The sequence below is a fragment of the Xanthomarina sp. GH4-25 genome, from assembly GCF_045363175.1.
Classification (GTDB): domain Bacteria; phylum Bacteroidota; class Bacteroidia; order Flavobacteriales; family Flavobacteriaceae; genus Xanthomarina.
On sequence record NZ_JBJFLO010000002.1, the window covers coordinates 230,686 to 288,356 of the forward strand.

The 57,671-nt window shown below is 31.9% G+C and carries 47 protein-coding genes (2 of these 47 only partly in view); 25 read left to right on the plus strand and 22 right to left on the minus strand.

Translation table 11 applies throughout. From position 1 onward, the window contains the following. Positions 1 to 909 carry the 3' portion of a YfcC family protein gene (locus ACI5KZ_RS03725; protein WP_109309506.1) on the plus strand. 585 nt of this gene lie to the left of the window's left edge, so 909 of the gene's 1,494 nt are visible here — the last part of the coding sequence; the start codon falls outside the window, past its left edge; the stop codon is at positions 907 to 909. 14 nt (positions 910 to 923) lie between these two features. Here ACI5KZ_RS03725 and ACI5KZ_RS03730 read toward each other — a convergent pair whose 3' ends face one another. Next, positions 924 to 1,841 (minus strand): alpha/beta fold hydrolase, encoded by a 918-nt coding sequence (locus ACI5KZ_RS03730; protein ID WP_406846935.1) that lies wholly within the window; start codon positions 1,839 to 1,841, stop codon positions 924 to 926. 137 nt (positions 1,842 to 1,978) lie between these two features. Here ACI5KZ_RS03730 and ACI5KZ_RS03735 point away from each other — a divergent pair, with 137 nt between their 5' ends. The 5 genes from ACI5KZ_RS03735 (at position 1,979) to ACI5KZ_RS03755 (ending at position 7,176) form a co-directional block, all read left to right on the plus strand. After that, positions 1,979 to 4,171 (plus strand): endonuclease MutS2, encoded by a 2,193-nt coding sequence (locus ACI5KZ_RS03735; RefSeq protein WP_406846936.1) that lies wholly within the window; start codon positions 1,979 to 1,981, stop codon positions 4,169 to 4,171. A gap of 1 nt (position 4,172) precedes the next feature. Continuing rightward, positions 4,173 to 4,589: a thiol-disulfide oxidoreductase DCC family protein gene (locus tag ACI5KZ_RS03740; RefSeq protein WP_406846937.1), complete on the plus strand. Its 417-nt coding sequence runs from the start codon at positions 4,173 to 4,175 to the stop codon at positions 4,587 to 4,589. 43 nt (positions 4,590 to 4,632) lie between these two features. Beyond that, positions 4,633 to 5,376, plus strand: a complete 744-nt coding sequence (locus ACI5KZ_RS03745; protein ID WP_406846938.1) for a DUF3575 domain-containing protein — start codon at positions 4,633 to 4,635, stop codon at positions 5,374 to 5,376. A gap of 30 nt (positions 5,377 to 5,406) precedes the next feature. After that, positions 5,407 to 6,090, plus strand: a complete 684-nt coding sequence (locus tag ACI5KZ_RS03750; protein WP_109309512.1) for a hypothetical protein — start codon at positions 5,407 to 5,409, stop codon at positions 6,088 to 6,090. Positions 6,091 to 6,264: 174 nt separating this feature from the next. Continuing rightward, the gene (locus ACI5KZ_RS03755) at positions 6,265 to 7,176 is read left to right on the plus strand and encodes an EamA family transporter (RefSeq protein WP_109309513.1); all 912 of its coding nucleotides are present in this window, start codon (positions 6,265 to 6,267) and stop codon (positions 7,174 to 7,176) included. 275 nt (positions 7,177 to 7,451) lie between these two features. Here the strand turns inward: ACI5KZ_RS03755 and ACI5KZ_RS03760 are convergent, their stop codons facing one another. The 7 genes from ACI5KZ_RS03760 to aroC all read right to left on the minus strand — a co-directional run bounded on the left by ACI5KZ_RS03760 (position 7,452) and on the right by aroC (position 14,892). Then, positions 7,452 to 8,612: a flavohemoglobin expression-modulating QEGLA motif protein gene (locus ACI5KZ_RS03760; protein WP_406846939.1), complete on the minus strand. Its 1,161-nt coding sequence runs from the start codon at positions 8,610 to 8,612 to the stop codon at positions 7,452 to 7,454. After that, complete coding sequence (locus tag ACI5KZ_RS03765; RefSeq protein ID WP_406846940.1) at positions 8,609 to 9,442, minus strand: N-formylglutamate amidohydrolase; 834 nt, start codon at positions 9,440 to 9,442, stop codon at positions 8,609 to 8,611. Before ACI5KZ_RS03765 ends, ACI5KZ_RS03760 begins: the two co-directional genes overlap by 4 nt. Positions 9,443 to 9,454: 12 nt before the next feature. Next, positions 9,455 to 10,342: an FkbM family methyltransferase gene (locus ACI5KZ_RS03770; protein ID WP_406846941.1), complete on the minus strand. Its 888-nt coding sequence runs from the start codon at positions 10,340 to 10,342 to the stop codon at positions 9,455 to 9,457. A 9-nt stretch (positions 10,343 to 10,351) separates the two neighbouring features. Continuing rightward, the gene (locus tag ACI5KZ_RS03775; protein WP_109309517.1) at positions 10,352 to 11,185 is read right to left on the minus strand and encodes a sulfurtransferase; all 834 of its coding nucleotides are present in this window, start codon (positions 11,183 to 11,185) and stop codon (positions 10,352 to 10,354) included. Between the two features lie 38 nt (positions 11,186 to 11,223). Continuing rightward, a complete protein-coding gene (gshB, locus tag ACI5KZ_RS03780) occupies positions 11,224 to 12,264 on the minus strand; it encodes a glutathione synthase (protein ID WP_109309518.1) in 1,041 nt (346 codons plus the stop codon). A gap of 58 nt (positions 12,265 to 12,322) precedes the next feature. Continuing rightward, positions 12,323 to 13,768, minus strand: coding sequence for a dicarboxylate/amino acid:cation symporter (locus tag ACI5KZ_RS03785; RefSeq protein ID WP_109309519.1), 1,446 nt, complete (start codon positions 13,766 to 13,768; stop codon positions 12,323 to 12,325). Between the two features lie 62 nt (positions 13,769 to 13,830). Next, complete coding sequence (gene aroC, locus ACI5KZ_RS03790) at positions 13,831 to 14,892, minus strand: chorismate synthase (protein WP_406846942.1); 1,062 nt, start codon at positions 14,890 to 14,892, stop codon at positions 13,831 to 13,833. Positions 14,893 to 15,080: 188 nt separating this feature from the next. Between aroC and ACI5KZ_RS03795 the strand changes: the two genes are divergently transcribed. Beyond that, positions 15,081 to 15,938 (plus strand): UDP-2,3-diacylglucosamine diphosphatase, encoded by an 858-nt coding sequence (locus ACI5KZ_RS03795; protein WP_109309521.1) that lies wholly within the window; start codon positions 15,081 to 15,083, stop codon positions 15,936 to 15,938. On the opposite strand, the gene ACI5KZ_RS03800 is transcribed toward ACI5KZ_RS03795, so the two are convergent. Then, complete coding sequence (locus ACI5KZ_RS03800; protein WP_406846943.1) at positions 15,919 to 18,840, minus strand: FAD-binding and (Fe-S)-binding domain-containing protein; 2,922 nt, start codon at positions 18,838 to 18,840, stop codon at positions 15,919 to 15,921. The two genes, ACI5KZ_RS03795 and ACI5KZ_RS03800, sit on opposite strands and share 20 nt — an antisense overlap. Before the next feature lie 105 nt (positions 18,841 to 18,945). Between ACI5KZ_RS03800 and ACI5KZ_RS03805 the strand changes: the two genes are divergently transcribed. The 3 genes from ACI5KZ_RS03805 (at position 18,946) to ACI5KZ_RS03815 (ending at position 21,435) form a co-directional block, all read left to right on the plus strand. Next, positions 18,946 to 19,437: a hypothetical protein gene (locus ACI5KZ_RS03805; protein ID WP_109309523.1), complete on the plus strand. Its 492-nt coding sequence runs from the start codon at positions 18,946 to 18,948 to the stop codon at positions 19,435 to 19,437. A gap of 63 nt (positions 19,438 to 19,500) precedes the next feature. Further along, on the plus strand, positions 19,501 to 20,340 hold the full coding sequence (locus ACI5KZ_RS03810; RefSeq protein ID WP_406846944.1) for a sugar phosphate nucleotidyltransferase: 840 nt from the start codon (positions 19,501 to 19,503) through the stop codon (positions 20,338 to 20,340). A 3-nt stretch (positions 20,341 to 20,343) separates the two neighbouring features. Further along, a complete protein-coding gene (locus ACI5KZ_RS03815) occupies positions 20,344 to 21,435 on the plus strand; it encodes an aminoglycoside phosphotransferase family protein (protein ID WP_406846945.1) in 1,092 nt (363 codons plus the stop codon). Here the strand turns inward: ACI5KZ_RS03815 and ACI5KZ_RS03820 are convergent. Next, a complete protein-coding gene (locus ACI5KZ_RS03820) occupies positions 21,418 to 22,821 on the minus strand; it encodes a Gfo/Idh/MocA family protein (RefSeq protein WP_406846946.1) in 1,404 nt (467 codons plus the stop codon). The genes ACI5KZ_RS03815 and ACI5KZ_RS03820 overlap by 18 nt on opposite strands. A 297-nt stretch (positions 22,822 to 23,118) precedes the next feature. Here ACI5KZ_RS03820 and ACI5KZ_RS03825 point away from each other — a divergent pair, with 297 nt between their 5' ends. Further along, complete coding sequence (locus ACI5KZ_RS03825; protein ID WP_109309665.1) at positions 23,119 to 23,667, plus strand: hypothetical protein; 549 nt, start codon at positions 23,119 to 23,121, stop codon at positions 23,665 to 23,667. A gap of 13 nt (positions 23,668 to 23,680) precedes the next feature. Here ACI5KZ_RS03825 and ACI5KZ_RS03830 read toward each other — a convergent pair whose 3' ends face one another. The 3 genes from ACI5KZ_RS03830 to ACI5KZ_RS03840 form a co-directional block, all read right to left on the minus strand. Continuing rightward, positions 23,681 to 25,204 (minus strand): GH3 auxin-responsive promoter family protein, encoded by a 1,524-nt coding sequence (locus tag ACI5KZ_RS03830; protein ID WP_109309526.1) that lies wholly within the window; start codon positions 25,202 to 25,204, stop codon positions 23,681 to 23,683. 242 nt (positions 25,205 to 25,446) lie between these two features. Then, positions 25,447 to 26,586, minus strand: a complete 1,140-nt coding sequence (gene bshA, locus ACI5KZ_RS03835) for an N-acetyl-alpha-D-glucosaminyl L-malate synthase BshA (RefSeq protein WP_109309527.1) — start codon at positions 26,584 to 26,586, stop codon at positions 25,447 to 25,449. Between the two features lie 14 nt (positions 26,587 to 26,600). Continuing rightward, positions 26,601 to 29,519, minus strand: a complete 2,919-nt coding sequence (locus ACI5KZ_RS03840) for a glycoside hydrolase family 3 N-terminal domain-containing protein (RefSeq protein WP_406846947.1) — start codon at positions 29,517 to 29,519, stop codon at positions 26,601 to 26,603. Positions 29,520 to 29,736: 217 nt separating this feature from the next. Here ACI5KZ_RS03840 and ACI5KZ_RS03845 point away from each other — a divergent pair, with 217 nt between their 5' ends. Continuing rightward, complete coding sequence (locus ACI5KZ_RS03845; RefSeq protein WP_406846948.1) at positions 29,737 to 30,108, plus strand: DNA topoisomerase IV; 372 nt, start codon at positions 29,737 to 29,739, stop codon at positions 30,106 to 30,108. Position 30,109: 1 nt separating this feature from the next. Continuing rightward, positions 30,110 to 30,907 (plus strand): TerC family protein, encoded by a 798-nt coding sequence (locus ACI5KZ_RS03850; protein ID WP_109309530.1) that lies wholly within the window; start codon positions 30,110 to 30,112, stop codon positions 30,905 to 30,907. A gap of 82 nt (positions 30,908 to 30,989) precedes the next feature. Here the strand turns inward: ACI5KZ_RS03850 and ACI5KZ_RS03855 are convergent, their stop codons facing one another. The 6 genes from ACI5KZ_RS03855 to ychF form a co-directional block, all read right to left on the minus strand. Beyond that, positions 30,990 to 33,938 carry a T9SS type A sorting domain-containing protein gene (locus ACI5KZ_RS03855; RefSeq protein ID WP_406846949.1) on the minus strand — a complete coding sequence of 983 codons (2,949 nt, stop codon included), beginning with the start codon at positions 33,936 to 33,938 and terminating at the stop codon, positions 30,990 to 30,992. A 223-nt stretch (positions 33,939 to 34,161) separates the two neighbouring features. Beyond that, positions 34,162 to 36,819, minus strand: coding sequence for a DNA gyrase/topoisomerase IV subunit A (locus ACI5KZ_RS03860; protein ID WP_406846950.1), 2,658 nt, complete (start codon positions 36,817 to 36,819; stop codon positions 34,162 to 34,164). Beyond that, on the minus strand, positions 36,816 to 37,301 hold the full coding sequence (locus tag ACI5KZ_RS03865) for a hypothetical protein (protein WP_109309533.1): 486 nt from the start codon (positions 37,299 to 37,301) through the stop codon (positions 36,816 to 36,818). Before ACI5KZ_RS03865 ends, ACI5KZ_RS03860 begins: the two co-directional genes overlap by 4 nt. After that, entirely contained in the window at positions 37,298 to 39,157 is a 1,860-nt protein-coding gene (locus ACI5KZ_RS03870) for a DNA topoisomerase IV subunit B (RefSeq protein ID WP_406846951.1), read from the minus strand. The genes ACI5KZ_RS03865 and ACI5KZ_RS03870 overlap by 4 nt, the downstream gene beginning before the upstream one ends. A gap of 154 nt (positions 39,158 to 39,311) precedes the next feature. Beyond that, complete coding sequence (locus tag ACI5KZ_RS03875; protein WP_109309535.1) at positions 39,312 to 39,884, minus strand: hypothetical protein; 573 nt, start codon at positions 39,882 to 39,884, stop codon at positions 39,312 to 39,314. A gap of 28 nt (positions 39,885 to 39,912) precedes the next feature. Next, positions 39,913 to 41,007 carry a redox-regulated ATPase YchF gene (ychF, locus tag ACI5KZ_RS03880; RefSeq protein ID WP_406846952.1) on the minus strand — a complete coding sequence of 365 codons (1,095 nt, stop codon included), beginning with the start codon at positions 41,005 to 41,007 and terminating at the stop codon, positions 39,913 to 39,915. Positions 41,008 to 41,657: 650 nt separating this feature from the next. Here ychF and ACI5KZ_RS03885 point away from each other — a divergent pair. After that, on the plus strand, positions 41,658 to 42,632 hold the full coding sequence (locus ACI5KZ_RS03885; RefSeq protein ID WP_406846953.1) for a hypothetical protein: 975 nt from the start codon (positions 41,658 to 41,660) through the stop codon (positions 42,630 to 42,632). A gap of 122 nt (positions 42,633 to 42,754) precedes the next feature. On the opposite strand, the gene ACI5KZ_RS03890 is transcribed toward ACI5KZ_RS03885, so the two are convergent. Further along, on the minus strand, positions 42,755 to 43,108 hold the full coding sequence (locus ACI5KZ_RS03890; protein ID WP_109309539.1) for a 4Fe-4S dicluster domain-containing protein: 354 nt from the start codon (positions 43,106 to 43,108) through the stop codon (positions 42,755 to 42,757). Positions 43,109 to 43,175: 67 nt separating this feature from the next. Here ACI5KZ_RS03890 and ACI5KZ_RS03895 point away from each other — a divergent pair, with 67 nt between their 5' ends. The 8 genes from ACI5KZ_RS03895 to ACI5KZ_RS03930 all read left to right on the plus strand — a co-directional run bounded on the left by ACI5KZ_RS03895 (position 43,176) and on the right by ACI5KZ_RS03930 (position 50,844). Next, positions 43,176 to 44,234, plus strand: coding sequence for an acyl-CoA reductase (locus ACI5KZ_RS03895; protein WP_406846954.1), 1,059 nt, complete (start codon positions 43,176 to 43,178; stop codon positions 44,232 to 44,234). A gap of 123 nt (positions 44,235 to 44,357) precedes the next feature. Beyond that, positions 44,358 to 45,422, plus strand: a complete 1,065-nt coding sequence (serC, locus tag ACI5KZ_RS03900) for a 3-phosphoserine/phosphohydroxythreonine transaminase (RefSeq protein ID WP_109309541.1) — start codon at positions 44,358 to 44,360, stop codon at positions 45,420 to 45,422. 9 nt (positions 45,423 to 45,431) lie between these two features. Further along, the gene (locus tag ACI5KZ_RS03905) at positions 45,432 to 46,400 is read left to right on the plus strand and encodes a D-2-hydroxyacid dehydrogenase (RefSeq protein ID WP_406846955.1); all 969 of its coding nucleotides are present in this window, start codon (positions 45,432 to 45,434) and stop codon (positions 46,398 to 46,400) included. Positions 46,401 to 46,488: 88 nt separating this feature from the next. Further along, entirely contained in the window at positions 46,489 to 47,124 is a 636-nt protein-coding gene (locus tag ACI5KZ_RS03910) for a DUF937 domain-containing protein (RefSeq protein WP_109309543.1), read from the plus strand. Positions 47,125 to 47,215: 91 nt separating this feature from the next. Further along, complete coding sequence (locus ACI5KZ_RS03915; protein ID WP_406846956.1) at positions 47,216 to 47,653, plus strand: DUF6146 family protein; 438 nt, start codon at positions 47,216 to 47,218, stop codon at positions 47,651 to 47,653. 29 nt (positions 47,654 to 47,682) lie between these two features. Then, positions 47,683 to 48,177, plus strand: a complete 495-nt coding sequence (locus ACI5KZ_RS03920; RefSeq protein ID WP_406846957.1) for a DUF6787 family protein — start codon at positions 47,683 to 47,685, stop codon at positions 48,175 to 48,177. Further along, positions 48,177 to 48,515, plus strand: coding sequence for a hypothetical protein (locus ACI5KZ_RS03925; RefSeq protein ID WP_109309546.1), 339 nt, complete (start codon positions 48,177 to 48,179; stop codon positions 48,513 to 48,515). The genes ACI5KZ_RS03920 and ACI5KZ_RS03925 overlap by 1 nt, the downstream gene beginning before the upstream one ends. A gap of 58 nt (positions 48,516 to 48,573) precedes the next feature. Then, positions 48,574 to 50,844 (plus strand): TonB-dependent receptor, encoded by a 2,271-nt coding sequence (locus ACI5KZ_RS03930; RefSeq protein ID WP_406846958.1) that lies wholly within the window; start codon positions 48,574 to 48,576, stop codon positions 50,842 to 50,844. Positions 50,845 to 50,903: 59 nt separating this feature from the next. Here the strand turns inward: ACI5KZ_RS03930 and ACI5KZ_RS03935 are convergent, their stop codons facing one another. Continuing rightward, a complete protein-coding gene (locus ACI5KZ_RS03935) occupies positions 50,904 to 51,197 on the minus strand; it encodes a hypothetical protein (protein WP_109309548.1) in 294 nt (97 codons plus the stop codon). Positions 51,198 to 51,436: 239 nt separating this feature from the next. Between ACI5KZ_RS03935 and ACI5KZ_RS03940 the strand changes: the two genes are divergently transcribed. From ACI5KZ_RS03940 to ACI5KZ_RS03950, 3 genes are read left to right on the plus strand one after another with little or no spacing between them, the layout of a single operon-like run. Continuing rightward, positions 51,437 to 53,869 (plus strand): DUF5916 domain-containing protein, encoded by a 2,433-nt coding sequence (locus ACI5KZ_RS03940; RefSeq protein ID WP_406846959.1) that lies wholly within the window; start codon positions 51,437 to 51,439, stop codon positions 53,867 to 53,869. Between the two features lie 53 nt (positions 53,870 to 53,922). After that, on the plus strand, positions 53,923 to 54,585 hold the full coding sequence (locus ACI5KZ_RS03945) for an ABC transporter ATP-binding protein (protein ID WP_406846960.1): 663 nt from the start codon (positions 53,923 to 53,925) through the stop codon (positions 54,583 to 54,585). Between the two features lie 24 nt (positions 54,586 to 54,609). Next, positions 54,610 to 56,277, plus strand: a complete 1,668-nt coding sequence (locus ACI5KZ_RS03950) for an LIC_10190 family membrane protein (protein WP_406846961.1) — start codon at positions 54,610 to 54,612, stop codon at positions 56,275 to 56,277. Here ACI5KZ_RS03950 and ACI5KZ_RS03955 read toward each other — a convergent pair. Beyond that, positions 56,274 to 57,671 carry the end of an aminotransferase class III-fold pyridoxal phosphate-dependent enzyme gene (locus tag ACI5KZ_RS03955; RefSeq protein ID WP_406846962.1) on the minus strand. The gene runs 1,629 nt beyond the window's last position, so 1,398 of the gene's 3,027 nt are visible here — the last part of the coding sequence; its start codon lies off the right edge, out of view; its stop codon occupies positions 56,274 to 56,276. The genes ACI5KZ_RS03950 and ACI5KZ_RS03955 overlap by 4 nt on opposite strands.

Genomic DNA, 57,671 nt, shown 5'->3' on the forward strand with positions numbered 1-57,671 from the left:
CCTTTAGCAGCTATTTATATTGGATCTTCAATAGGAACCATGTGTTCAACTGTCAATCCGTTTAGCGTTATTATTGCTTCAGATGCAGCTGGAATTAACTGGACAACAGGATTAACAGGTAGAGTGATTATGCTTGTTTTAGGAACTTTAATCTGTATCATCTACATTTTACGCTATGCAAATCGTGTTAAAAAAGATCCTTCAAAATCCATAATATATAATCAGAAAGAACAAATAGAAGCCTTATTTGGAACTGATTCAAATTCTAGAATTAAACTAACAGCGAGATTACGTCTTATTTTATTTGTTTTCGCCATGTGTTTTATCATCATGATTTACGGTGTGTCTCAATTAGAATGGTGGTTTTTAGAAATGACAACCGTCTTTTTTGTAGGTGCCATACTTATTGGTTTTATTGGCAAGATTCAAGAAGCTACATTTGTTGATACCTTTGTTAAAGGAGCTGGAGATTTATTGGGTGTAGCTATAATTATTGGAATTGCCAGAGGCGTTTCGGTTTTAATGGAAGATGGTTTAATAAGTGATACGATACTCTTTCATTCTAGCAATTTAACCGAGGGCATGAATAAAGGCGTTTTTGCTAATGTGATGCTGTTTATTTATGGAGGCTTGTCCTTCTTTATTCCAAGTTCTTCGGGTATGGCTGTTTTAACCATGCCAATTATGTCCCCTTTAGCAGACACGGTAGGATTTGGTAGAGAAATAATTGTAAACTGTTACCAATACGGTATGGGGTTGTTTGCTTTTATAAACCCAACAGGATTGATTCTTGCTTCGTTAGCTATTGTGAAAGTGGGTTATGATAAATGGTTGAAATTTGTGATGCCTTTAGTTCTCATACTTACGTTATTTACTATGATTATGCTAACAATTTTAGTGTATATCTAAATAATTGCATCTGTTTAATTATTTTTTAAAAACTCAACAATATCTTTGTTAACCATTTCTGCTTGGTCTATTGATAAAAAATGTCCAGCATTCTTAATCATTTTTGCTTGGCCATTAGGGATTAGTTCTTTAGCTAAACGAATGCTCTTTTTGTTATTTATCATATCATCATCACCAATTAAAACTAGAACAGGCATTTTTAACGATTTAAAGTCTTGCTTTGAAAATGGCATCATATCAACAACAAATTTGTTTATAGAGTCCTTTTCATTAGCAATCTCATATTGTTCAATATAGGTTTTACTAATATTATCTACATGACTTGACATCGATTCTAAAGTTTCCTGTACTTGTCTTTCGTTTGAAGAAAACGTGTGAATAATATTCTTTAATAAATTGGTGCTAGGACGAATCCATATAAAGGTTTGAGCAGGACTTAACAGCACCATACTTTGTATGTTTTCTTGGTGTCTCAAAGCCATATTAACAGCTAACCATCCTCCTCTTGAAGCTCCAATAAGATGAAATTTTTTAAGTTTTAGCTTAGTAAATATCTCTTGATACCAAGAGTTAATTTGGTCCAAATTTTCTATTTCATTTGAAATAAAAGATTTTCCTGGTTCTAATATAAAATCAATGGCAAAAACTCTATAGTTTTCAGATAAAGCTTTAATATTTGGATACCACATAGTGGAACTAGCATTCATTCCATGTAAAAGCACCACAGATTCTTTATGTCTCTCTCCAGAAACGATTACGTGGGCAGTTCCATAACTGGTTGGAATATATAATTCTTCAAACGGCACATCCCAAAGTTTTAATGAAGCATCATATGCTTTAAAAAAGGAAGCGTATTCCGGTTGTGGATTGGTTATATAATCAGGTTTATCTGCATATTTTATATAATCATTTTCACAACTTGTTAAGTTCATTAAAATTAAAAACAGACAATATATTTTAATCTTTTGCATCGTAAATTCATTAGAATATTCAAATCTACATAATTAATAATCTAACTCAATCATTAAAACATAATACGTAACTTTGTTTTCTTAAAAATAGATTAAGCATGCCTGCTTCAAAGGGAAAAAAAAATATACATATACATACTAAAACCTTACAAGATTTAGAATTACAAACAGTTCTAAATCAAGTAAGCGAGTTATGCATTACCGCTTTAGGACATGAAAAAGCCTTACTGATAGAGCCTTACAATAATAATGAAGCTGTTCTTAAAGCATTAACACTTACAAATGAATACTTAGCATCTTTTTATAATGAAAATCGAATTCCAAATCATGGGTTTGAAACCATAAGTAAGGAACTAAAACTCTTAAAAATTGAGAACACCTATTTAGAAACACATAGTTTAAAAAAAATTGTTGCAATTTCATTAACGTCGAATGAAATTATTAAATTTTTAAAGAAATTTGAAGAATACTATCCTTATTTAAATCAATATGCTTCCAATATTGAAGTCACAAAAGTAATTATCGAACAGATTGATGGTATCGTTGATAGATTTGGAGATGTTAAAGATGTAGCTTCCCCTTTACTTTTAGAATTAAGACAAGACATTAATAGATTAAAAGGCAAAATTAATCAAAGCTTTGCTTCGGCATTAAATACCTATCATAATTTAGAGTATTTAGATGATATTCGAGAATCTGTTGTCGACAATAAACGGGTATTAGCAGTTAAAGCTATGTATAGGCGTAAAGTTAAAGGAGCCATTATGGGTGGAAGCAAGACGGGCAGCATTGTTTATATTGAACCCGAAACCACCTTACAGCACACTAGAGAACTAAACAATCTGGAATACGAAGAAAATGAAGAGGTTGTTAGAATTTTAAAATCATTGACAGATTTTATACGTCCGTTTTTACCTCTTTTAAAGCAATATCAAGAGTTTCTAACAGAATTAGATGTTATTTCTGCAAAAGCAAAATACGCAAAATCTTTAAATGCTATTTTACCCGAAATAAGTGAAGAAAGACAGATGCTTTTGCGTGATGCTTTTCATCCTCTTTTATATTTAAGTAATATAAAAAAGAAGGAAAAAACATTTCCACAAACCATAGAGCTCAATCAAGAAAACAGAATTATAGTTATTTCCGGGCCAAATGCTGGAGGAAAAAGTATTACATTAAAAACAGTTGGTTTGCTTCAACTCATGTTGCAAAGTGGTTTATTAATTCCTGTTCATGAACGAAGTAAGGTCTTTTTATTCGATAGAATTATTACAGATATAGGCGATAATCAATCTATAGAAAATCATTTAAGCACCTATAGCTATCGCTTAAAGCAGATGAATTATTTCCTGAAAAAGTGTAATAAAAACACGTTGTTTCTTATTGATGAATTTGGAACAGGATCTGATCCGGAATTAGGTGGTGCTTTGGCAGAAACCTTCTTAGAGGAGTTTTATCATCGTGAAGCCTTTGGAATTATAACAACCCACTACTCCAACCTTAAAATTTTAGCCAGCGAATTACCGTTTATGCAGAATGCCAATATGATGTTCGATGAGAAAACTTTAGAACCTATTTATAAACTAGCATTAGGCCAGGCAGGAAGTTCTTTCACCTTTGAAGTAGCACAAAAAAATGGTATTCCATACTCTTTAATTAACAGAGCTAAGAAGAAAATAGAAAAAGGCAAAGTGCGTTTTGACAGAACTATTGCTAAACTCCAAAAAGAACGTTCTAAACTTGAAAAAACAGAACAATCCTTAAAAGTTAACGAACGTAAAAAATTATCTGAAGCTGAGAAACTAGAAGAGATTAATGTTAAAATTCAGAAGAAACTAGAGAGTTATCAAGAGCTTTATGATAGCAATCAACGTTTGATATATTTAGGTCAAAAAATAAACGATCTATCTGAAAAATATTTTGAAAACAAACACAAAAAAGAGTTAATGGATGAAATGTTTAAACTGGTCCAAATAGAAAATTCCAAGCGTAAAAAAGTGTCAGCAAAGCAGAAAAAAACTGAAAAGGCTAAAGAAAAGCAAATCAAACAAGAAGCTGAGAAAAAGGTAGAAGTAATTCGAAAAAAGAAAAAAGTTGAAAAACAAAAAAAGGCTCTTCAACCTCCAAAACCTAAACCAATATTAAAAGTTGGCGATCGTGTACGATTAGAAGATGGTCGCGCTGTTGGTAGTATCGATAATATTGAAAAAAACAAAGCCATAGTAAATTATGGCATGTTTACAACTAATGTTAGCTTGGATAAGTTGGAGTTGGTTGAAGCTATAAAATAGCATGATAGAATTAGAGCAAAATAAACAATTAATCCTTTTTGATGGCGTTTGCAATCTGTGCAATGCCAGTGTGCAATACGTTATAAAACACGACAAAAATAACGAGTTTATGTTTGCGCCATTGCAAGGTGAAACTGGAAAAAAAATTATAAATCATTACAAAATTGACACTTCCAAAATAGACTCTATTATTCTATATACTAACACCAATAAAATATATTTTAAATCTACAGCTGCATTAAAAATTGCTAGCAAATTAGGTTTTCCAACAAATCTGTTGCGTGTGTTTTTAATAGTTCCAGCTTTTATAAGAAATTGGGTTTATAACTATATAGCAAAAAATCGTTATAAATGGTATGGAAAACAAAATGAATGCATGATTCCTACTGAGAATTTAAAAGCAAAATTTTTAAATTAGAGCAAAATTTATTTGTAAATTTATAATACATTTGAACCTTATTATGAAAAATACGCTTACTTATTTCGTTTTGCCGTTATTGCTTTTAACAACAACGTTTTCTTTTGGGCAAGAAATTGAAACCCAAGCAGAAAAAAGGGTCGTTAAAAACGAAATCTCTTTTGAAGTGCTTCAACTTATTAATGGTGTTTATCAACTTTCATACGAACGCTATGTTTGGAATAATTTTTCTGCTGCAATAGCATTCGGTTATAAAGGAAAAGAAGGTCTTATAAAACTATCCGGAATAGATACCGACCAAATAAAAACGGGAGAAGTGTTTTATACTGGTTACCAGATTGCTCCTGAAATTAGATACTATTTAAAAAACACATCCAACAATAATTTAAACGGGTTTTATTTTGGCCTCTATTTAAAGTATTCCAATTATAAATCGAGTCTTTCGGGTGCTTATATAAATGATGAAGGCACTAATTATGATTTAGAATTCGATATGAAACTAGATATTACTTCTGTTGGTTTTATGTTAGGTTATAAACTTCCTGTTACCAAAAGATTAAATATCGATTTTATGATTGCTGGACCAGGTTCTGGAAATTATAATTTTCAAATTAAAAATAAAAAAGATTTACCTGAGGAATTTTACGATGATTTAAACGAGGCTCTTGAAGAATATAATATATTAGATTTTATTAATTCAGATTTCAGATTTTCAGAGGTCAATAATAAATCGAAATTTTCAGCATTTTCATTTAGATATGGTATTGCTGTAGGATACACATTTTAACAATCACTTATTTATACTTAACAAATTACTATGAAAAACACATTTAAATTTATTTGCACACTTGCTTTAATCATTATTGTTTCAAGTTGCTCTAGTATCAAAGTTGTAGATTCTTGGAAATCTGAAACAGCAAGTTCTATTAAAGATAACAACATCTTAGTTATTGCAAGAACACAAGATAAACAAGCAAGAATTGCTTTCGAACAAGCAATGGCTAATCAAATGAGAGCCAATGGAATTAAAGCTACAGAAAGCTTTAGAAAATTTCCAAACTTGTTGCCAGATGAAAAACTTTCAGAAGAAAAACTAAAAAACTTTAAAGCATTTTTAGATAACGAAGGATATGATGGTATTGCAGTTACTGTTGTAAAAGACATGAGAGAATCTACACAAACTACAGAAGATGGTGGTTACTATGCTGGAGCAAGTTATGGTTATGGTTACGGAGGTTTTTATCCTTCTTATTATGGTGGTTTTTATGGTTACTATTCACATCCTATGTCTTATTCTACATATGGAAGTTATACACCAAGTACATATACAACTACTACAACCAAAACATATATTGTTGAAACTGTAGTTTACGATTTAGAACAACCAGAAGAAAAACAATTAGTAGCTGTTGTAACGTCTCAAATTGAAGACCCAAAAGATGTTACTAAAAATGCTGAAGAATACACTAAAAAAGTAGCTGAGAGCCTTAATGGAAAATAATTAAGCATCGAACTTAAAAAGTTAAAAAAGGTCTTGAATAGTATTCAGGGCCTTTTTTTTGATCTTTTTTAATTAAGTGCAAATTTTACACTTATAATACATCAAAATAATAACATATTTAACAAGCTAAAAATATTTTATAAGATACATTTGCAGCTTCTAAAATTCTTTAAAATGAATGCGACTAAATATTATATTGCCGTAATATCTGCCTTTACTATTTGGGGGTTTTTTAGTGTCGTTTTAAAATCGTTAGACGATTTTACAGCCTTTGATATATTAAGTTATCGCTCTGTTTTATCGGCTGCAATTATGATGGTTATTACGTTACTTTTAAGACCAAAAGCACTTAAAAAAAATGTTTCATTATTTAAGTCTTTCGAAAGCAAAATTCAGTATCGTATTTTATGGATTAACATGCTTAGTGGTTTATTTTTAGCACTAAATTGGTATATTTTTATCTATGTTATGAATAATGTTAGCGTTAGTGCAACCTCATTAGCCTATCTTATTTGTCCTATTTTAACAATGGTTTTGGCTTTTATTATTTTAAAGGAAAAACTCTTTAAGCTCCAATGGTTTTCTGTGGCATTAAGCTTTTTAGGTTGCTTATTACTTTCTTTAGGAAATTTTATGGATCTTTTTTATAGTATGATTATTGCCTTTTCTTATGCAATCTATTTAATTTTACAACGAAAAAATCAAGAAATGGATCGTTTTGTTGTGCTTACATTTCAAATATCTTTTGCTGTAATCTTATTGTTTCCGTTTTTTATGACTTACGATTTCAATACGGAAAAAACAACCTTTTTTTATAGCATGATATTATTAATAGCTGTAGTATTTACTATTATTCCTATGTATTTAAACATTTATGCTCTTAAGGGATTACCATCTTCAGTTGTTGGCGTTTTTATTTATTTAAACCCAATTATAAACTTTTTCTTAGCTATTTTTTACTTTAAAGAAGAAATAACCTTAATGCAAGGCTTAAGTTATGTCCTTATAATAATATCGATTATTATTTTTAATATACCTGCATTAAAGCATCGAATTCACAGGCGTCGAGCTGCACATATTCAGTAAATATATTCTTAATTAAAAAAGGTCTTGAAGTATTTTCAAGACCTTTTTTGTAAACTTAACATAACAACTAACCAAAAAAATTAAAAAATAAGTTTAAAATTTTATCACTTAATAAATAGCACATTTATTTTGTTAATGTAAACTTATAAAAGTTTTAGAGAAGTCTATTTATAAAATCGATGAATGGATTGAATTAATTGTTTTAAGTATTAAACATGCTAAAATCATCTATCAAATACATAACTTATTGATTGTTAGAATAAAACTTTCGTTTTTTACTTCAAACTGTTCAATATAAAGTCTAAATCCTTATTATAATTATCCTTTAACAAGTAAGAATCTGTATAGTATTTAGAAGTGTTTGCCAAACCTAATTCTTGAAGTTTATAAATGGCATCTTTATATTCTAAAGAAGATTTTCCAGTAAGAATAACATCTAAATCGTTTCCATGTTTAGCATATTGATACACTTTTTGTAAACCAGATAAGTATAAATGGTCTTTTGTAAACCCACCTCCTCTATGTACACGAAGCGTAATAGCAAATGCTTTATCTTTTTGAAGCTTGTATTGATTGTACAGCAAATCGAAAGTATCAGAAAATGAATATCCTTTTATTAAACTATCTACAGCAATTACGCGATACGACAGTTCTTTTAACCTGGTTAATGTTAAACAGCCAGACATATATTCTGAATATACAGCCAAACCTTCTTGTGTCTCTACATTATTAGGGAAACCATTAGAGAAAATTTGTAAAGGCTGATTTACAGCATTAAATGTCGTAACCATGTGGACACCAATTTCATGATTTGCTAAAACCTGCAATTGGTTTTTACTGTACTTATGATTTTTTCTAAGAACTAAAGTTTGGGCACTATTTTGAACCATTGCAGCAGCCGAAATATTGGTTGAAAGCTTGATGTGATATTTAAAATCATAACGCTTAGAAAACGTCTCAAAATAATTTATAGCATCATGTGCCGAATACATTGGAAGCATATCTTCAGAAAATTCAGCATCATCAAACCTTAAAATAAACTTTGCATTGTCTAAATCTTTTTCTGTTGGAGTTCCAAAACTTTTTAAACTGTTATAATAAAATTTTCTTCCTTGATTAATAGTTTCAATACATTCAATCAATCCAGAATATTCGTAAATAATATCTTCATACAAATTCCTTACTTCTTCGTGTTGAATCCGCTCTAATCTTTGTGAATAAAAGAGTCTATGAAGCTTAAATCCATTAAATTTTAATTTTGGATATTTAAATTGCGGTTCATAATTAAATTTTGAAGTATAAAATTGCTTCTTTTCACTTTCTATATTTAACGGATTGATATAATTTAGTAATTCAATTTTTTTTACCAATCTGTTTAAGTTGGCATCAATATCAAATAAGCTTTGGTGTTGTTCTATCAAATTTTCTGAAATCATTTATTCGAATAGGTTTTATAAAATTCTGAAGCGTGTTTTGGAAGTCTATATTTTAGCTCTTCTGAAACTTTAGCTACAACTTCTGGAAATAAGATTTGGTTATACTCATCGCAATATACTTTTGCAATTTCAGTTGCCAAAACTAAGGTATTTTTAAAGTTATTAGTAATGAATTTTAAAAAATATCCATTGCCTTGAAAAGTATCGTTAATTTTTGCTGTGGATTTAATGTTATTAGGAAAAACTATCTCTGAGAGACTTGTTCTCCAAGATTCAACAGCAGCTCCAAACCTATCATTATTAATGTTACTAGTTCCTAAATTCCATGTTGGCACTTCTCTATTCCAACGTTGCCAATTATAACTGTGCATATCGTAAACCACACAAACTCCAAACTTTTCTTCAAGTTTTTTAATTAAAGTAGCTACTACGTTATAAAAAGCGTCATGTTTTTTTAAACTATTTTGTTTCACTGCATCAGGAAGTGGCTGTTTCCATAGTTGCTTTCCCCAAGCCGTTTCAAACACTGCTTCTTCAGATGGTCTATTTAAATCGTATTCAAACCTGGAATCGCAACCTGCAATAACTATTGGGTGAAAAGCAATCATGTTTTTGGTTTCTGGATCTTCTTCATACCATCTTTCATAGGCCGAATGCAAGCAGATTTCCCATAATTCTTTTCTAAATTGAAATCCATCATGAATTGCTGCACAAGCATAAGGCACATATGAATCTATTTTTAAAGTGAAGGAATAATCATCAGAAACTGCATGAAAAACAACTTCGTTTTGAATATTATTAATAATTTCCGATACGCTTAACTTTTCCATAATTAAGAAATTTTAGTCTATTAAATTTAAAATAGTTCTTAAGCTTTCTCTTTTTTTATTTGATATAAAAAGATAATCATTTAATTTTATACTTTCTGTATTCCAAATTTTAACCTCAAAAACATCTATTAACTTATACTCTACTACTTCTGTATCATCAGCATTTCTGTAGATTTGATAGATACTGTAATCCATTTCCATTAATAAGCTTTCAAGAGATTTTAAATGATTTTTATGATTGTCTAATGTTTTAGAAGAATGAGTGTCTAAAACTTCACAAATTATTACGGGTTTATATGTTTCAATTATTTTTTTTGCGCCCAAAAGAGCAAAAAGTTCAGCACCTTCAATATCTATCTTTAAAATAGTTATGCAATCCATTTTTAAAAGATCAATAGCTAATGTGTCTAAATCAAAAGCAATAATCTGTTCTTTAAACCCATGGTCGTAATGATTTGGTCTAAAATGTTCACGGATTGTTGCTGTAGAATCGGTTTCGTTATTAAAATATAAATCTAACACTTCAATTTTGTCTGAAATAGCAATAGGAAGTATGGTTGTGTTATAGAATTTATTAGCCTTTATTAGCTTATTCACATAATAAACACAATTTGGATTTGGCTCAAAGCCTACATATTTACAATCTGGGTTTAAGCTCTTAATGCTTAATAAGGTCTGACCTATATTGACACCAACATCCAAAATAACTATCGATTGATTTGTCTGTTTAAAACTAGAAATTATATAATCCAACCAAGAAGATTTATGGTTTAGATTATGTAATCCTAAACCTTTAATAATTGGAATATTAACCTTTAGATTATTTATTGAAACACGAGAAGTGGTATTAAAATACTGAAGTAAATTTAGCTTGTTTAGAAGTTTATATAAAAAAATCATTTGTATGGATTAATGCGTTAAACTTCCCCATTCTGTCCAGGAGCCATCATAAACTGATAGGTTACGATAACCTGCTATATCTGCTCCTAAAGCCAAAACACAAGCCGTAATTCCAGATCCACAAGAGAAAGTAATGGCCTGGTTTGAATTAGTAATAGATTGAAACAGTTGTTGTAATTGAGTTTTAGATTTTAATAAACCTACTTCATTTATTAAAGTTTCAAAAGGGATGTTTATAGAGTTTGGAATATTACCACTTCTTAATCCTTCTCTTGGTTCCATTTCAATAGAATTAAATCTACCTTCTGAACGAGCATCGATAATTAAATGATTATGGTCTTGAGACTCTTTTTTTACATCATTAAAAAACTTCATATAATGTGGTTTAAGTGACGCTTCAAAATCTCCTTTATCTCCTTTATATGTATGTTTGGTTTCCGTTTGAAAACCTGCTTTTTCCCAAGCAGGAAAACCTCCATTTAAAACGGCTATATTTTGAAACCCAAAAGCTTTAAACAACCACCAAACTCTAGGGCTCGAATAAATACCTTTCTCGTCGTAAACAACAATGATACTGTTTTTACAAATACCCAGATTTTGAGCCTCATTTTCAAATTGATTTTCTGAAGGAAATGTGGTTGGAAAAGGTGCAGACACATCGCTAAACTTATTTTTTAAATCGAAAAATCGCGTAGAGGGAATTTGATTTTTTTTCATGTCCTTTATGTTTCCTGTTACTTTAGGAATTGTCGCATTCAGAATAACGAGATTTGGATGCAATAAGTGCTCTTGGAGCCAAGCAACAGTTACCAAAGGAGATTCTATTTTAAATTCAGAATTCATTTCGATTTTTTAGATATCAACAAATGCAAATACATAAATTAAGCATCTTCTACTGTTTTTCTCAAACGTGAACGTCTGTTAAAAGCTTCCACATTATCTAATACTTTACTTTCCAGAAAATCGATAACTTTTTCTTCAACTTTGTATTTGTTTTTATAAACCTTATTAATATAGGTAATTCCTCCTGGAGACATAACATTGACTTCTACAAGTTTTCCACCAATAACATCGATTCCTACAAAGTAAAGACCATCTTTAACTAATTTTGGTCCTATTTGTTTACAAAGCGCCTTTTCAGCTTTAGTTAACGTATGCTTTTGAACAGAACCACCAGCAGATACATTAGATCGATGATCATCTGAACCAGGAACACGTTTCATAGCTCCAATAGGTTCTCCATTAAGCATTAAAATTCTCACGTCGCCTTGATCTGCACCTTCTATATAATCTTGAAGAATCACATAATTGGAAGCCCCATCTCCACTATTATTAATATAAAAATCAAGCAATGAATTAATATTGCTCATAGCCGATTTTTCAATTAAAATAACACCAGATCCACCAAAACCATTTAAAGGTTTGATAATCATTTTATCAGATTTCGATTCTTTAATTTGTCTGATTAAATAATTTTTATTTTTTGACACATGTGTATTTGGAATAATGTTACTATGTGCGTCTCCAAAAGCAGCCGTATATAATTTATTATTTGCTTCACGCATACCTTCTAGTGAATTGATAATAAAAACATCATCTTTTACTGAATCTAAAAAATTAAGCATAATAGGATCCAAAGGAGGATTTGCTCTAAAGAAGATGGCATCAAACCCAGCTAAGGGTAACATTTCTTCTCTAATTTCTGCTTTTTTATAAAATGCTTTCAATGAAGAAGGGACCTTCTCCATACGTCCCAAAACGGTACAAAACGCATTGGTAACGCTATTTCTAATGGTTAAATTAGCGGGAGTACAAATGGCAACACCATGATTTCTTTTAACACATTCTTTTATTAAAGCCAAACTTGTATCGTTTTCAGGATCTATTTGATCCCAAGGATACATTAAAAAACAAACATTCATAATTCTAGTTTTTGATTGGTTATTTAAAGTTAAAACATTCGAACAACTTTTAAACAGATTATGAATCTAAATCAAAAGTTTCTGTTGGATTCTTAGGGTCTTGATATTCTAACATGTTTTCACCATCTGCAATAATTGAGCAAACCGTAGCATCGCCTGTCACGTTTACAACGGTTCTAAACATGTCCAAAATTCTATCTACAGGAAAAATAATGGCTATCCAAGCTGGGTTTAATCCTACAGAGTCTAATACAATAATAAGCATAACTAACCCTGCACTCGGAACAGCTGCAGATCCTATTGATGCCAATGTAGCAGTTAAAACAACGGTTATTTGCTGACCTATTGTTAAATCGATCATGTGCATTTGTGCTAGAAAAATAACAGCAATAGCCTGATACATACTGGTGCCATCCATATTTACTGTAGCTCCAATAGGTAACACAAAACTACTAACCTTTTTATTGACACCAAGATTTTGTTCCACACATTCCATGGTTACAGGTAATGTGGCAGCACTACTAGATGTTGAGAATGCTAAAGTTTGAGCCGGACTCATCGCTTTGAAAAAGCCTTTATAAGGTATTTTCTTTACAAAACTTTTTAGAATAATTGGGTAAATAACAAAAATCATTAAAAGCAAGCCTAACAATACGGTTAAAGAATACCAACTTAAACCTTTAAATATTTCAAGCACTTTTCCAATGTCGTCACCAGCCATTTTACTCACAACACCAGCTAACAAGGCAAAAACAAAAAATGGTGCTGCTTGCATAACTATATCGACCATTTTTAAAAAGACTTCGTTTATACCATCAACCAGATTTAAAACAGGCTTAGCTTTATCTGTAGGAATAAACAACAAACAAACACCAAAAAATACAGCGAAAAAGATAATTTGTAGCATTAAACCATTATTAGATAATGAATAGAAAAAATTACTAGGAACAATATCTACTAAAGGTTGCAAAGGAGTTGTTTCTTTCCTACTTTTTACTGTTTCCATTTTATCTGCAACAGCAGCTTCTTTAAGTTCGCTTTTCGATAATTCTGAAATTTCTTGTGCACGTTGAAGAAATGCTGGATCTTGGAGATAATTTACACCATCTTTTATTTCGTAGCCTTCAGCACTAGCCCATATTTCATAACTAATTCTGTTGTCTATTCTACTTTGTTCATCAATTAACTTACCGGGTTTAATAATGTTAACTAGCAACAACCCTAACGAAATAGCCATGATAGTGGTTAAAAGGTAGATGCCTAAGGTCTTTCCTCCCATTCTTCCTAAACTCGCAGGATCACCAATATTAGCAACTCCACTTATAATGGAAAACAATACTAATGGAACTGCAATTAACTTCAATAAATTAATAAATATGGTTCCAAACGGATCAATCCAGTTAATTGTAAAAGTACTCCAACCCATAGAGCTTGATAACAATGCCCATATGATACCGAGTACCATTCCAATAATAATTTTCCAGTGTAATGCTAGTTTTTTCATATTTATATTCCACAAAAGTGGGAATCTCTTTAGTTAAACAATAAATTCTTGATTAAAAGGACTTACTTATAAATCTTATTCATTAAATAAAAGTCAGCTAATACCAAAGCAGCCATAGCTTCAACTATAGGTATTGCTCTTGGAACAACACATGGATCATGGCGACCCTTACCTTGCATTTCCACAATATTTCCAGAACTATCTAGTGCATCTTGTTTTTGGATTATTGTAGCTACTGGTTTAAAGGCTACTCTAAAATAAATGTCCATGCCATTACTAATGCCTCCTTGAATACCTCCTGAGAGATTGGTTTTAGTTGTTCCATCTTCATTAAACAAATCGTTATGTTCGCTTCCTCTCATTTTTGCGCCACAGAAACCACTACCATACTCAAAGCCTTTTACAGCGTTTATGGAAAGCATGGCTTTACCTAAATCTGCGTGAAGTTTATCGAAAATCGGTTCTCCAAGTCCTAAAGGAACATTTTGTAAGATACATGTTACTGTGCCTCCAATGGTGTCTCCTTGCTTTTTAATTTCTTTAATTTTAGAAATCATTTTGTCTGCAATCTCAGAGTCTGGACAACGTACTGCATTAGATTCTGTTTTTGAAAAATCTAAATCCTGGTATGGTTTTTCAAGAAAAATATCACCTACAGATGATGTGTATGCATTAATCTTAATGTTATTAAGTACTTGTTTTGCAATGGCTCCAGCTACAACCCTACAAGCTGTTTCTCTTGCCGAACTGCGTCCTCCTCCTCTATAATCACGAATTCCGTATTTTTTTTCGTAAGTATAATCTGCATGACTAGGACGATACATATCTTTTATATGTGAATAATCTTTAGATTTTTGATTTGTATTTTTAATAATAAAACCTATAGGAGTTCCAGTTGTAACTCCTTCAAAAATTCCCGATAAAAACTCTACAGTATCAGGTTCTTTCCGTTGGGTCACTATTTCGGATTGACCTGGTTTTCTTCTGTTCAATTCGTCTTGAATGGTATCAAAATCTAACTTTAATCCAGATGGGCAACCATCAACTACACCTCCAATAGCAACTCCATGAGACTCACCAAACGTGGTTAATTTAAAAACATTTCCAAAGGAATTTCCAGGCATAAACTATATTTTATCTGCTAATGTAATTGTATTATTAGAGAAACAAAAATGCATTTCTTTAAAGCATCGTAAATCCACATCTAAAATTAAGTAATAATTTAATAACAATATCCTCACAATTAATTAATTAAAGGGTAAAGTTCAACTAACATTCAAGCATTTAATTTGTACCATAATTAAATGATACCTTGAAATTAAAAAGAAAAGTTGAGATTGCCGTTATATCAGACGTTCATTTAGGCACCTATGGATGTCATGCCAAGCAGCTACTTACTTATTTGAACAGCATTCAGCCAAAAAAACTTATTCTAAATGGTGATATTATTGATATTTGGCAATTTAGTAAACGTTATTTTCCAAAATCTCATTTAAAAATCATCAAGAAGATTATGAATATGGCTTCTAATGGTGTTGAAGTTATTTACATAACGGGCAATCATGACGATTTGCTTAGGAAATTTAGCGACACAACCATTGGAAATATTTCCATAGTAGACAAAGTAGTACTAGAACTAGACGGTAAAAAAGCATGGTTTTTCCATGGAGATGTCTTTGATGCTTCTATTCAAAACGCTAGGTGGCTGGCTAAGTTAGGAGGATATGGATATGACATACTCATTCTAGTAAACCGATTGATGAATTGGGTTTTAGAACGGATGGGTAAAGAAAAATATTCCTTATCAAAACGTATAAAAAATAACGTGAAAGGCGCTTTAAAATATATTAGCAATTTTGAAGAGGTCGCGACAGATTTAGCCATAGAAAATGGGTATGATTATGTGATTTGCGGACATATCCATCAACCAAAAATGGAAATAATAGAAAGCAAACATGGTAAAACCATGTACTTGAATTCTGGGGATTGGATTGAAAACTTTACCGCTTTGGAATATCAATTTAAACGTTGGAAAATATATAATTACAACCAGGATAAGCTTTCTCCTTTCTTTGCAGATGAAGAAATTAAGGAAATGGAAATGAAAGATCTAATTGCTGCTATTACCATTTTTGATGCTAAAAAAGCACTTAAATCAAAGCCTCTTTAAGAATAGTTATCGGGTGTTTAGCCTCTTTTTGTGTTCCATCTTTAATCTGATGCCTACAACTAGTCCCATTTGCAGAAATGATAGTTTCATCATCTGTTCCTCTAATTGCAGGGAATAAGGTTTGTTCCCCAACTTGCATGCTCAGCTCATAATGCTCCTTTTCATAACCAAAACTTCCTGCCATACCACAGCAACCGCTAGGGATAGTAGTCACTATATAGTTTTTGGGTAAATTCAAAATATCGAAACTTGATTTCTGATTACTCATAGCCTTTTGATGACAATGTCCATGAAACTTAATGCTTTTTGCCTCTTTAGTGAACTGTTCTGTAGTAATATTTCCTAAAATTATTTCTTGTTGAAGAAATTCCTCAATTAAAAAAGTATGTTTTGCTATGTTTTGGGCTGAGGCTTTATCGTCTGCTAACTTTAAGTATTCATCTTTGAAAGTAAAAATAGCCGAAGGTTCTATTCCAACTAAAGGTGTCTCGGATGTGATTCTGTCTTTAAATATTTCAACATTTTTATTTGCAACTTTTTTAGCTTGTTTGAGCAAACCTTTTGATAAAAATGCACGCCCAGATTCTGCATGGTTCAAAATGATGACTTTGTAATTTAAGGCTTGTAAAAGCGCTAAAGCATCTAAACCAATTTGTGTATCTAAGTGGTTGGTGAATTCATCGTTAAACAAATATACAGTACTAATAAAATAATCAGTATTAATTTGATTTTCAATATCTTTATAGTACTCACTTAAACTTTTATTTGAAATTAATGGCAGACTTCGTTTTAAAGCGATTCCAAAAGATTTCTTCAATAAAAAAGAGGTTAATAGATTAGAAAATATAAAGTTTGTAATCCAAGAAAACTTAGCTCCTAAATCATTCAACTGATTATTATATGCAAACAATTTTGTTCTTAATGAAATGCCATTTTCTTGCTGATATTGGTATAAAAACTCCGCTTTTAAAGTAGCTACATCTACACTACTTGGACATTCACTAGCACACGCTTTACAACTCAAACATAAGTCGAAAACTTCTTTTAATTCTTTATGATTGAATTTATTGGCTTTTTCAGAATTAGTCAAAAACTCTCTCAATGCATTTGCCCTAGCTCTAGTGGTGTCTTTCTCGTTTCTTGTAGCTCGATAACTTGGGCACATGGTGCCTCCAAACTCTGGAAGTTTCCTGCAATCTCCAGAACCATTACACTTTTCAGCTTCGCGAAGTATTCCCAAAGAATCAGAGAAATCTAAAAAGGTTTCTATTTCAGGTTCTTTTCTATCAGGAACATATCTTAAGTTTTCATCCATTGGAAAAGCATCAACTATTTTCCCAGGATTTAAAATATTTTCAGAATCAAAAACTGATTTAATACGCTTTAAAATCTGATAATTAGCTTCACCAATCATAAGTGGAATAAATTCGGCTCTTACAATACCATCACCATGTTCTCCACTCATGGAGCCTTTGTATTTTTTAACTAGATGCGCTACATCTGTAGTTATTTTTCGGAATAAAACTACATCTTCTTTTTTCTTTAAATTTAAAATGGGACGCAAGTGTAGCTCTCCTGCTCCTGCATGTGCATAATAAACAGCTTCTTGGTTATTGCTAGTCATGAGTTGGGTGAACTCCTTGATATAACTTGCTAAATCTGGTAAGGCAACAGCTGTGTCTTCTATACATGCTGCTGTTTTTTTATCACCAATAATATTTCCAAGTAAGCCTAACCCTGCTTTCCGTAATTCGATAGCTTTATCAATATCTTCTGCAACAAGAATAGGGTTTGCATAACTTAAGTTTAAGCTGTCAATATCTTTAATAAGCAATTGAGCTTTTGATTGAACAGCTTTTAGAGTTTCTCCTTTAATTTCACACATTAAAATAGCCTGAGGGTCACCTACTATAAACTGCCTGTTTTCTTGTTGGGTTTTGTTGTGTTTTGTGAGATCCAATATGGTTTTGTCCATCATTTCACAAGTATGTAAATTGTGCTTCATAACCGTTTCAACGGCATTTAAACAGTTTTGAATAGATTTAAAATGCGCAGCCACCATAATACTTTCTTTTGGCGGTAACACATCTAATTTTAAGGTTATTTCAGTGGTAAAAGCAAGCGTTCCTTCGCTACCAGAAAGTAATTTACACATGTTAAACTTTTCTTCTGAATCTGAAAAGACGTCAGAAGCTATCAACTCATCAATGGCATAACCCGTATTTCTTCTATGAATCTCAGGTTTTGGAAACTGTTTAAGAATTTCATTTTGAACATTTTCAGAAGCTAATTCCTTGTAAATAGTTTTATAAACTAAACCTTCTAGAGAATTGAGTTTTGTTTTTTTATGAAAATTATCTTTAGAGATTTCATGAAATTTAACTTCAGAGCCATCACTTAAAATAGTTTTTAATTCCAAAACCTTATCTCTAGTTACACCATATTGAATAGAAGTTGTGCCTGAAGAATTATTTCCAACCATTCCTCCAATCATACATCGATTGGAAGTAGATGTATTGGGTCCAAAAAACAATCCAAAAGATTTTAAATAATTATTAAGCTCATCCCTAATAACTCCAGGCTGTACTTTTACTGTTCTATTCTTTTCGTCTAAATACAAAATCTTTGTGAAATACTTAGACACATCTACAATTATACCATGTCCAACACACTGACCTGCTAAGGACGTCCCTGCTGTTCTTGGAATTAATGAGGTCTTGTTTTTCTTGGCAAATTCGATAAGCTGTTTAATATCTTCAACTGTTTTTGGGTAGGCAACAGCCAAAGGCAACTTTCTATATACCGAGGCATCAGTAGCATAGATGGCTTTTGTTAAATCATCGTACTGAAAATCGCCATTAAGCTGTCTTTTTAAATCTTTAAAAAACGTATCTGATTGCAATAATTCCTAATATTTATAGTTTAATTGATAGCCATAAATTTAAGATTAGTTTATGACTTATTGCGAAACAAAATGGTTATTTTGAATTTAAAATAAATTTATATTATGAAACAAACATTGTTAATAGCAGTTGCCTTTTTAGGCTTTACGACTTTTCTACATGCACAAGAAATTTCTAAAAACGCTATCGGCTTAAGACTTGGAGATAGCGATGGCTTTGGAGCCTCTGTCTCCTATCAACGTGCTATAATGGAGAACAACAGACTGGAATTTAGTTTTGGTTGGACCGATGGGAAAAATTACGATGGCGTAAAACTAATTGGATTATACGAATGGGTTTGGAATATAGATGGAGGATTTAATTGGTATACTGGACCTGGAATTGGTCTTGCCACTTACAGGTTTGAAGATTATTATCATCAGAACCATAGAGACACCTTTGCTATATTAACGGGAACCGTTGGGATAGAATACAGTTTTGATTTTCCTTTATTATTATCTTTAGACGTAAGACCAGAACTAGGTTTAGGCAGTAGCGCTTATGACAATAATGATTTAGATTTTGATCTAGGGATTGGTGTTAGATATCAATTCTAAACACTATCTAAAATATTAACTAAAACACCTTTTTAAGGTGTTTTTTTTATATAGTTTTGTAAGATGAAACAAAAATCTATAGCTATTATGGCTGCTGGAATGGGTTCCAGATTTGGAGGGTTAAAACAGACACATGCTGTAATAAATGATTATGCTATATTAGACTTTTCTATATATGATGCGCTACAAGCTGGTTTTAATCATATTGTTTTTATTGTACGAGAAGATATTTTAGAGGTTTTCAAAAAACGGTATTCTAAAAAACTTCCGGAAAACATTCAAATAGATTTTGTAATTCAAAATATATCAGCAATCCCAAAACGAAAAAAACCATGGGGAACTGGTCATGCTCTACTCTCCTTAAAAGAAAGTATTAAGAATAACTTTGCTTTGATAAATGCCGATGATTTTTATGGTCAAAAGGCTTTTAATCTTATGCATGATGCACTGTTTTTAAATAAGAAACATCAAAATTACTTTATAGGTTATCGGTTAAAAAACACGCTTTCAGATTTTGGAACGGTTTCAAGAGGCGAATGTATTTTAAATGATGAGGAAGAACTTGTAAGTATAATCGAGCGAACAAATATTAGTAAAGACAACACAAAAATGTCTCTAAACAGTATTGTTTCTATGAATTTCTGGGGTTTTACTCCAGACATCTTTAAAATTGCGAATAAATTATTCCAAGTCTTTTTGGACGAGCATAAAGGATCTGAAACAGCTGAATTTTACATTCCAAAAGTTGTAGATTATATGATTAAAGAAAAAACAATGACATTCAAGATGCTGGAATCAAATACGGTTTGGTTTGGTGTAACTTATAAAGACGATGAATCTATGGTAAAAAAACAACTTCAAGAACTTATTTCTGAAGGTGTTTACCCAACTAAATTATGGTAGCTTTTGGAAACTCTTAAAAATATTTGTCATCAATTTCAAATAGAAAAAACAATTTTAAATATTGAAGTTTTAACTTCTGGACATATTAACGACTCCTATTTGGTTAGCTGTAGTAACGATGTAAATTATGTTTTGCAAAAAATTAACAGCCAGATATTTACAAATTTAAATAATATTATATTAAACAAAGTAATTGTTAGTAGTCACTTAAAAAAAGCCTATTTAGAAATTGGTAGTAAATATCAAATTGCAGGCTTTATTAAATCTAAAAAAGACACTTTTTTTATTGAGGCTTATAAGGGTTGTTGGACTCTAATGGAATATATTTCTAACTCAAAAACCATTGAGAGAGCAAAAAACGAAAAGCAGGTTTATGAAGCAGGAAAACTATTTGGAAATTTTATTTCAAAAACTTCAAATCTGGAAACTGAACAAATTATAGAAACACTTCCTAAATTTCATTCAGTGCCTTTTCGGTTTTTTCAATTTGAAAAGGCGTTAAATTATGCAAGTACTTCTAGAAAGAATGAAGCTCAAGAACTCATTGACCTTGTTTTTGATCTAAAATTTGAAATGTTTCAGCTTTCAGAATTAAAGGAAAAAAACACATTTCCAATACGGGTTACACATAATGATGCTAAATTATCAAACATATTATTTGATCAAGACGATAATGGTCTTGCAGTAATAGACTTAGATACAGTTATGCCAGGAATTGTACATTTCGATTTTGGAGATTCTATTCGCTCTATATGTTCAAATACAGTTGAAGATTCTGAAAATCTAGAACAAACAACCATCAATCTAAATTACTTTGAAGCTTATTGTAAAGGATTTGCTTCTGAAACCTCTAATTTGTTAACTACAAAAGAAATAGACTTTTTGCCGTTGAGTGTTAAAACATTGATATACATCATGGGTTTACGCTTTTTAACAGATTATTTAAATAATGATGTCTATTATAAAACAGCATTTGAAACCCACAATTTAGTACGTGCTAAAAACCAAATGGCACTTTTAAAAAGTGCCATTAAGAATTATGAAGAGATTAAGGTAATTACCTATCGTAATTTTAATTTAAAGAATATCTCTTAAAACTTCATTTTTTCTTGGTGTTTTCCATGTGCCTCCTGTAAAATCTGGAACCACAGTTCTAGCAGAATTATTAGCTACTGACAATTCCGATAAGGGCGTTATGGCACTCCAAAGCACACTATCATATAGGTTTATATCTAAAGGCAAGCCTTCGTTTAAACAACGAATTAATCTATAAATCATAACAAAATCCATACCTCCATGCCCAACGGCATTAGCATCTATTTGAGTTTTTAATTTATTCCATAACGGATGGTCGTAACGCTCTCTATAATCTTTATACTCCTCATCTTTTAACCAACTGTGCCCCCATTGAAGCTCTTCATGACCAACATACAATCTGGAAGGATAGCCTTGATGGGCAGCTTTGGTTCCAAACACATTATTCAATCTAGAATAAGGTCTACCTGTATGTGTATCAAACTGTAACATAATGGTTCTACCCAATTTTGTTTTTATTAAAGTTGTATTCATATCACCACATGCAAATTCTTTAACTGGAAAGTTTTCAATCTGGGCACCAAGTTTCAAACTATCATCTCGAGAACTCATAGAGGTTATAAAATCGTAGTTATCTCCACGACCAATATCCATATAAAAGCTTGTTGGTCCTAAACCGTGACCTGTATAGAAGTTTCCGTTTTGAGTTTCATGATGTTTAATTCTCCATTGATTTTCATAATAGGTGTCGTCCATCATATGTTTACGTAAATCATGGATATAAGCGCCTTCTGCATGATTTATATTTCCAAAAACACCTTGATCAATCATGTTTAACACCCAAAGTTCCTCTCCATTAAAACAGCAATTCTCCATATACATACAATGCTTTTGAGTACGCTCGGCAACTTCTATTAATTTCCAGCAATCTTCAAGGGTCATGGCCATTGGTTGCTCACAAGCAACATGCTTACCTTGCTCCATACCATAAATAGACATTTCTGTGTGAGTATTCCAAGGCGTTGCTATTAGAATTAAATCGATATCATCTCTTTCTGCTAATTTTTTCCATTCGGTTTCATTCCCATAGTATAAGTCTGCTGGTGTATTTTGAATAGTTTTAAGGTAGTCATTATTCTTTTCAACTTTGTCTTGTTTTAAATCTGATAGAGCTACAATTTCTGCATGATTATTTTTTATTAAATAATCAAACATTTGGATTAATACACTCCCTCTGTTTCCCATTCCAATCATTCCAACCCGAACTTTAGAAATTGGATCTGCAGTAAGTCCTACAACATTTCCTAGTGCCTTTCTTTTATTTAAAAGTTCTTCAACTAATTCTTTTTCAACTATATCATTGCTTTTATTTGCTAGAATACTTGGTGCCAAGCCTAAAAACAGGCCAGCTCTAGCAGTTAGATTTAAGAAAGATTTTCTATTCATTTTCAGTTGTTATTAATTTTTAAAACAGAAAGGTATTAAATTATTTAATGCGTTTCTAGTAAATCAAAAATATTATAATGAGATCATGTTTTTCTGTTTGGAAATACATAAATTCTTGCTATACCTTTCCTTAAAATGTATTATCAAAGTAAATTTTTGCTGTAACAAAGCAATCATTAGCTCAAATCATAAAACATGATATATTTCAAATAATAATGATGATATTTATGAAGTTTTAGTAAGTGAAACTCAATGATTTTAAATATCTACACCATACTATTAGTTTTCCAATTGCAAATGACTGACGTACATATAATTCCTGAAAGTATTAAAAATGAAGTGCAAGTTGCTTTATCTTATTATCCTGAATTAGAACATGTACCCATAGAGTTTAAATTCAAAAAAAACATAAAAAAATCTACTATGCAGGCGCGTCCGAAAGCAAGTAGCTTTTTTAAGTCAAAAAAGCATCGTAGTTATATTGTTTTGATTAGTGAAAAATTTAAAATTTCTGATAAGGAATTTTTAACTAAGCATATTCCTTCAGATATTTTAATAGGATGGATTGGACATGAATTAGGACATATTATAGATTATAGAAATCGTAGTAATATGAACTTAATTGGTTTTGGAGTTAATTATCTTTTTTCACATAGTCATATTGTAGAAGCAGAAAGAGCTGCAGACACTTATGCTGTTCAACATGGAATGGCAGATTATATTTTAAAAACTAAAGATTTTATTTTGAATCATGCAGATATTACTGAAAAGTATAAGCTTAGAATTAAAAAATATTATTTATCTCCAGAAGAAATCATGCAACTTGTCGAGCATGATTCAGAATAATATAACAGTATAATTACTTATTGATAAACGCTTCCCATTCAGCAAATTTCTCTTCGTTCATGACTCGCTCCATTTTTACTTGACCACCCATTTTTTTGTTGTTTGCATTCCATTCATGAAATTTTTCTGGGCTTACAACTTTAACTCTCACCCCTTTTAATGCTTTACTCCTTGCTACTTTGTAATTATTGTTAGCTTCTTTTAAAAAGGAATCTAAGCTTGAAACAATTGCTTCTGTATCTATATTTTTCATATCACTTCCCAAATACCAACAGTGATAAAACTCATTATCTTCACAGCGTTTGGCACATATGGTATATTCAGTGATTTTGGTTGAAAAAGCGTCTTCTAGTTGCCTTACAGCATCGTCCATTTTATTTACTGAAAGTTGAGATCCAACCGTGTTTAAAAAAAATTTTGTACGTCCTGTTATTTTAATTTCTGCACGTTCTATATCTGTAAATTCTATAGTATCTCCAATTATATAACGCCAAGCTCCACTAACAGTACTAATAATTAGTACATAATCCTGATTAAGTTTTACGTTCTCCAACATTACTGAAGGTGCTTCTTTAACTAGAGAGCCATCTTCATGTATATATTCTGGTTTAAAAGGAACAAATTCAAAATATATGCCTCCATCTGTTATTAACTGCATAGCATCGGTTTCAGGACGCATTTGACAAGCTATAAATCCTTCGGAAGCTAAATAAGTATCAATAATTAATACTGGTTTTCCCATTAGAGCATTAAAACTTTTCTCGTAAGGACCAAAAGCAACACCTCCAGAGGTAAACACTTGCAAATTCGGCCATATTTCATGAATATGATTAAGGTTATGATATTTAATAACTTTTTCAAGCATCAATTCTATCCAAGATGGAATACCACTAAGTGCACCAATATCCCAATCTTTAGCTCGTTCTGCGATAGTTTGAACACGTGTGTCCCAATCATCAATTTTTGCAATATCTTCTCCAGGTTTATAATAACCTTTAAACCAAAAAGGAATATTACTGGCACTGATACCACTTATTTCACCTTCTAAATGATCATTTTTTTCTTGTAGTTCTGTTGAGCTACCTAACATCATGATCTCTTTTTCAAAAAAATCCACGGGCAAATCAAAATGACTTAAAGCAAATACTTGTTTAATTCCTGCTTGCCTAATGGCCTCAATCATATCATCAGTAACTGGAATCCGTTTACTGCTTTTCCCTGTTGTACCAGAACTTAATGCGAAATATGAAGGTGTGTCTGGCCAAGTAACATTGGTTTCTCCATCATGTAGTTTTTTCCACCAATTTTTATTAATTTCATTATAATCAAAATATGGAATAGCCGAGCTAAATGCTTTTGTTATGTTTTCTGAAACTAAAGTTTCTTTAAAATTATAGTGCTTACCGAACTGTGTGTCTTTCGCTTTTTCTAATAAATTTATTAGTACTTTATGTTGTTCTTCTATATGGTTAGTTTCACTAGTAAGTGCGTCTTTTGCATGAATAACCCCTTTTATAATACTTCCTAAAATTGCCATATATAGTTTGTTTTATTGACGATAAAGTTAGGATATAATATGGTTCGGTTAAAAACAAATGTGACCTAGATGAATAAAAATATTAATGCATATAGATAATTAAAATATTAATGCATATAGATAATTAAAATATTAACTTTTGCGAATTATAAACACAGAAAAACATATTGATAAAGCCTTCTCCTTAATTGTAGAATTAAGAATGAATTTATAATTATATTAAAGTGAATTCATTAAAAAAATTATAGTAAGGCTTTACATTTTGAAAGTGTTGCTTCGTAAATAGCTTCATACTTAGGTACAATTTGATAAATGTCGAAATTACAAGCTTGCTTTTTGGCAGCTTCTTTAAAATTGGCTAAAGTATTCTCGTCTTTTAGAATGAGAAGTGCATTTTTGCTCATATCCTCAACATCTCCAACTTGGCTTAAATAACCAGATACACCATGAATATTAACTTCAGGAATACCACCAGAATCACTTGAAATTACAGGAACACCCGAAGCCATTGCTTCTAAAGCAGCCAAACCAAAACTTTCAGTTTTAGATGGAAGTATAAACAAATCTGAATAACACAAAATACGATCTATTTCGTGACTATTTCCAAAGAAAATTACCTTATCTTCAATACCCAATTCTATACAAAGTTGTTCAGCTGGTTCTTTTTCTGGACCTTCGCCAACCATCATCAATTTTGCAGGGATTTCTTTTTGAATGTTAAAAAATGTTTTAATTACGTCTGGAATACGTTTCACTTCTCTAAAGTTACTGATATGAGTGATGATTTTTTCATCTTCATTTGCTAATAGATCACGTTGACAATCGTTAAACTGGTGCGTATGTTTTGCTATATCGATAAAATTTGTAACTACGTGAATGTCATTTTTAATATCGAACAATCTTAAAGTATCTTGTTTTAAACTTTCGGAAACTGAGGTGACAGCATCAGATTTATTAATACTAAAAGTAACTGCTGTTTTATAGAATGGATGAGAGCCAACTAAGGTAATATCAGTTCCATGAAGTGTTGTAACTATAGGTAAATAAATGCCTTCCTCTTGAAGCATTTTTTTAGCCATATAGGCTGCATAAGCATGAGGTATGGCGTAATGTACATGGAGTATTTCAATTTTATGGAGCTTCACCATATCTACCAACTTACTGGTTAATGCTAATTCGTATGGCTGATAGTGAAATAAAGGATATTCTGGAACGGTTACTTCGTGGTAATGCACATTGCTACCTAATAAATCTAATCTCACTGGCTGTTTGTAAGTAATAAAATGTACTTCGTGCCCTCTTTTGGATAATTCTATACCTAATTCTGTTGCAACAACACCACTTCCTCCAAAAGTTGGATAACAAACAATTCCTATTTTCATATTTAAAATTTCAATTAATCTATAATTGCTTCGTAAATTAAACCCTGTATATCTGTTCTAATATTTTCTTTTAATAACAAATTAGAATCTGCTTTTGGATAGGTTCTATTTGCCAAAAATACATATACAATTTCTTCATCTGGATCTGCCCAAGCATAGGTTCCTGTAAATCCAGAATGTCCAAAACTAGTCATAGAAACACATCCACAGGTTGGTCCAGCATCTCCTAATTGAGGCTTATCGAAACCAATTCCTCTCCTATTATCTTTATCGCAAAAATAACATGTATTAAAAACATCTACCGTTTCTGGCTTAAAATAACGTTTACCACCATAAAACCCTTTTTGTAAATACAATTGCATTATTTTTGCTACATCGTTGGCATTACTAAAAATACCAGCATGACCTCCCACACCATCCTGCATGGCAGCTCCCATGTCGTGAACATATCCATGAACTTCCTGATACCTGTAATAGTCATCTATCTCTGTTGGAACTATTTTTTTACCACTAAACTTATTGTAAGGATTATAGGTAGTATAATTTGCTCCTAAAGATTCATAAAAATGATCTTGTACTAAATTGTCTAAACTTTGGTCGTAATAAGTCTCAATATATTTCTTTAAAATGTAATAAGGTAAGTCGCTATACCTATAACGTTCTCTATTTAAGAGGTCTGTTTCTAAAATTATTTTTTGAATGGAGTCTTGGTAATCTTTTCTCATGTAAAGATTATTAGCAACTTTTACACTAAACTTACTACTGTATTCTTTTCTATAATATTTAAAATCTGGATGCTTTGTAATAGAATCTAAAGTCGCATAATAAAATGGAATCCAGGGCTTTAATCTGGCGTAATGAGACAACATCTTTTTTAAAGTGATGTTCTTTTTATTTGAATTTAAATATTCTGGAAGAATCTCTGAGAGTTTGGTGTCTAAAGATACAACACCCTCTTCCTCAAGTTCCATTAATAAGGGTAATGTGGCAAGAATTTTTGTTAAAGATGCCACATCGTAAATATCGTCGAAAGTAACAGGTTCTGAGTCTTTTTCGTAAGTATGTTTTCCAAAATTCTTATTATATATTACTTTTCCCTTTCTAGCTACTAATAACTGAATACCAGGAGTCATTTTATTATCCACAGCATATTGAGCAATTGAATCCAGTTTTTTAAGTTTTTCTGAACTCATTCCAACGCGTTCTGGTAACCCGTAATTTAAACGTGATAGTTTAGAATAAGAAATACCATCTCCTGCATGAAATCCATTGCCAACTGAAACAGGTAAAACCCCTAAAGCTGGGATAGCTCCAAAAATAAGTTGTGCCGATTTTTGTTGAGCAATTTCGCTATTCTGATAACTTACTACAATGCTTTCAAAATTTTCAACAGTAGCTAAATCTATTAGCGCATATGGTTTTACAAACACATCAAGAATTACCTTATTTGTTCTAGCAATTTCATGCAACCATACAAGCTCTTTATCTGAAAATTCATGGCTTTTCCATGGATTAATATTAGATCTATGAAAACCTATCACGATAGTGTTATAAGCTGAAAGTTTTGCCAGTAATTCGTCTAAATTATCTGCTGAAACTTCGTGTACTTTTGTATATTTTTGTAATTCTTTTAAAAATACAGAGCCATCGTCATCTCCCATTTTCACATAAGCTATCTTCTTTTTTTCTAAATTTCTTATTGGAAGTAAATCGTCTTTGTTTTTAACAACCGTAATAGCATTTTCAAAAATAACCTCAGAAAGCATGGTATCTTGAATTCTATTTAAGTCTTCAAATAAATGTTCTGTTTCAATAGGTTTAAAATTATTTAATCCTACTTTATATTTTGCCTGAAGAATCTTTTTAACTGAATGAGCCAAGCGTTCTTCTGAAATATCGCCAATATTATAAGCTTCAATAATTTTATTTATAGCTTTTGGTACGTCTTCAGAAATTAGTAGCACATCATTTCCTGCTTGAAAAGCGGCCAAATCTATGTCTCCAGGTTCGCTAAAATTTGAAACCCCTTTCATTTCTAAAGCATCAGTATAAATTAAGCCTTGAAAATGTAAAGAATCTTTTAATATATCAGTCACAATATGTTTTGATAATGAAGAAGGAAAGCCATCTCTTGGCTCTAATGCTGGCACATTTAAATGCGCAACCATAACACTAGACAAACCATGATCTATAAGTTTTCTATATGGGTATAATTCAACAGAATCTATACGTTTTTCGTCAAAACTAATGGTTGGCAAAGTTTTATGCGAATCGCTATCTGTATCTCCATGACCTGGAAAATGCTTGGCATTGGCTAAAACTCCCGCTTCTTGCATACCTTTCATAAAGGCTAATGACTTATCAGTGACATTGTCTCGATCTTCTCCAAAAGATCTATTCCCAATAATAGGGTTTTTAGGGTTGGTATTAATATCTACAACAGGTGCAAAATTAAAATGCACGCCAATACGCTTACAATGTTCTCCAATTTGTCTTCCAACCTGTTCTATTAATTGATTATCTTTTACAGCACCCAGAGTCATATTCCATGGAAAAGCATAGGTTGAATCCAACCTCATGCCCAATCCCCATTCGGCATCCATACCTATCAACAAGGGGGTTTTAGAAGTTTTCTGATACAAGTTATTAAGTTTTGCTTGCTTTACAGGACCTCCTGTAGAATATATAAGTCCACCAATATGGTAATTTGTTATCATTTGACTGATAGTGTTTTCATGTGCCAAACCTTGATTAGAAAAAGCTCTTACCATAAAAAGTTGACCAACTTTCTCTTCTAAGCTCATATGATTATAGAGACTATCTACCCATTTCTTTTGTGCCTCTACATCTTTAGCCAACAACGGATTATTAGTTTGTGAAAACAAATTTTGAGTTAGTAGTAGAACTGATAAGAAACAAAATATTTGACGCATAAATTTTTGGCTTTAAAAACTAATAATAAGTGTATTAAAAACTATGCCAAAATAATGCATTTAAAAGGAAGTATAAAAGACTTTAAGATAGATTTATAAAGAATTAATTAACCAACGATAAAATAATATTCTAATGTAAGAAAAGAAATAATTAAATTAAAGTCACACTATTAAAACACAGGGTTTTTTAGTATTTTTGACTTATAATTTTTTTAATATGAAACATATTATTTGTATCGTTTTACTGTTCTCAATAACAAGCTGTTACCAAATAGAACGGAATTGTACTGATTTCCAAACAGGTACTTTTTATAGTGAAATAACCATAGATGGAATATTATATAAATCTCATTTTGTTAGAACCAATAATCTTCAGATTGAGAGGTATAACAATAACATTGATTCGTCTCAAGTTAGATGGATAAACGATTGTGAAGTTGTTTTTAAAACAATCAATCCAAAAAATATGGCTGAACAAAAAGATATTCATTTAAAAATATTAGTGACAACAGATTCAACTTATACGTTTGAATATTCCTATGTAGGAGAGAAAACAAAACAAAAAGGTATAGCAACTAAACTAAAATAAGATGTTAGAATTTTTATTGTCAGGTGATGCTATTATGGCTTTACTAACATTAACATTTCTCGAAATTATTCTTGGTATTGATAATATTGTATTTATTTCAATTGCTGCTAATAAACTTCCAGAACACCAACGTGCTAAGGCCACTAATATTGGTCTTTTATTAGCCATGGTTCAACGTATTGTATTGTTGTTTTTTGTCTCCTTTTTAATTGGTTTAAAAGAGCCTTTTTATACTATTGAAACTAGTTGGTTGCACATAGCGATTAGTGGTCAAGCACTTATTTTATTTTTTGGAGGATTATTTTTACTCTACAAAAGCACCTCTGAAATAAGAGAGAAAGTAGAAAGTCCACAGCATGATGCTAATGAAGTTAAAGGAAAAAAAATTACATCATTATCTCAAGCTATTACTCAAATAGTCATTATAGATTTCATCTTTTCAATAGATTCAATTTTAACAGCAGTTGGAATGACAAATGGATTGCATCCAAATCATAATTATGCTTTAGTACTTATGATTATTGCAGTTGTTATATCCATTATCATCATGATTGTTTTTGCCAACCCAATTCGAAAGTTTATAAACGAACATCCTAGTATGCAGATATTAGGTTTAGCGTTCTTAATTCTAATAGGGTTCATGCTAGTTACTGAAGCTGCCCACTTATCGGAAACCTCTATTTTCGATCAAACAGTTGGAGCCATCCCAAAGGGGTATTTATATTTTGCAATTGCATTTTCTTTATTTGTTGAGTTTTTAAATTTTAGAATTCAAAAGAGAAAAATGAAAACGAAATAAATTTAAAACGTCAGTTTAAAACATAAAAAAGACCATACAATAAATACTGTATGGTCTTTTTGGTATAAAACTCTTAATAGAATTATCTCTTAATAATTTTATGTGTTGTAAGGTTTCCATTAATCGAAGATCTTAAGAAATAAGCTCCTTGACTTAAACTTGAGAAATCTAAAGTAGCTTTCATCGTTCCTGGGCTTAAACTCATAACTTCTTGTCCTAGCATATTAATAACTTGGATATTATCTATTATCTGTTTTGCATTAATATGTAATAATCCAGTAGTAGGATTTGGATAATAATTGAATTGTGTTGTTGAAAATTCATCGATAGATAATTCACCACAAGTAATATCTGCTATCCATCCAGTTTCTTGCAAAGTACCATCAGAAGTGAAGACAAAAGTTAAAGCTCCAGAGGCGTCAGAAGAAGTAAAAGAATCACCTACTGAAAGCAAACTTCCAGGGTATGCAGTTGGCGTACTACCATCACCACTTTCTTCGCCACAAAGTGTTTGAGCCAAAACAGGATAAGAAGCATCTGGACCATCGTATATGGTTAAATAATCCCAACACCCTTCTTGGTTACCTCCAGCTGTGGCAGTTTCGATATCAACATATGTAAATGTGACAGTTACATATTCTCCGGTTACATCTGGAGTTATTGTAGTTGTAATATTTTCATTTGCAGAATAACCTGCTGAAACCCCGCCTGAATCTACAAATGTGCCTCCACATTCTGGTGGTGCAGCTTCGGTTGTAAACATATCTGCATCTGTTGCCGACATACCGTCTGTATCACAATCTGCCATTATATAAGCATCATAAGTTGTAGCTGGCATTAAACCTGTAGCTGTAGCTGTATTGGTTCCAAATGCCACATTTTCTGTGTAAACTGGAGTGTCTACTTGAGGATCATCGCCATCATTAAAGACACTAAATACATATCCATTACTAGCATTTGCAATTTCATCCCACGTATAGGTTGCAGTCGTTTCTGTAGTAGCAGTATTTGTGAAAGCTCCAGGAGTCACACAAGTTGGTGGTGGTCCACAAGTTACATCGGCTACCCATCCAGTTTCTTGAATACTCCCGTCTGAAGTAAAAACAAACGTTAAGGCACCTGTTGCATCAGTAGATGTAAACGACATACCAACAGATAATAAACTCCCTGGAAAACTAGAAGGAGTTCCACCATCTCCACTTTCTTCTCCACAAAGTGTTTGTGCTAAAACAGGAAAAGAAGCATCTGGACCATTATATACTGTTAGAAAATCCCAACAACCTTCCTGATTTCCAGTACCTGTTGAAGTTTCAATATCTACATACGTAAAAGTGACTGTTACAACATCGCCAGAAACATCTGGTGTAATTGTAGTAGTAATATTTTCACTTGGAGAGTAACCATCAGATTCACCACCAGTATCAACATAAGTTCCACCACATGCTGGTGGTGTTATTTCAGTTTCAAAACTTAAGGAAACCGAATTTGATATACTAGTATCACAATCTACCATTAAATAGGCATCAAACATCGAATTAGACATTAAAGGTGTTGCTGTTGCAGTTAAAGTTCCAGATGGAATGTTCTCTGTATATATTGGAGTATCTACATCAGGGTCATCACCAGCGTTAAAAACACTTAACACATATCCATTTGTAGCTTCAGCTACGGCATCCCAGCTAAAGTCAGCTGATGTATCTGTAATGGTTCCTACAGCAAAATTCATAGGGTCTGGACAAGAAATATCTAAAGATAATTCGAAATCGAAAGCATCAGCATTGTTTGCGTCATCCCATTCTATTAGATAAGTAGTTCCACTCATTACTGGAATAACTACTGTTGACGTATTGTTAGCACCAGAATTATCGTCTGAATCAATACAAGTAAGATTAGTACAATCATCGTTATAAACAGACACTCGTGTATCAACACCAGTATTTGAAGCCAAATCTGAAGTAATCGTTAGATTTCCAGTATTTGTAGCTGTATAAGAATACCATATGGCATTTGTAGCAGATGCAAAACAAGTGTTTGAAGCACCACCTGATGTATTAGAAATTCCATCGGTATTTGTAATACCTATATAAGCATTAACAGCATCATCACAAGTAAAGTTTTCAAGAGGGCCACCTTGAACAGCAGACCATCCTAATTGACTAGTTCCAGCTGCAGTTGCAATTACACCTATTAAAGTAGTATTTCCTGTAGTTTTATCTAGTTCACGAAGTTCTGCAATAAATGTAGTAAAATTAAAAGCTGCTAAAAAAATCTTATCTGTCAGCCCATCATAAAACATTCCTTGTCCATAATTTGCATCAAATCCTGTAGCACCTAAAAGAGTGGCAGCTCCTGTAGCTAAGTTTATAGAGTATGCAGAATCATCAGCAACATCATACGTATAACCTGTGCCTGTGTTATCAATAGCTAAAGCAATGGCTAAAGCCCCTGTTGTACCAAGCGGTCCCACAATTGTGGCAGAAGGTGCAGCTGTATCAATAGTATATAGATTAGTTGCGTCTACACCATAAAGGTTCCCACTAGAATCGAACTCTAACCCATTAAGTCCACCTGGAAGACCTATACTTCCTAAATTTGTATATACACCGGTAAGCACATCAAATGAATACAATGTACCCACAGAATCAACTACATAGCCAGTAGTATTATCAGTGGGATTGATAGCTCCTGATCCTTCAAATTCTAGAGTTCCAGAACCTGCAGAAATTGTATTAAAAGCAGCAGGTGCTTCAGTATCATAACTACCATACCCTAAAGAACCATTTTCTATTCCATAAGCAATAGTACCAACAAGTGGATTCCTGTTAACAATAGAAGGTGCAGCTGTTTTTTTTAAATGTTTTCGCAATTCATGAATTTCAGAAACATTAAAATGGTCTAACACACTACCTTGGCTTATTTCAATATTATTATAAACCTCGATAAGGCTTTCAATAGAACGGTCTTGCCCGTATGATTGAAACAAAGTAGTGAAGCAAAAAACACACGAAAGTAATAATGTAATTTTTTTCATTTAATTAAGATTTTAGATTGATTAACATCTAAAAATACAAAACTAAATTCAATATTATACATTTATATAAAATAGATTGTATGTAAATTGTTAACAATTAACTATTTGCAGCAATTTAATGTTGTTTTTGAAATGCTAAGCACATCATATTACTGCAAAAAAAAATGAAAAAAAAATCTGGATTACATTAATAATCCAGACTTTAAAAAAATAATATCTATAATTAAAACAACTTTGTTTGCCCTTTATCATCTAAATTTTCTGATTCATCATTATCTGTCTCGTTTGATGTTTCATTTGTTTTTTCTTTCGAAACTTCTTTGGATAATTCCATTTCATCAACCACTTCAATCTCTTCGGCAGGGGTCTCTTCTGGAGCTTCGTAAGGTAATGGTTCTAATAAGTTTACTTGGTTTATTTTGTCTTTAGTTAATTGATTACCTAAAGCCGAAATTCCTTTTATTGCTATAAATTCTTCGAAATTGACTTCCATATTGTCTTTTCTGTCTTTACCTCTTTCTTTGGTAAATTCTACATCTGCCATTGGACGCCATTCTGTAGAGACAATTTCTAGTTGTGAGTTAGGGTGTTCAGAAATAAAACTTTCCTCTCTAGATTCGTTTTCAACCACAAATCGTTTGACATAGTAGCGCTCTTTTTCTCCATCAAAATATATGGCTGAGATAGGTTTTTTAGGAACCCATTTCTCCATAACTATCATATCGTCGTCAAAACGTGTTGTTATTTCTGGGACAATGGTTTTTACAGTACCAGATTGTGTAATAATTAATATACGATCCTCGCCTCTAAACTCACCAACCAGTTCTCCTCTTTCATCAACATTTAAGCGTTGAACCGTATCGTCAAACCATATTTTACGGGGTTTTAAGGTGGAAACCCCTTTTTCCTTGAGCTCTACTTTTTTTACAGCATGTTTAGTGACTCGATTCCCTTTTGAAGCTCGACCTTTAATTAGTACATCAGCGAAATCTAAATCCCATTTTAGTTTTTTAACACTTCCTACCTGTCTTAAATTAATGGTAACCACTTCTGCTTCTCCATTTGGATTTGCAGAAAAATACCAAACTAAAGAACCTTTATTACCATTGGTTAAATCGTATTCCTTATCTCTTGTTATACTTGTAACAGCAAAACGTTTAACATAAGATGGACCTTTGCTTCCATCTTTATAAATCATGTTATAAATGGTACGCTTGTCTTTCTTTTTAAAGACAGCTACGTGAATAATGTCTTTACCAACAAAGGTCTTTGTATCTACCTTGCTGACCATCATTTTGCCCTCTTTGGTAAACACAATAATATCGTCTATGTCACTACAATCGCATACATATTCATCCTTTTTAAGTGAAGTTCCTACAAATCCTTCTTCTCTATTGACATATAATTTGGTATTTCTTATAATTACCTTTGTAGCATCAACATCATCAAAGGTTCTAATTTCAGTCTGTCTTTCTCTGCCTTCTCCGTATTCTTTTTTTAATCTTTCAAAATAGGCAATGGCATAATCAATCAAATTAGCCAAATGATGTTTTATTTCAGCAATCTGAGCTTCTAAGGCATCAATTTTTTGCTGTGCTTTGTCTATATCAAATTTAGAAATACGTTTAATACGAATTTCTGTTAACCTCACGATATCATCCTCTAAAACAGGACGTTTTAAGTGTTTTGTATGAGGTTTCAAACCTTTATCTATGGCTTGAATAACACCATCCCAAGTTTCTTCTTCTTCAATATCTCGATAGATTCTGTTTTCTATAAAAATACGTTCTAAAGATGCGAAGTGCCATTGTTCTTCAAACTCGCCAAGTTTAATTTCTAATTCTTGTTTTAATAATTGTACGGTATTATCTGTAGAACGACGAAGCATTTCAGAAACACCTATAAATAGGGGTTTATTATCTTCAATAACACAGCCTAATGGCGAGATTGAACTTTCGCAACTAGTAAAAGCATAAAGTGCATCAATCGTTTTATCTGGTGAAATTCCTCCAGGTAAATGCACTAAAATCTCAACTTTTGCTGCAGTATTATCTTCTATTTTTTTAATCTTAATTTTACCTTTATCATTCGCTTTTAATATAGAATCTATTAAGGAAGATGTATTGGTTCCATAAGGAATTTCAGTAATGACTAAGGTGTTTTTATCAAATTGAGAAATTTTAGCTCTAATCCTAATTTTCCCTCCTCGTAACCCATCGTTATAGTTAGATACATCTATTATTCCTGCTGTTGGAAAGTCGGGGTAAATTGTAAACCGTTTACCTTTTAAATGTTTTACAGAAGCCTCGATAAGTTCAATAAAATTATGTGGTAATATTTTTGTTGAAAGTCCTACTGCAATCCCTTCACCTCCTTGAGCAAGAAGCAGAGGAAACATGACTGGCAGGTTTATGGGTTCTTTTCTTCTACCATCGTAAGATGATTGCCATTGGGTTATTTTGGGATTAAACACAACATCTAAACCAAATTTAGAAATTCGTGCTTCAATATAACGTGATGCAGCTGCGCTATCACCTGTTAATATATTTCCCCAGTTTCCTTGGGTATCTATCAATAAATCTTTCTGACCAATTTGAACCATGGCATCTGCAATACTTGCATCACCATGTGGATGATATTGCATTGTATGACCAACAATATTGGCAACTTTATTATAACGTCCGTCGTCCAAATCTTTCATGGATTGCATAATACGACGCTGTACAGGTTTAAACCCATCTTCTATAGCTGGTACGGCTCTTTCTAAAATAACATAAGAGGCATAATCTAAAAACCAGTCTTTAAACATCCCAGAAACTTTAGTAATTGTTTCGTGGTTCTCTTCGTGTTCATTTAACAATTCGTCATTATCTTCACTCATGAATCTTCAGATTTTCTGTTTTGTTTAACCATTTTTGTTAATGATTGTCTGATATATTTTCTTTTTTTTCTTGATACTAAGGTAACATTAAAACGTTCTTTTCTTACTTGTCCTTTACTATTTTCTATATATAGTACTAAACTTTTAAAGAATAAGTAATTATTAAATTTAAAGCCTGATAACCTTTCTTTATAAAACTCAACAGTATGTTCTCTGTAGTTAAAATGATCTGATAATAACAAGCCTTTATTTGTTACTACTACTTTTAAGCCATCGCTATCATATTCAAAATATTTTGATATAAAATGAACAATAAAAAAAAGTGCCCCAAAACTACTTGCCAATAAAAAAAAGGTTATTAATGGATTTGGCGATAAATGACTAAAAGCACTAAAAACAGTGGCTAATAAGATTGCAAAAACAATCAATATAAAATATACTGAAACAATGACGTTTTTTACTTTAGAGTTATTGGTTCTCATATATTTTCTTCTACAATATCAAGTTCAACTTTTAAGTTGTCGATAATAAAATCTTGTCTGGTTGGTGTGTTTTTCCCCATGTAAAAAGACAGTAACTCTTCAATAGACATGTCTTTGTCTAGCATCACTGGGTCGAGACGAATATCTTCACCAATAAAATGCACGAATTCATCTGGAGATATTTCACCTAGACCTTTAAATCGGGTAATTTCTGGTTTTGGTTTCAGCTTTTCTATAGCCTCTTTTCGTTCTTCTTCGGAGTAACAATAAATGGTTTCCTTTTTATTTCTAACTCTAAATAAAGGTGTTTGCAAAATATATAGATGGCCTTCTTTAATAATTTCTGGGAAAAACTGTAAAAAGAAGGTTATCAATAACAATCTAATGTGCATACCGTCTACATCGGCATCTGTTGCGATAACAACATTGTTATAACGCAAATCTTCTAAAGATTCCTCAATGTTTAAGGCAGCTTGTAAGAGATTAAATTCTTCGTTTTCATAAACAATTTTCTTACTTAATCCATAAGAGTTTAAAGGTTTTCCTTTTAAGCTAAAAACAGCTTGTGTATTCACATCTCTAGATTTTGTGATACTCCCTGAAGCCGAATCTCCCTCAGTAATAAATAACGTAGTTTCTAAGTATCTTTCGTTTTTAGTATCGCCAAAATGGACTCTACAATCTCGTAATTTTTTGTTGTGAAGGTTTGCTTTTTTAGCTCTGTCTTTGGCTAATTTTCTAATACCTGAAAGCTCTTTACGTTCCCGTTCTGCCTGAAGTATTTTACGTTGAATTTTTTCGGCAGCCTCAGGATTTTTATGCAAGTAATTATCTAACTGTGTTTTTAGAAAATCGTTAATAAAGGTTCTAACGGTTGGTAGCTTCCCTCCCATATCAGTAGACCCTAATTTGGTTTTAGTCTGACTTTCAAAAACAGGTTCCATCACTTTTATAGAGACTGCAGAAACAATCGATTTCCTGATGTCTGAAGCTTCATAGTTTTTACCGTAAAATTCTCTAACGGTTTTTACTAAAGCTTCTCTAAAGGCTGCTAAATGTGTTCCTCCTTGGGTCGTATTTTGTCCGTTTACAAAAGAGTGATACTCTTCGCTATATTGGGTTTTACTATGAGTGATAGCAACTTCTATATCGTCTCCTTTTAAATGAATAATAGGATACAGCATATCTGTATCTTTAATGTTCTCAGACAAAAGGTCTTTTAATCCGTTTTCGCTATAATATTTTTCTCCATTAAAAACAATGGTCAATCCTGTATTTAAATACACATAGTTTTTGAGCATTTTTACAACATACTCACTTCTGTATTTATAGTTTTTAAAGATAATGTCATCAGGAATAAAAGAGACTTTAGTTCCTTTTCGTCTAGATGTATCGTCTAATAAATCTTGATTGGTTAAATTCCCTTGTTCAAATTCTGCAGAAGCCGATTTGTTATCACGTGTAGATTCAACTCTAAAAAACGATGATAAGGCATTGACCGCTTTAGTACCAACACCATTTAGTCCTACCGATTTTTTAAAAGCTTTGGAATCGTATTTTCCACCTGTATTCATTTTAGAAACCACATCTACTACTTTTCCTAATGGAATACCACGACCATAATCTCTAACAATAACTTTATTGCCTTGTATGGAAACATCAATAGTTTTGCCTGCTCCCATAACATATTCGTCTATAGAATTATCTAACACCTCTTTTAAAAGAATGTAAATACCATCGTCTGGCGAAGACCCATCACCAAGTTTTCCAATATACATTCCAGGACGCATTCTAATGTGTTCTTTCCAGTCAAGGGAACGTATATTATCTTCGGTATAATTAGATTGTTCAGACATAAAATGGGTGCGATTTTTTGATACGTTGCTAATATAAGGTTTCGTTCTAAAAAATAAAATACTGATGTCACAAAGTAATTAACAATAAAAAGCCAAAGTTGTTGAGAACATTGGCTTTAATATGTATTGATATTTTTAAAAGATAAAAATAAGATTAAAATTTATATCCTATTCTTGCATGTAGATTAACAGCTACATCGCTTTTATTAGTGCTAAGATTGTATTTATCTATAAAATGAATATATCCTATCCCGAATCCTGCTTCGTAGTTAAAATGCTTACCAATATTTCTTTTAATTCCCCAAGTAGGAACTATTGTGATATCTCGAATTATATTAACATCTTTATTTGTACCAATTGTAAATAAGTCTGGATGATAACTTGTTTTTAATCCAATAAAATTTCCACTATTGCCTTCTGTACGTTTTCCTTTTCTTAAACGTTTGTTTAAGTTATAATAAAAACGTGGCTCTAAAGTAAACACAGGTCCAAGTAAAACACCACTATCGTTATTGTAACTGTTTTCCCAAACCCCCATATCCAAACCGGTTTCGGCTCTTAATACAAATTTATTGGATAACTTAAATTCCCCATGAATCCATATTCCTACTGCACCTGTTTGAATACCAAAAATAGATTTTTCAACACTTGCAGTTTGTTTTTCCTCTTGAGAATAACCATTTACAACCAAACAACATAGCATGGCTGCCACTAAAACATGTTTCATTTATTATAAATTTGGGGGTTCCTTTTTGCTAAACGTTAAATAAGAAATGCATGATATCGCCATCTTTAACCACATAATTCTTGCCTTCAACTCGCATTTTTCCAGCTTCTTTTACTTTAGCTTCACTTCCATGTTGCACATAATCGTTATAAGCAATTACTTCTGCTCTAATAAAACCTTTTTCAAAATCGGTGTGAATTACCCCTGCTGCTTGAGGAGCTGTAGCTCCAACATCTATGGTCCAAGCACGCACTTCTTTAACTCCAGCCGTGAAATAGGTTTGCTGATTTAATAACTTATAAGCCGAACGGATTAATTTTGACGAACCAGGTTCATCTAAACCGATATCTGCTAAAAACATCTGACGTTCTTCATAATCGTCCAACTCGTTAATATCTGCTTCTGTACCAACTGCCAAGACCAAAACTTCAGCATTTTCGTCTTTTACAGCCTCTTTTACTTGATCTACATAAGCATTACCAGATACAGCAGACCCTTCGTCCACATTACAAACATACATCACAGGTTTATCTGTAATAAACTGACTAGGTTTTACAAAATCTTCATAATCCTCTTCAGAGAACTCTAAAGCTCTTACTGATGTTCCAGCTTCCAAACCTGCTTTTATCTTCAATAAAACAGCTTCTTCTTTTTGAGCGTCTTTATTTCCCGTCTTTGCAGCACGTTTTACTTTGTCTAGTTTTTTATCGGCTGTTTCTAAATCTTTTAACTGCAACTCCATATCGATGGTTTCCTTGTCGTTAATAGGATTTATTTTACCATCTACATGGACAATGTTGTCGTTATCAAAACAACGCAACACATGAAGAATAGCATCTGTTTCACGAATATTCGCTAAAAATTGATTTCCTAATCCTTCGCCTTTGCTTGCACCTTTTACCAAACCGGCAATATCTACAATTTCAACAGTTGCAGGTAATACACGTTCTGGATTTACCAATTCTTCTAACTTTTGAAGTCTGGTGTCTGGCACATTTACCACTCCAATATTTGGCTCAATGGTACAAAACGGAAAGTTGGCACTTTGCGCTTTGGCATTAGATAAACAATTAAAAAGGGTCGATTTCCCTACGTTCGGTAATCCTACGATGCCTGCTTTCATTATTCTGTAAAAATTAGATTAAAAACTCAAGAACCAAAAGCTTGGTTTTTGCGAGTGCAAAGGTAACTAATTCCTTGAATAGTTTTTACAAGGATTTAGGAAATTGTTGATGAATCAATTTTAAGATTAGAGGATGAGTTTATACAAGAAAAGTTATGTGTATACAAACAATGTTTACTTTAATGAAATGAGCTATATCAAAAACGTATAACAACATTTACCGGACATAAAAATAAACATCTAATTTCCACGGTGTTACATTGATAATTTACTGCCTAAAAACTTATTTTGCTTTCTTTAGTTTCTTTTCAGCTTTCTTTTCTTTTGCTGTTTTAGCAGGTTCTTTTTTAACATTCTTCTTTGCGTCTTTACTTTTAGCCATGGTATTTTAATTTAAATGTTTCGTAACAGATCTTGTTGGATATCATTAATTTCTAAATGTAACCATATTTCCCAAAAGAAAGGTGTCAAGTTGTTATTTAATTTGCTTGGTTGAATAATACTATAAATCTGCTTTTAGTTTGTGAATCTGTATTCAGAATAAGCTAATATTTAACATGAACATTCTAAATTTTGAAAACTAATTTCTATATAAATATGAACATCATAAATCGCAGTTTATGGCTATATTTGTAAAAAAATTCTAAGCCATGTCCCAATTACTTTTCAATCCTTTTAAAGATTTAATTTTTGATGAGCATTTTTGTTTTCTATCAGGCGCTTTGACAAACGAAACCATGAGTGTTTTTCCTAAATGGTTGATGGATCATTTTAAATTTGGTGATGAAAAAATTGAGATGATGGATAAAGCTAAATCTTATCAGTATTCAGACCTAATATTACCTTGTTCGTTAGAAGTAAAAAAAGCTTTTGAGGAATTAGACATCAAAATTCAGGCTGCATATAAAGAGGGTTTTGAAGGTATGGCTTCACTAGATAACGAATTACTTTTTCAATGGACTGGAAGAATGGTCTATGGACTGCTATACTACGAAATGCTTTATGAGAGAGACAGACTGCTGAAGAAAGGGGAAGAATTTGATTTATCTTTAACATTAAGAAAACGCTTTGGCTACTTTCATCTCATGCTACAATCTATCATAGAACCTATTTCTTTTGTAGGTAAGAAGCCGTGGAGTATTGTGGTATTTCCACTTAAATATTCAGAAGATATTTTTAGTTATCGTGATGATGCTATTAATTTAATGTTCCAATTTGGAGTGAATGGTTTTGGCTTTGTTGCCTGTCTTCAAGACAATGGCGTGATTGCTGAAAAACAAAAAGACATACTCGGCAAAATGAAAGAATATGTGTTGCATCCTGTACAGTTTGAAGAACTATATGCTAGGTTTCATTATACAGACTATACCTTACAATACACACCCGAATACAAGATTGAAACTCAAGACCATGGTATTACCATAGAAATTGAAACAACTGGAAAACCTCCGGTTTTTGGATTTTGGGATGAAGATATATTTGCCCAATTGCTTTCAAATTATTGGCAAGTGTATGGGATTGAAAAAGAGCAGATTTTTCAACCACAAAAACCACCACTTAGTTTTCTTGAAAACCCTTATACAAAAGAATTTGTTAATCCTGAATCTATTAAGTTACCGTTTTAAATGTGTTTTAATGTCTAAATTATTGAACACTAACTTTTATTATTTTATTGAACCTTCGTTTAAGTGCAATAAAAAACCCTAAGCTTTCGCTTAGGGTTTAAAAAGTTTTAAACACTTAACCTCTAGTCTTCTGGGTGCATAAAACGTTGTTTCCCTAGCAATACTTCTTCTGTTTCTACATGTGCATCATCAGGAACACAACAGTCTACAGGACATACAGCAGCACATTGAGGTTCTTCATGAAAACCAACGCATTCTGTACACTTGTCTGGAACTATATAATATATTTCGTCACTTATGGGTTCTTGAGCTTCTTCGGCATCGACTTCTTTTCCATTAGGCAACACAACTTTACCACTTAGTTGTGTTCCATCTTTATATCTCCAGTCGTCTGCTCCTTCGTAAATAGCCGTATTAGGACATTCAGGCTCACAAGCTCCACAGTTAATACATTCGTCTGTTATAATTATTGCCATAGCGATTTTTATCTTAAATTTGCAACTGCAAAAATAAAGCCAAAACAATTCATAACCAAACCTTATAATGAATTTAGAAGAAAGAATCAAAGCCTTTGCAACATTAGGGGATTTTTTAAGTCAGTTTACAAATAACGGTATTGTTAAAAAAGAAAATATACCCTTTAACGATTTGTTTCTTGATGGCTTTAAACATCAAATTAAACTTGCTAAAGAGCACAATGGCTGGTTTACAAACGAAAATATTACCTACGCATTAAATAACTGGTCTAAAGCTTTGACTAATAGCAGTATTAGGACGCTTGTAAAAAACTATCACTTTAATAAAATTGAATCTAAAAAAGTGGCTATAATTATGGCCGGAAATATTCCTTTAGTTGGTTTTCACGATTTCTTTTGCGTCTTACTTTCTGGTCACAATGTTTTAATTAAGCAATCAAGTAACGATAAACATCTGTTGCCATTTTTAGCAAAATACTTAGAACATATTGAAACTGGTTTTAAAGGAAAAATTAGTTTTACGGAAAATAAATTAGAAGGTTTTGATGCAGTTATTGCTACAGGAAGTGATAATACTGCTAGATATTTTGAATATTACTTTAAAGGTAAACCCACTATTATTAGAAAAAATAGAAACTCGGTAGCTGTACTTACTGGAAACGAAACCGAAGAGCAATTAATACAACTTTCTAATGATGTTTTTAGATACTATGGTTTAGGCTGTAGAAATGTATCTAAGTTGTTTGTTCCAAAAGAGTATAATTTTGATAACTTTTTTAAAGCCATGTACACTTGGCACCCCATTATTAACGAAGCTAAATATGCTAATAATTACGATTATAATAAAGCTGTTTATTTAATGAGCGAGTTTGATATGTTAGAAAATGGTTTTTTAATGATTAAAAAAGATGCAAGCTACGCCTCTCCTATTGCAACTGTTTTTTATGAACATTATGATACTTTAGAAAACTTAAAACAGAAACTTGAAACTGATAAAGAAAAAATCCAATGTATCGTGTCAGACAGCTTATTTACTAACAACATTACATTTGGAGAGACGCAAAATCCAAATTTATGGGATTATGCAGATGGTGTAGATACCTTAGACTTTTTGTTGAAAATTTAGTTAAAAAAATATCTTAGAATCACTTAATTTTTTATCAGAAATTAGCACCTTTGTTGTCAAAATTTGTATAAATTTTCAATTACCTTTTAAAAGATAAGCACAGATTAACAAAAACAAATATTAATGAAAAAACATAATTTTAGTGCAGGACCTTGTATTCTTCCTCAGGAAGTGCTATTAAAGGCATCGGAAGCAGTAATGGACTTCAACAACGATGGCTTGTCCTTATTGGAAATATCTCACAGAAGCAAACCTTTTGTAGATGTTATGGAGAAAGCTAGGTCTTTAGCATTAGAGCTATTAGGACTAGAAGGAAAGGGATATAAAGCCTTGTTTTTACAAGGTGGAGCTAGCACCCAATTTTTAATGGTTGCACTTAATTTGTTAGAAAAAAGAGCTGGTTATTTAAATACTGGAACTTGGAGTGACAAAGCTATTAAAGAAGCAAAGATTTATGATGATGTTTATGAAGTTGCTTCATCTAAAAATGCTAACTTCAATTATATTCCTAAGGGATATGATATACCTTCGGAGTATGATTATTTCCACTGTACGTCCAACAATACCATTTTTGGTACACAAATGAAATCGTTTCCAAAGTGTGACATCCCTATGGTTTGCGATATGAGTAGTGATATATTCTCACGTACCTTAGATTTTTCACAATTCGATTTAATTTATGCAGGAGCACAAAAAAACATGGGGCCTGCTGGAACAACTCTAGTGGTTATAAAAGAAGATATATTAGGAAAAGTGTCAAGAAAAATCCCATCAATGATGGATTATAAATTACATATTGACAAAGGCAGCATGTTTAATACACCACCAGTATTTGCTGTGTATGTATCAATGTTAACCTTAGATTGGCTAAAAAATCTTGGTGGTATAAAAGCCATTGAAGAAATAAACGAAATGAAAGCTAGAGTAATGTATTCTGAAATAGACTTGAACCCGTTATTCAAAGGATATTCGGTTAAAGAAGATCGTTCAAACATGAATGCTACCTTCACATTGGTAAACGACAACTTAAAAGAAACTTTTGAAACCATGCTTAAAGAAGCTGGAATTAATGGTGTAAATGGCCATAGAAGTGTTGGTGGCTACAGAGCTTCCATGTACAATGCCTTACCACTAGATAGCGTAAAAGCTCTTGTAGAAGTTATGAGTGAATTAGAAACAAAAGCATAAAAAAATAGAATGAAAGTATTAGCAAACGACGGAATTTCAAAAAGTGGTATTGAAGCTTTAGAGAATGAAGGATTTGAGGTTCTTACAACTACTGTAGCACAAGAACAATTGGTCAACTACATCAACGACAAACACATTGATGTTTTATTGGTAAGAAGTGCTACAAAAGTACGTAAAGACATCATCGATGGCTGTTCAAGCATCAAAATCATTGGTCGTGGTGGTGTTGGCATGGACAATATTGACGTAGAATACGCAAGAAGCAAAGGTATTCATGTAATTAATACTCCAGCAGCTTCTTCTCAATCTGTTGCAGAATTAGTATTTGCTCATTTATTTGGTAGTGTTCGTTTTTTACATGACTCCAATAGAAACATGCCTTTAGATGGAGATACACAATTTAAGTCCCTAAAAAAGAATTATGCCAAAGGTGTTGAATTAAGGGGAAAAACGCTAGGTATAATAGGTTTTGGACGAATTGGTCGTCAAGTAGCAAAAATAGCTTTAGGCATTGGAATGAAAGTCATAGCTAGTGATAAGTTTGTCGGCAAAGCAACTATTAAGGTAGAGTTTTACAATGGTCAGTTTATCAATGTAGAAATCGAAACAGAACACACCAAAGACATTTTAAAACAGGCAGATTTTATCACCTTACACGTTCCTGCTCAGGACGAATATGTTATAGGTGAAAAACAATTTGATATGATGAAAGATGGAGTTGGAATTATTAACGCTGCTCGTGGTGGTGTTATAGATGAAGTCGCTTTAATAAAAGCCTTAGAAAGTGGAAAAGTAGCTTTTGCAGGCTTAGATACTTTTGAAGAAGAACCAACACCTGCTGTTCAAGTTTTAATGAACGGGAGAATATCTTTAACTCCACATATTGGAGCTGCAACCAACGAAGCTCAAGATAGAATTGGAACCGAATTGGCTTCTCAAATTATAAGTCTATTAAAAACAGAAAAAAGTACAAATTAGATAACGTACTAAACATAATAAGCCTATAAGTTATATTTCTTATAGGCTTTTTTTTGTAAATTACAACTTCATTAAAAAAAACAATAAAATGGCAGGAATTTTAGATTTATTAAATAGCGATATGGGTAAGGCTATCGTAAATGGTGTAGCCGGACAAACCAATCAACCGGAAAGTAAAACAAACGATGTTTTAACCATGGCATTACCTGTATTAATGCAAGCTATGAAACGAAATGCATCTTCACCTCAAGGAGCAGAAGGATTACTAAATGCGTTAAACAGCAAACACGATGGAAGCATTTTAGATAATTTAGGTAGTCTTTTCTCTGGTGGTGTAGATTCGAATGTTCTAGAAGATGGAAGCAAAATATTAGGCCATGTATTAGGTGGTAAACAACAAAATGTTGAAAATGCAATTGGCGCGAGAGCTGGCATGGATTCAAGTTCAGTTTCTAATATCTTAAAAGTAGCTGCCCCTCTATTAATGGGCATGTTAGGAAAACAAACTAAAGAGAACAATGTGAATAGTTCTTCGGGAATTGAAAGTTTATTAGGTGGTTTATTAACTGGAAATTCGTCACAAAATGAACAAAGCTTCTTAGAGTCAATTCTTGATGCTGATGGAGATGGAAGTGTTATAGATGATGTTGCTGGAATGGTATTAGGTGGCAGTAAAAAGAAAGGTGGACTTGGAGGTTTACTTGGAGGGCTTTTTGGAAAATAAAAATTTCATGGTAGAATGTTATATGTTAAAGCATTTCAAAATCAACAGAATAAGGCATGATTATTGTATCTTTAAGCATAAACTATTTGTTATGAAATCTTTATTATACTTTATTTTAATTTGCGGGTTTTTAAATAGTTGTAAATCTTCACAATCCTTAGATAACACATCTAAAAGTGAAAAAGTTAATACAATTAAAAACGACACAGTATCCATTGCAAACAACGATCTAGAATACGAATTAATTATCATTGAGCCAGGTTATAATGTATGGCTCAAAACAAAAGCAAAACCTGCTGGTTACTATGAACAAAATTTCTTAGAAATAAGAAACAAACTGTATATTGACGCCTGGAACAACAGGGTTTTAAACCCTTTAAATTATCCATCTGGCTTATATGAAACTCAAATATTTTACGACCCATCTATTGACTATGGTTACGAAGTAAACTATAAATTATATAACTATTTCATATACTTTCAATTAACCTATAAACAACAGTTAACTAGTTATATTCCTAGAATTTAAAGTATCTTTGCATTTTTAAAAAAATGCTCATGGATAAATTCAAAAAAACCTGGGAAATACAACAAAATTGGCAACTAATCTTTCCGTTACTTGGAATTTTAGGTTTGCTTTATAGTTCTTATAAATTAGCAAATGCATTATTAAAAGAAGATCATTTGCTTTTAATATTTGCAGTTACTATTATCTTATTTTATATCTTCTTAAAGTTTACTTTATTCTTATTCAAAAAATTAGAAAACCGTTGGGTTGTTGATTTTAAATGGGAACTGATTCGAATTTTTATTGTTTTTGCTATAACAGGAACCTCTTCTCTTTTTGTTGGAAGACCAATTATGAAATTAATAGGAATTACTAAAGAAAACTTAAATATTGCTGTCTATTGGATTTTATATATTATTATTGGGCTAATTTTCTATCAAATAATACTATTATGTATTGGTTGGCTTTTTGGTCAGTTTAAATTCTTTTGGGAGTTTGAAAAGAAAATGCTTAGTCGGTTTGGCTTAAAACGTTTTTTAAATTAGTGCAATATACAAAACAACATATCTTATTTAGAGTTTTTACAGTCTTACTAGTTCTTGCTGTATTAGCGCCTTCTGTTGTTAAATTATCACATGCTTATAGTCATACAAATCATAAACATGAAATTTGTCTAGGTGAGAAACAAGTACATTTTCATACCTTAGATGTGGATTGTGAATTTCATAAATTCCAACTCAATACAGCATTCACAATTCCAGTAAACACTTTTAAAGTCCTTAAAAAGCAAAACAACCACCAATTAATAAATTCGCAATATCATTTTATTAGTGAATTTCAACAACTTCATTTTTCCCTTCGTGGACCTCCTATTAATAGTTAAAATGTCTTATTAAAAACTGAATCTTTTCAGTTACATATTAACTATTATAAAATTTTAAATGAAAACAATACTATACTTATTGCTTTTTGTGAGTATTCCAGTAATACAAGCACAAAACAGCATACACGGCTCTATTATAGACAGCCAAACCAAAGAACCACTAGTGTTTGCAAACATCTATTTACCCCAACTAGAAAAAGGAACAATCACAGACGATCAAGGTCTATTTAATTTAACCAACTTACCATCAGGAAACTACAAGGTTGTTTGTTCTATAATTGGTTACGAAACCTTTTCTAAAACATTAACCATTCCTACTACTGAAACTTTAAATATTGTGTTATCTTCTTCTGCCATAGAAATGGAAGAGATTATTATTTCAACGCCTTTTCATAAACTTCAAAGTGAAAACGTCATGAAGGTAGAACATGAAAAAATTGCTGATTTAAAGGCCAAAGGCGCAGTCACACTAGCCGATGGAATTACTAACATTGCAGGAGTTGAAAGCATTAGTACTGGTGTTAGTATTGGGAAACCTGTAATTAGAGGTCTTAGCTCTAATCGCGTGTTAGTATATACACAAGGAGTCAGATTAGAAAATCAGCAGTTTGGAGACGAACACGGTTTAGGATTAAACGATTCTGGCGTGGAAAGTGTTGAAGTTATAAAAGGTCCTGCTTCCCTACTCTATGGAAGTGATGCGCTTGGCGGAGTTCTATATATCAATCCCGAGAAATTTGCACAGCAACATTCGAATGCTGCCAATATAGAAGCAACCTATTTTGGAAACACTTTGGGATACTCAGCAAATATGGGTTATAAAGAATCTGCAGAAAAACTTAAATTCTTAATAAGAGGAAGTGTTAGTGAGCACTCCGATTACAATACAGCAGACTACAGAGTAACAAATACACGTTTTAAAGAGCAAGATTTTAAATCTGGAATAGGCTACCAAAGCACACAATTTAAAACGGAATTTAGATATAATATGAACCATTCTAAATTAGGTATTCCTGAAGCAATAGGCGAACAAACCAAAAGCAAAAACCCAGAATTACCATATCAAGACATTACCAATCATGTATTTAGCTCTAAATCGAATATCTATTTCGAAAAGTCTAGTTTAGAAATTAATTTAGGTTATATCTATAATGATAGAAAAGAATTTGAAGAACATCACGACCATGATGAACATGAACATGAAGATGAAGATGATCATGAAGATGATCATGAAGATGATCATGAAGAAGAACACGAACATGATGAACATGAAAATGAAGTCTTAGAAGCAGCGCTTCATATGAAATTGAAAACCTTTAATTACGATGTAAAATATCAATTACCAGTTTATGGTAAATTTGAGACTATTGTTGGCACGCAAGGTATGCATCAAGTAAATACCAATTATGGGGAAGAACAATTAATTCCAAATGCAACTACAAACGACTTTGGTATATTCGCAATGTCTCATATTCATTTTGAAAATACCGATGTTCAAATTGGTGCTCGTTTCGACAATAGAAACATTCAAGTTTTAGATGGCTTTAATAAGGATTTTAATAGTTTTAATGGTGCTTTAGGAGCTAAAACTAAGATGTTTAAAATAATTACCGCCAGATTAAACTTAGCTTCAGGATTTAGAGCACCAAATCTTGCAGAATTAACATCTTATGGAACTCACGAAGGCACCAATAGATTTGAAATTGGAGATGAAAATCTAACTAATGAACAAAACTTTCAAACAGATTTAGCTTTAGAATTTAAAAGTGAACATGTGGAATTTTTTGCTAATGGCTTTTACAATCTAGTTAATAACTATATCTATTTACAACCAGATGGCACATTTATAGATAGCACACCTGTTTATAGTTATGTACAAGAAGATGCAAGTTTATACGGAGGAGAAATTGGTTTCCATTTTCATCCACATCCATTAGATTGGTTGCACGTTGAAAGTAGTTTTGAAACCGTAACAGGAAAACAAAAAAATGAAACTTATCTTCCACTAATTCCAGCCAATAGTTTAACCAATACTATTCGAGTGGAATTAGAAAGTAAATGGGCAGACAAACTGTATGGTTTTATTAGACTTAAATCAACTTTTGCTCAAAACAATGTAAGCGAGTTCGAATTAGCTTCAGACAGTTACAATCTTCTAAGCGCAGGTCTTGGTGGCACATTTTCAGTTTTTGATAACGATTTAACTGCATCTATTTCTGGAAGCAACCTAACTAACAAAAAGTACATCAATCACTTGTCCAGATTAAAACCTGAAGGAATATATAACATGGGAAGAAACATTAGTCTTAGACTGACATATAGTTTGTAATCTTAAAAAAAAACTAAACATCAAGTCCTCTGAAGCAATATAGCCAAAGAGGACTTTTTTTATTTATCTATAGCTACTTGAGTTTTAGCTTTATTTTTTGAAAATACAAACGTGTAAAACCACATAATGGTAAACGAAGGAATAAAATCTATCATTGGTAATGCTTCTTCTATAAAAGATCCCACAGCAGCCACCTTACCTGCTCTACCAGGATATAGTTTAGCCATAATATAAGCAGATAAAGGTGCCCAAATAAAATCGAAAGGAGGAAATATATAAGACACATATCCTAGTAAATCAAATAGAATACCCAATGCTAATTTTTTGTTTCTTGAATTCTTTTCTAATGTCATAAAAATAATTTAATTACTAATGTATTTACAAATAACGTTCCAAACTGATATTTATGACATTGTTGATTATTAACATGTTATACACTAGGTTTAAAGCAAGTACAAGATATAATTTAGCTTTATTTTAACTTTTAGTTAGCATAGTTTTTATTTCGACTCTTATAGATTTGCCATTTAAAGTGTAACAATGTTTCATTTTCAGTGTCTTTAAGTAAGCTATCAATCAAAAAATCATAGTAATGAAATACGTTTCATTTTTAATTTTCTACCTGTTTTTTTATATTTCTATACAGGCTCAAGAAAAAAAATCTCTTCACATACAAAGAGCTACAGTTGCCCCAAAAATAGATGGTGTTTTAGACGATGCTATTTGGCAAAATGCCGATTTAGCTGGAAATTTCACCCAATTTAGACCAGATATAGGAATAAAAGAAACTCATAACAAAAGAACAGTAGTTCGTGTTGCATATGATGATGATGCGATATATTTTGGAGCCTATCTTTACGATAATCCAGACGAGATCTTAAAACAATTCCAAAGTCGTGATAATTTTGGAATTAACGATTTTTTTGCAGTCGTTTTAAACCCAAATAACGATTCACAAAACGATACTGAGTTTTTTGTATTTCCAACAGGAAATCAAGCAGATGCTATTATTTCACCAAATATTGGAGAGGATTTTGGTTGGGATGCTGTTTGGGAGAGTGCTGTAAAAATAGTGCATGATGGCTGGGTTGTTGAAATGAAAATTCCGTATTCAGCCTTAAGGTTTTCGAATAAAAAAGAACACATTTGGGGTTTGCAGTTTCATAGGCAATTTAGAACAGATAGATCTCAATACACCTGGAACCCACTAAATCCAGAGGTAGGTAGTTCTAGTTTATATCACGGAGAAATAACTGGTATAAAAGATATTACGCCTCCAACTAGGCTGATGCTATATCCTTATGCATCCACTGTTATTAGTAAAAACGGTAGTGAAGATATTGAAGATGAGTACCATCTTGGTATGGATTTAAAATATGGTATTACAGAAAATTTCACTTTAGACGCAACGCTTATCCCTGATTTTAGTCAAGTAGGATTTGATGATGTGGAATTAAATTTAGGCCCTTTTGAACAACAGTTTTCTGAACAAAGACAATTTTTTACTGAAGGTGTAGATTTATTTACTAAAGGAAATTTATTTTACTCTAGGCGTGTTGGTAACGCTCCTACAGGAAACCCAACTCTTGAAACAAATGAAATAATACCAGATTATCCAGACAAAGTTAAAACCTTAAATGCTTTTAAAGTTTCGGGAAGAACTAAAAGTGGTTTAGGGGTTGGGATTTTTAATGCCATAACCCAAAAGACGTATGCTACAGCTGTAGATACTATAAGCAACACTTCAAGAAGTGAGCTTGTAGAGCCTTTAGCTAATTACAATATTTTTGTAATCGACCAGCAGTTTAATGGCAATTCATCTGTGAGTTTAATAAACACCAATGTAACAAGAAATGGCCATTTTAGAGATGCTAATGTTACTGCTGCTTTGTTAGACTATGCAAACAAGAAAAACACCATTGGAATCGAAGCTGCTGTAAAACATAGTTATTTAAATTTAAAAGATGAAAACCAAAGTGGTTTCAATGCCGAATTTGAGATTGGTAAAATAAGTGGCAATTATCAATATAGTTTTGAATATGAATTAGCAGATAAAAATTACGATATCAACGATTTAGGAATCAATTTTAGAAATAACTATAGTAATTTTAACGTAGATTTTTCTTATCGCATATTTGAACCAACAAAAAACTTGATCAATTTCAATTATAATTTTTGGGCTAATTATAATATGTTATTCAATCCAAGTACCTATTCCGGCAAAAATATTGGAGGTGGTATCTCCTTTCAAAATAAAAACTTACTTGGTTATGGAGGAAGTTTTAATTATGAAATTGGAAAACAATACGATTATTTTGAAGCAAGAACAGAAGGTCGCTATTTTATATATGAAAATTGGATAAATACAAATGCCTGGGTGTCTTCAAATTACAACAACACTTTTGCATACGATGCCAATCTAGGTTTTGGAACCATGTTTGAAAATGATAGAGACATGTTTAATTTTAATGTTAGTGTTAGCCCTAGAGTCCGTTTTAATGATAGGTTTACCTTAATCTATAATGCAGATTTTAGCAACTCCAACGGTGGCAGAGGATTTATTCAAGACATAGGCGATGATATAGTATTTGGACAACGCGATAGAACCACTCTGGTGAATAGTCTTACTGGGAACTATAATTTTAATGTGTTACATGCCTTATCTCTTTCTTTTAGAAATTATTGGAGTGTGGTTACCTATGAAAACCAACTTTATACATTAGAAGATAATGGACGATTAAGCACGAAAGACAATTACACTTTAGCGGATATAGATGACCCAAATGTAAACTTCAATACCTGGAATTTAGATTTTGGTTACTCATGGCAATTTGCTCCAGGCAGTATGCTTACTGCTTTATATAGAAATAGGCTATTCGATTTTTCTAACGCTTCTAGAGATACGTATTTTAATAGTGTAGGTCATTTATTTAAACAACCAATTGATCATAACTTTTCTATTAGAGTTGTTTATTATATCGATTACAATAATGTTAAAAACATTTTTAATAAGAAACATAGCTGATAATTGTACAAAACGTCTTATTGTCTTAAATTCACCACAACATTCCGTTTTATATGATTCAAGCAAAAAATATTCATAAATACTTTGGCGATTTACACGTTTTAAAAGGCGTCGATTTAGATATAAAAAAAGGGGAAATAGTCTCGATTGTTGGTGCTTCTGGTGCTGGCAAAACTACGTTACTTCAAATTCTTGGAACTTTAGATAAACCTGCTTCAAATACGAAAAGTGACTTTGTTATAAACAACACCAACATTAGTTTATTAAACGACAAGTTTTTAGCGAAATTTAGAAATGAAAATTTAGGCTTTATTTTTCAGTTTCATCAACTTTTACCAGAATTTACAGCTTTAGAGAATGTTTGTATTCCTGCATATATAAAAAAAACAAAGAAGAGTGATGCTGAAAAACGTGCTATGGAATTATTAGATTTCTTAGGGTTAAAAGACAGATATCATCACAAACCTAACGAGCTTTCTGGTGGCGAGCAACAACGTGTGGCTGTAGCCAGAGCTTTAATAAACAATCCAGAACTAATTTTTGCCGATGAACCTTCGGGGAATTTAGATAGTGAATCAGCTGAGAACCTACACCAATTATTCTTTAAACTTCGAGATGAATTTGGACAAACCTTTGTTATTGTTACCCATAACCAAGAATTGGCAGACATGGCAGATAGAAAGCTTACAATGGTTGATGGAAAAATCATATATTAGATGTTGAAAAACTGATCAAATTACATGCTATTCATACTTCTTTCTTGGATTTATATTTTAGCAGTTGCATTAGTGGTTGGAGTAAGTCTGGATCGCTTATTGAGGCTTCAAGATGTCAACCCTATTTTAGTCCTTTTCCATGGTCTTTTTGGTGTTACTTTAACAGCTGGATTTTGGGCTGTTTTTTTTCCACTCAATTTGAATTTTCATATATTTCTATTATTTACATCTATTATTTTATTATACATAAATCGCAATTACACAGTTAAATACATTAGATTATTTAAACATGAACTTAATAAGCTTTCACAGTTCTTTAAAATATTAATCGTTGCTATTTTTTTATTGATTTTAGCACAATCTGCTTCACCTCCATCCTTATTAGATAACGAATCGTATTATATTCAAACAATTGCTTGGTTAAACGAATTTGGTTTGGTTAAAGGGCTCGTAAATCTTCATGTGTTTCTTGGGCAAACCAGTGGTTGGCATATCTTGCAAAGTGCCTTTAATTTTAATTTTTTATATGAAAATTTCAACGATTTAAATGGCCTATGCCTCTTTCTCGGGAATTATTATGCCCTTGTTAAACTAAATGATTATTTCAAGTTTAGAAACAATTCAATGGATTTGGTTATAGGCCTTTATCCCATTTTTAATATATTCTTATTTCAATTTATTAGTTCCCCTTCCCCAGACTTGGCAGTTTACATTATTTCTATGTTGCTTTTTTATGGGTTTCTAATGAATTATCATGCGTGTAGTAAAAACGGGTTGGTCTCTTTAGTCATGCTCACTTCCTTTTTAATTTTAATTAAAGCTACAACACTTGTTTTTGCTTTATTTCCATTGATCATTTACATTAAACATTATAAGCACGTCAAACAATACACATTTATAGTTTGGGTTGTATCCATTTCAACATTAGGTTTCATTATTATTAAAAATATTCTAATGACTGGAAATGTTCTTTATCCATTAACTGGAATTGAACTATTAAAAACCGATTGGAGCTTACCTACAAATATTGAAACATATTTTTACAACTACGCTAAAGCCTATGGTTATGCAATAACTCCAGATGCGTACAACCATAGTTCTATAATAAATTTATTGAAAGAATGGTTTTTTCAATCGGGTTTTGATGGTCTATTTAATAAACTCATAATACTAATTTTAGTGTTGTACTTGTTCTTTATTAAGAAATTTAAAAGAAATAAAGCCATCTTGTTTATTTATGGGATTGCACTATTACAGCTTTGTATTTTATTTATGACTTCGCCTCAATTCAGGTTTTACATGCCTTTTGTCTTCATACTTTCACTATTTATAATTGCTGAAATCATTACCTCAGAAAAAATAACGAAAAGTATTTTAGTGATTAGCACAATAGTAATTCTATTCCCTTTGCTTTTTGTTATTCCAAATATAAAAACAAGCACATTTTTAGCAAGTTATTTAGTAGAGCCACACAGAAACAGTCAGTTTGAATCTAAATACAAAACCTTAGAAATTGGTAACACGAAGATAAATACACCAAGCAACATCGATTTTTTCTGGGGTACAGGAAATACTAAAATACCAGCTTTAAACGAGCAGCAATTTGAGTACTTTAAGACACATTTCAAGGTTATACCACAACAGCGAACTGAGAATTTGAAAGATGGTTTTTATTTTAAATCATTAGATTAAAATTTCATAAAATCTTCTTCTAAGATTTGCTTCAATCTATCTAATAACTCTTTAGCATTTTCTATTGTAAACACCATAGGAGGTTTGATTTTTAAAGCATTGTTATCTTTACCATCGGTACTCATTAATATGCCAAAATCTCTCATTCTATTAGCTAAATAATTAGCTTTTTCAGTCAATGGCATTTTATCATTATCAGTTAATTCAAAGCCTAAAAACAAACCTTGCCCTCTTACATCTCCAATAATAGGATATGATTTTTGAAGTTTTAGCAATTCATCTTTTAAAAAAGTTCCAACTATTAAAGCATTGTCCTGAAGTTTTTTAACTTTAATAACCTGTAAAACCTTGTTCCCAATAGCACAAGACACCGGATTTCCACCAAACGTATTAAAATATTCCATACCATTTGCAAAAGCTTGAGCTACTTCTTGTGTGCAAACAACTGCTGCTAGTGGGTGTCCATTTCCTATAGGTTTTCCTATAGTTACAATATCTGGAACCACATTATGTAACTGAAATCCCCAAAACGTCTTACCTACTCTCCCACAACCCGTTTGTACTTCGTCTGCAATACAAAGTCCTCCTGCATTTCTAACAGATTGATAAACTAATTCTAAATAATTTTCTGGCAATTCAACCTGACCTCCACAGCTAATGATACTTTCGCAAATAAAACCAGCTAGTTTTCTTCCCTTTGAATGAATGTTTTCAATCTGATCATCTATATGTTTTGCATATTTTTCAGCTGTATTCTTACCTTGATATAAGCCTCTAAAAGTATCTGGAAGAGGTACAATATGTGTGTGTTCGGGAGCTCCTTGACCACCTTTTCCATCAAATTTATAGGAACTAACACCAATGCATGCATTGGTGTTGCCATGATAGCCAATTTCTACAGCAATCATATCTTTCGCTTTCGTATAAGCTTTTAACATACGCAAAGCAAGTTCGATAGCTTCGCTACCAGAATTCACAAAATGCACCACAGACAATGCTTTTGGAAAGGTTTTTAATAACTCTTTTGCAAAGGCATTGATATTGTTATGTAAATATCTAGAATTTGTATTCAATACAGCCATTTGATCTTGTCCAGCTTTCACTACTTTTGGATGTTCGTGACCAACATGAGCGACGTTATTTACTGTATCTAGGTATTTTCGTCCAGTATCATCAATCAAGTATACACCGGAACCTCTTAGTATTTTCAATGGCTTTTTATAAGATAGACTCAAGCTTTTCCCCAGATGATTATTTCTGAAATCAATTATTTTCTCATGTGGTGCTTTTAGATGTTCGTTTAAACCTTCATATTTAAATAACAAGTTCGGGTTAGGACACAAACTTCTCCATACAGAAACTGTGTCTGGAAAAGCAACACCTGGGAAGTCATG

Excerpts from the sequence above, each read along its gene's own strand:
- ACI5KZ_RS03820 (WP_406846946.1), bottom strand. The coding sequence starts at position 22,821 with ATGAATAGAAAATCTTTCTTAAATCTAACTGCTAGAGCTGGCCTGTTT.
- ACI5KZ_RS03770 (WP_406846941.1), bottom strand. The coding sequence starts at position 10,342 with ATGATTTTTTTATATAAACTTCTAAACAAGCTAAATTTACTTCAGTAT.
- ACI5KZ_RS03945 (WP_406846960.1), top strand. The coding sequence starts at position 53,923 with ATGATTCAAGCAAAAAATATTCATAAATACTTTGGCGATTTACACGTT.
- ACI5KZ_RS03895 (WP_406846954.1), top strand. The coding sequence starts at position 43,176 with ATGAATTTAGAAGAAAGAATCAAAGCCTTTGCAACATTAGGGGATTTT.
- ACI5KZ_RS03890 (WP_109309539.1), bottom strand. The coding sequence starts at position 43,108 with ATGGCAATAATTATAACAGACGAATGTATTAACTGTGGAGCTTGTGAG.
- ACI5KZ_RS03745 (WP_406846938.1), top strand. The coding sequence starts at position 4,633 with ATGAAAAATACGCTTACTTATTTCGTTTTGCCGTTATTGCTTTTAACA.
- bshA (WP_109309527.1), bottom strand. The coding sequence starts at position 26,586 with ATGAAAATAGGAATTGTTTGTTATCCAACTTTTGGAGGAAGTGGTGTT.
- ACI5KZ_RS03810 (WP_406846944.1), top strand. The coding sequence starts at position 19,501 with ATGAAACAAAAATCTATAGCTATTATGGCTGCTGGAATGGGTTCCAGA.
- ychF (WP_406846952.1), bottom strand. The coding sequence starts at position 41,007 with ATGAAAGCAGGCATCGTAGGATTACCGAACGTAGGGAAATCGACCCTT.
- ACI5KZ_RS03875 (WP_109309535.1), bottom strand. The coding sequence starts at position 39,884 with ATGAAACATGTTTTAGTGGCAGCCATGCTATGTTGTTTGGTTGTAAAT.
- ACI5KZ_RS03735 (WP_406846936.1), top strand. The coding sequence starts at position 1,979 with ATGCCTGCTTCAAAGGGAAAAAAAAATATACATATACATACTAAAACC.
- ACI5KZ_RS03920 (WP_406846957.1), top strand. The coding sequence starts at position 47,683 with ATGGATAAATTCAAAAAAACCTGGGAAATACAACAAAATTGGCAACTA.
- gshB (WP_109309518.1), bottom strand. The coding sequence starts at position 12,264 with ATGAATGTTTGTTTTTTAATGTATCCTTGGGATCAAATAGATCCTGAA.
- ACI5KZ_RS03760 (WP_406846939.1), bottom strand. The coding sequence starts at position 8,612 with ATGATTTCAGAAAATTTGATAGAACAACACCAAAGCTTATTTGATATT.
- ACI5KZ_RS03930 (WP_406846958.1), top strand. The coding sequence starts at position 48,574 with ATGAAAACAATACTATACTTATTGCTTTTTGTGAGTATTCCAGTAATA.
- ACI5KZ_RS03740 (WP_406846937.1), top strand. The coding sequence starts at position 4,173 with ATGATAGAATTAGAGCAAAATAAACAATTAATCCTTTTTGATGGCGTT.
- ACI5KZ_RS03940 (WP_406846959.1), top strand. The coding sequence starts at position 51,437 with ATGAAATACGTTTCATTTTTAATTTTCTACCTGTTTTTTTATATTTCT.
- ACI5KZ_RS03785 (WP_109309519.1), bottom strand. The coding sequence starts at position 13,768 with ATGAAAAAACTAGCATTACACTGGAAAATTATTATTGGAATGGTACTC.
- aroC (WP_406846942.1), bottom strand. The coding sequence starts at position 14,892 with ATGCCTGGAAATTCCTTTGGAAATGTTTTTAAATTAACCACGTTTGGT.
- ACI5KZ_RS03730 (WP_406846935.1), bottom strand. The coding sequence starts at position 1,841 with ATGAACTTAACAAGTTGTGAAAATGATTATATAAAATATGCAGATAAA.
- ACI5KZ_RS03775 (WP_109309517.1), bottom strand. The coding sequence starts at position 11,185 with ATGAATTCTGAATTTAAAATAGAATCTCCTTTGGTAACTGTTGCTTGG.
- ACI5KZ_RS03825 (WP_109309665.1), top strand. The coding sequence starts at position 23,119 with ATGACTGACGTACATATAATTCCTGAAAGTATTAAAAATGAAGTGCAA.
- ACI5KZ_RS03755 (WP_109309513.1), top strand. The coding sequence starts at position 6,265 with ATGAATGCGACTAAATATTATATTGCCGTAATATCTGCCTTTACTATT.
- ACI5KZ_RS03855 (WP_406846949.1), bottom strand. The coding sequence starts at position 33,938 with ATGAAAAAAATTACATTATTACTTTCGTGTGTTTTTTGCTTCACTACT.
- ACI5KZ_RS03885 (WP_406846953.1), top strand. The coding sequence starts at position 41,658 with ATGTCCCAATTACTTTTCAATCCTTTTAAAGATTTAATTTTTGATGAG.
- ACI5KZ_RS03840 (WP_406846947.1), bottom strand. The coding sequence starts at position 29,519 with ATGCGTCAAATATTTTGTTTCTTATCAGTTCTACTACTAACTCAAAAT.
- ACI5KZ_RS03905 (WP_406846955.1), top strand. The coding sequence starts at position 45,432 with ATGAAAGTATTAGCAAACGACGGAATTTCAAAAAGTGGTATTGAAGCT.
- ACI5KZ_RS03860 (WP_406846950.1), bottom strand. The coding sequence starts at position 36,819 with ATGAGTGAAGATAATGACGAATTGTTAAATGAACACGAAGAGAACCAC.
- ACI5KZ_RS03765 (WP_406846940.1), bottom strand. The coding sequence starts at position 9,442 with ATGGAAAAGTTAAGCGTATCGGAAATTATTAATAATATTCAAAACGAA.
- ACI5KZ_RS03910 (WP_109309543.1), top strand. The coding sequence starts at position 46,489 with ATGGCAGGAATTTTAGATTTATTAAATAGCGATATGGGTAAGGCTATC.
- ACI5KZ_RS03865 (WP_109309533.1), bottom strand. The coding sequence starts at position 37,301 with ATGAGAACCAATAACTCTAAAGTAAAAAACGTCATTGTTTCAGTATAT.
- ACI5KZ_RS03935 (WP_109309548.1), bottom strand. The coding sequence starts at position 51,197 with ATGACATTAGAAAAGAATTCAAGAAACAAAAAATTAGCATTGGGTATT.
- ACI5KZ_RS03915 (WP_406846956.1), top strand. The coding sequence starts at position 47,216 with ATGAAATCTTTATTATACTTTATTTTAATTTGCGGGTTTTTAAATAGT.
- ACI5KZ_RS03845 (WP_406846948.1), top strand. The coding sequence starts at position 29,737 with ATGAAACATATTATTTGTATCGTTTTACTGTTCTCAATAACAAGCTGT.
- ACI5KZ_RS03950 (WP_406846961.1), top strand. The coding sequence starts at position 54,610 with ATGCTATTCATACTTCTTTCTTGGATTTATATTTTAGCAGTTGCATTA.
- ACI5KZ_RS03805 (WP_109309523.1), top strand. The coding sequence starts at position 18,946 with ATGAAACAAACATTGTTAATAGCAGTTGCCTTTTTAGGCTTTACGACT.
- ACI5KZ_RS03850 (WP_109309530.1), top strand. The coding sequence starts at position 30,110 with ATGTTAGAATTTTTATTGTCAGGTGATGCTATTATGGCTTTACTAACA.
- ACI5KZ_RS03830 (WP_109309526.1), bottom strand. The coding sequence starts at position 25,204 with ATGGCAATTTTAGGAAGTATTATAAAAGGGGTTATTCATGCAAAAGAC.
- ACI5KZ_RS03750 (WP_109309512.1), top strand. The coding sequence starts at position 5,407 with ATGAAAAACACATTTAAATTTATTTGCACACTTGCTTTAATCATTATT.
- ACI5KZ_RS03870 (WP_406846951.1), bottom strand. The coding sequence starts at position 39,157 with ATGTCTGAACAATCTAATTATACCGAAGATAATATACGTTCCCTTGAC.
- serC (WP_109309541.1), top strand. The coding sequence starts at position 44,358 with ATGAAAAAACATAATTTTAGTGCAGGACCTTGTATTCTTCCTCAGGAA.